At 49.7% G+C, this 57,671-nt stretch carries 53 protein-coding genes (1 of these 53 running past the window's edge); 31 read left to right on the top strand and 22 right to left on the bottom strand.

Annotation, left to right across the window (positions count from 1 at the left end):
* The 3 genes from hpt to B3Z23_RS15995 form a co-directional block, all read left to right on the top strand.
* A protein-coding gene (gene hpt, locus B3Z23_RS16005) for a hypoxanthine phosphoribosyltransferase (RefSeq protein ID WP_294912155.1) crosses the window boundary here: on the top strand, positions 1–110 show its final stretch. Its footprint begins 427 nt before the window's first position; only the last 110 of its 537 coding nucleotides appear in the window; its start codon lies beyond the left edge, outside the window; the stop codon is at positions 108–110.
* 399 nt (positions 111–509) lie between these two features.
* A complete protein-coding gene (locus B3Z23_RS16000; RefSeq protein ID WP_294912154.1) occupies positions 510–1,433 on the top strand; it encodes an ABC transporter ATP-binding protein in 924 nt (307 codons plus the stop codon).
* A complete protein-coding gene (locus B3Z23_RS15995) occupies positions 1,433–2,203 on the top strand; it encodes an ABC transporter permease (RefSeq protein WP_294912153.1) in 771 nt (256 codons plus the stop codon). The genes B3Z23_RS16000 and B3Z23_RS15995 overlap by 1 nt, the downstream gene beginning before the upstream one ends.
* Before the next feature lie 42 nt (positions 2,204–2,245).
* Here B3Z23_RS15995 and panD read toward each other — a convergent pair whose 3' ends face one another.
* From panD to thpR, 9 genes are all read right to left on the bottom strand, one after another.
* Complete coding sequence (gene panD / locus B3Z23_RS15990; RefSeq protein WP_294912152.1) at positions 2,246–2,626, bottom strand: aspartate 1-decarboxylase; 381 nt, start codon at positions 2,624–2,626, stop codon at positions 2,246–2,248.
* Positions 2,627–2,645: 19 nt separating this feature from the next.
* Positions 2,646–3,512: a pantoate--beta-alanine ligase gene (panC, locus tag B3Z23_RS15985; protein WP_294912151.1), complete on the bottom strand. Its 867-nt coding sequence runs from the start codon at positions 3,510–3,512 to the stop codon at positions 2,646–2,648.
* A 16-nt stretch (positions 3,513–3,528) separates the two neighbouring features.
* Positions 3,529–4,323: a 3-methyl-2-oxobutanoate hydroxymethyltransferase gene (gene panB / locus B3Z23_RS15980; protein ID WP_294912150.1), complete on the bottom strand. Its 795-nt coding sequence runs from the start codon at positions 4,321–4,323 to the stop codon at positions 3,529–3,531.
* A gap of 89 nt (positions 4,324–4,412) precedes the next feature.
* On the bottom strand, positions 4,413–4,901 hold the full coding sequence (folK, locus tag B3Z23_RS15975; protein WP_294912149.1) for a 2-amino-4-hydroxy-6-hydroxymethyldihydropteridine diphosphokinase: 489 nt from the start codon (positions 4,899–4,901) through the stop codon (positions 4,413–4,415).
* Between the two features lie 2 nt (positions 4,902–4,903).
* The gene (gene pcnB, locus B3Z23_RS15970; protein WP_294912351.1) at positions 4,904–6,313 is read right to left on the bottom strand and encodes a polynucleotide adenylyltransferase PcnB; all 1,410 of its coding nucleotides are present in this window, start codon (positions 6,311–6,313) and stop codon (positions 4,904–4,906) included.
* Between the two features lie 40 nt (positions 6,314–6,353).
* On the bottom strand, positions 6,354–7,286 hold the full coding sequence (gene gluQRS, locus B3Z23_RS15965) for a tRNA glutamyl-Q(34) synthetase GluQRS (protein WP_294912147.1): 933 nt from the start codon (positions 7,284–7,286) through the stop codon (positions 6,354–6,356).
* Positions 7,287–7,354: 68 nt separating this feature from the next.
* Positions 7,355–7,810 carry an RNA polymerase-binding protein DksA gene (gene dksA, locus B3Z23_RS15960; RefSeq protein WP_038022990.1) on the bottom strand — a complete coding sequence of 152 codons (456 nt, stop codon included), beginning with the start codon at positions 7,808–7,810 and terminating at the stop codon, positions 7,355–7,357.
* 179 nt (positions 7,811–7,989) lie between these two features.
* Positions 7,990–8,694, bottom strand: coding sequence for a DNA/RNA nuclease SfsA (sfsA, locus tag B3Z23_RS15955; RefSeq protein ID WP_294912146.1), 705 nt, complete (start codon positions 8,692–8,694; stop codon positions 7,990–7,992).
* A 12-nt stretch (positions 8,695–8,706) separates the two neighbouring features.
* On the bottom strand, positions 8,707–9,246 hold the full coding sequence (thpR, locus tag B3Z23_RS15950; RefSeq protein ID WP_294912145.1) for an RNA 2',3'-cyclic phosphodiesterase: 540 nt from the start codon (positions 9,244–9,246) through the stop codon (positions 8,707–8,709).
* 135 nt (positions 9,247–9,381) lie between these two features.
* Between thpR and hrpB the strand changes: the two genes are divergently transcribed.
* Together hrpB and mrcB are read left to right on the top strand one after the other, a co-directional pair.
* The gene (gene hrpB, locus B3Z23_RS15945; RefSeq protein WP_294912144.1) at positions 9,382–11,829 is read left to right on the top strand and encodes an ATP-dependent helicase HrpB; all 2,448 of its coding nucleotides are present in this window, start codon (positions 9,382–9,384) and stop codon (positions 11,827–11,829) included.
* A 95-nt stretch (positions 11,830–11,924) separates the two neighbouring features.
* The gene (gene mrcB / locus B3Z23_RS15940) at positions 11,925–14,423 is read left to right on the top strand and encodes a bifunctional glycosyl transferase/transpeptidase (RefSeq protein WP_294912143.1); all 2,499 of its coding nucleotides are present in this window, start codon (positions 11,925–11,927) and stop codon (positions 14,421–14,423) included.
* 70 nt (positions 14,424–14,493) lie between these two features.
* Here the strand turns inward: mrcB and hemL are convergent, their stop codons facing one another.
* A complete protein-coding gene (hemL, locus tag B3Z23_RS15935; RefSeq protein WP_294912142.1) occupies positions 14,494–15,774 on the bottom strand; it encodes a glutamate-1-semialdehyde 2,1-aminomutase in 1,281 nt (426 codons plus the stop codon).
* A gap of 156 nt (positions 15,775–15,930) precedes the next feature.
* Here hemL and clcA point away from each other — a divergent pair, with 156 nt between their 5' ends.
* Both clcA and erpA read left to right on the top strand, forming a co-directional pair.
* Positions 15,931–17,343: a H(+)/Cl(-) exchange transporter ClcA gene (clcA, locus tag B3Z23_RS15930; protein WP_294912141.1), complete on the top strand. Its 1,413-nt coding sequence runs from the start codon at positions 15,931–15,933 to the stop codon at positions 17,341–17,343.
* A gap of 72 nt (positions 17,344–17,415) precedes the next feature.
* Positions 17,416–17,763: an iron-sulfur cluster insertion protein ErpA gene (erpA, locus tag B3Z23_RS15925; RefSeq protein ID WP_294912140.1), complete on the top strand. Its 348-nt coding sequence runs from the start codon at positions 17,416–17,418 to the stop codon at positions 17,761–17,763.
* A gap of 320 nt (positions 17,764–18,083) precedes the next feature.
* Here the strand turns inward: erpA and mtnN are convergent, their stop codons facing one another.
* Positions 18,084–18,785 (bottom strand): 5'-methylthioadenosine/S-adenosylhomocysteine nucleosidase, encoded by a 702-nt coding sequence (gene mtnN / locus B3Z23_RS15920; RefSeq protein ID WP_294912139.1) that lies wholly within the window; start codon positions 18,783–18,785, stop codon positions 18,084–18,086.
* A gap of 96 nt (positions 18,786–18,881) precedes the next feature.
* Between mtnN and dgt the strand changes: the two genes are divergently transcribed.
* Together dgt and degP are read left to right on the top strand one after the other, a co-directional pair.
* A complete protein-coding gene (dgt, locus tag B3Z23_RS15915; RefSeq protein WP_294912138.1) occupies positions 18,882–20,369 on the top strand; it encodes a dGTPase in 1,488 nt (495 codons plus the stop codon).
* Between the two features lie 131 nt (positions 20,370–20,500).
* Positions 20,501–21,931 (top strand): serine endoprotease DegP, encoded by a 1,431-nt coding sequence (degP, locus tag B3Z23_RS15910; RefSeq protein WP_294912137.1) that lies wholly within the window; start codon positions 20,501–20,503, stop codon positions 21,929–21,931.
* A gap of 82 nt (positions 21,932–22,013) precedes the next feature.
* Here degP and B3Z23_RS15905 read toward each other — a convergent pair whose 3' ends face one another.
* The 4 genes from B3Z23_RS15905 to map all read right to left on the bottom strand — a co-directional run bounded on the left by B3Z23_RS15905 (position 22,014) and on the right by map (position 27,044).
* A complete protein-coding gene (locus B3Z23_RS15905; protein ID WP_294912136.1) occupies positions 22,014–22,397 on the bottom strand; it encodes a DUF3461 family protein in 384 nt (127 codons plus the stop codon).
* A 203-nt stretch (positions 22,398–22,600) separates the two neighbouring features.
* A complete protein-coding gene (gene dapD / locus B3Z23_RS15900) occupies positions 22,601–23,425 on the bottom strand; it encodes a 2,3,4,5-tetrahydropyridine-2,6-dicarboxylate N-succinyltransferase (RefSeq protein ID WP_038022964.1) in 825 nt (274 codons plus the stop codon).
* Between the two features lie 108 nt (positions 23,426–23,533).
* Positions 23,534–26,188 carry a bifunctional uridylyltransferase/uridylyl-removing protein GlnD gene (gene glnD / locus B3Z23_RS15895; protein WP_294912135.1) on the bottom strand — a complete coding sequence of 885 codons (2,655 nt, stop codon included), beginning with the start codon at positions 26,186–26,188 and terminating at the stop codon, positions 23,534–23,536.
* A 61-nt stretch (positions 26,189–26,249) separates the two neighbouring features.
* Positions 26,250–27,044 (bottom strand): type I methionyl aminopeptidase, encoded by a 795-nt coding sequence (gene map / locus B3Z23_RS15890; RefSeq protein WP_294912134.1) that lies wholly within the window; start codon positions 27,042–27,044, stop codon positions 26,250–26,252.
* 396 nt (positions 27,045–27,440) lie between these two features.
* On the opposite strand from map, the gene rpsB reads away from it, so the two are divergent.
* The 19 genes from rpsB to tilS all read left to right on the top strand — a co-directional run bounded on the left by rpsB (position 27,441) and on the right by tilS (position 49,028).
* Positions 27,441–28,166, top strand: coding sequence for a 30S ribosomal protein S2 (gene rpsB, locus B3Z23_RS15885; RefSeq protein WP_038023420.1), 726 nt, complete (start codon positions 27,441–27,443; stop codon positions 28,164–28,166).
* Between the two features lie 194 nt (positions 28,167–28,360).
* Complete coding sequence (gene tsf, locus B3Z23_RS15880; protein WP_294912133.1) at positions 28,361–29,212, top strand: translation elongation factor Ts; 852 nt, start codon at positions 28,361–28,363, stop codon at positions 29,210–29,212.
* Positions 29,213–29,375: 163 nt separating this feature from the next.
* Positions 29,376–30,101, top strand: a complete 726-nt coding sequence (gene pyrH, locus B3Z23_RS15875) for a UMP kinase (RefSeq protein WP_038022955.1) — start codon at positions 29,376–29,378, stop codon at positions 30,099–30,101.
* Between the two features lie 149 nt (positions 30,102–30,250).
* Positions 30,251–30,808: a ribosome recycling factor gene (gene frr, locus B3Z23_RS15870; protein ID WP_046791789.1), complete on the top strand. Its 558-nt coding sequence runs from the start codon at positions 30,251–30,253 to the stop codon at positions 30,806–30,808.
* A 132-nt stretch (positions 30,809–30,940) separates the two neighbouring features.
* Entirely contained in the window at positions 30,941–32,134 is a 1,194-nt protein-coding gene (gene ispC, locus B3Z23_RS15865) for a 1-deoxy-D-xylulose-5-phosphate reductoisomerase (RefSeq protein ID WP_294912130.1), read from the top strand.
* 172 nt (positions 32,135–32,306) lie between these two features.
* The gene (gene ispU / locus B3Z23_RS15860; RefSeq protein WP_294912128.1) at positions 32,307–33,059 is read left to right on the top strand and encodes a (2E,6E)-farnesyl-diphosphate-specific ditrans,polycis-undecaprenyl-diphosphate synthase; all 753 of its coding nucleotides are present in this window, start codon (positions 32,307–32,309) and stop codon (positions 33,057–33,059) included.
* A gap of 18 nt (positions 33,060–33,077) precedes the next feature.
* The gene (cdsA, locus tag B3Z23_RS15855) at positions 33,078–33,935 is read left to right on the top strand and encodes a phosphatidate cytidylyltransferase (protein ID WP_294912126.1); all 858 of its coding nucleotides are present in this window, start codon (positions 33,078–33,080) and stop codon (positions 33,933–33,935) included.
* Positions 33,936–33,947: 12 nt separating this feature from the next.
* Positions 33,948–35,300, top strand: coding sequence for a sigma E protease regulator RseP (rseP, locus tag B3Z23_RS15850; RefSeq protein ID WP_294912124.1), 1,353 nt, complete (start codon positions 33,948–33,950; stop codon positions 35,298–35,300).
* A 49-nt stretch (positions 35,301–35,349) separates the two neighbouring features.
* Entirely contained in the window at positions 35,350–37,761 is a 2,412-nt protein-coding gene (bamA, locus tag B3Z23_RS15845; RefSeq protein ID WP_294912122.1) for an outer membrane protein assembly factor BamA, read from the top strand.
* Positions 37,762–37,872: 111 nt separating this feature from the next.
* The gene (skp, locus tag B3Z23_RS15840; protein ID WP_294912121.1) at positions 37,873–38,373 is read left to right on the top strand and encodes a molecular chaperone Skp; all 501 of its coding nucleotides are present in this window, start codon (positions 37,873–37,875) and stop codon (positions 38,371–38,373) included.
* A gap of 3 nt (positions 38,374–38,376) precedes the next feature.
* Positions 38,377–39,402, top strand: a complete 1,026-nt coding sequence (lpxD, locus tag B3Z23_RS15835) for a UDP-3-O-(3-hydroxymyristoyl)glucosamine N-acyltransferase (protein WP_294912119.1) — start codon at positions 38,377–38,379, stop codon at positions 39,400–39,402.
* A gap of 163 nt (positions 39,403–39,565) precedes the next feature.
* Positions 39,566–40,021 (top strand): 3-hydroxyacyl-ACP dehydratase FabZ, encoded by a 456-nt coding sequence (fabZ, locus tag B3Z23_RS15830; RefSeq protein WP_038022936.1) that lies wholly within the window; start codon positions 39,566–39,568, stop codon positions 40,019–40,021.
* Positions 40,022–40,023: 2 nt separating this feature from the next.
* Positions 40,024–40,812: an acyl-ACP--UDP-N-acetylglucosamine O-acyltransferase gene (gene lpxA / locus B3Z23_RS15825; RefSeq protein WP_294912115.1), complete on the top strand. Its 789-nt coding sequence runs from the start codon at positions 40,024–40,026 to the stop codon at positions 40,810–40,812.
* A gap of 3 nt (positions 40,813–40,815) precedes the next feature.
* Complete coding sequence (lpxB, locus tag B3Z23_RS15820; protein WP_294912113.1) at positions 40,816–41,961, top strand: lipid-A-disaccharide synthase; 1,146 nt, start codon at positions 40,816–40,818, stop codon at positions 41,959–41,961.
* Positions 41,958–42,557, top strand: coding sequence for a ribonuclease HII (rnhB, locus tag B3Z23_RS15815; RefSeq protein WP_294912110.1), 600 nt, complete (start codon positions 41,958–41,960; stop codon positions 42,555–42,557). Before lpxB ends, rnhB begins: the two co-directional genes overlap by 4 nt.
* A gap of 37 nt (positions 42,558–42,594) precedes the next feature.
* Entirely contained in the window at positions 42,595–46,077 is a 3,483-nt protein-coding gene (gene dnaE, locus B3Z23_RS15810; protein WP_294912108.1) for a DNA polymerase III subunit alpha, read from the top strand.
* Between the two features lie 12 nt (positions 46,078–46,089).
* Complete coding sequence (gene accA / locus B3Z23_RS15805) at positions 46,090–47,049, top strand: acetyl-CoA carboxylase carboxyl transferase subunit alpha (RefSeq protein WP_294912105.1); 960 nt, start codon at positions 46,090–46,092, stop codon at positions 47,047–47,049.
* 130 nt (positions 47,050–47,179) lie between these two features.
* On the top strand, positions 47,180–47,569 hold the full coding sequence (locus tag B3Z23_RS15800) for a VOC family protein (protein ID WP_294912103.1): 390 nt from the start codon (positions 47,180–47,182) through the stop codon (positions 47,567–47,569).
* A 130-nt stretch (positions 47,570–47,699) separates the two neighbouring features.
* A complete protein-coding gene (gene tilS, locus B3Z23_RS15795; protein WP_294912101.1) occupies positions 47,700–49,028 on the top strand; it encodes a tRNA lysidine(34) synthetase TilS in 1,329 nt (442 codons plus the stop codon).
* Positions 49,029–49,077: 49 nt separating this feature from the next.
* Here tilS and rof read toward each other — a convergent pair whose 3' ends face one another.
* A complete protein-coding gene (gene rof, locus B3Z23_RS15790; protein ID WP_294912099.1) occupies positions 49,078–49,338 on the bottom strand; it encodes a Rho-binding antiterminator in 261 nt (86 codons plus the stop codon).
* Between the two features lie 345 nt (positions 49,339–49,683).
* Between rof and B3Z23_RS15785 the strand changes: the two genes are divergently transcribed.
* Together B3Z23_RS15785 and arfB are read left to right on the top strand one after the other, a co-directional pair.
* Complete coding sequence (locus tag B3Z23_RS15785; protein ID WP_294912097.1) at positions 49,684–50,229, top strand: YaeQ family protein; 546 nt, start codon at positions 49,684–49,686, stop codon at positions 50,227–50,229.
* A complete protein-coding gene (arfB, locus tag B3Z23_RS15780) occupies positions 50,226–50,645 on the top strand; it encodes an alternative ribosome rescue aminoacyl-tRNA hydrolase ArfB (RefSeq protein ID WP_294912096.1) in 420 nt (139 codons plus the stop codon). The genes B3Z23_RS15785 and arfB overlap by 4 nt, the downstream gene beginning before the upstream one ends.
* Positions 50,646–50,729: 84 nt before the next feature.
* On the opposite strand, the gene proS is transcribed toward arfB, so the two are convergent.
* The 6 genes from proS to metN all read right to left on the bottom strand — a co-directional run bounded on the left by proS (position 50,730) and on the right by metN (position 56,303).
* Complete coding sequence (gene proS, locus B3Z23_RS15775; RefSeq protein WP_294912094.1) at positions 50,730–52,445, bottom strand: proline--tRNA ligase; 1,716 nt, start codon at positions 52,443–52,445, stop codon at positions 50,730–50,732.
* 94 nt (positions 52,446–52,539) lie between these two features.
* On the bottom strand, positions 52,540–53,247 hold the full coding sequence (gene tsaA, locus B3Z23_RS15770) for a tRNA (N6-threonylcarbamoyladenosine(37)-N6)-methyltransferase TrmO (RefSeq protein ID WP_294912092.1): 708 nt from the start codon (positions 53,245–53,247) through the stop codon (positions 52,540–52,542).
* Positions 53,244–53,648 carry an Rcs stress response system protein RcsF gene (rcsF, locus tag B3Z23_RS15765; RefSeq protein ID WP_294912089.1) on the bottom strand — a complete coding sequence of 135 codons (405 nt, stop codon included), beginning with the start codon at positions 53,646–53,648 and terminating at the stop codon, positions 53,244–53,246. The genes tsaA and rcsF overlap by 4 nt, the downstream gene beginning before the upstream one ends.
* 126 nt (positions 53,649–53,774) lie before the next feature.
* Complete coding sequence (locus B3Z23_RS15760) at positions 53,775–54,593, bottom strand: MetQ/NlpA family lipoprotein (protein ID WP_294912087.1); 819 nt, start codon at positions 54,591–54,593, stop codon at positions 53,775–53,777.
* Between the two features lie 32 nt (positions 54,594–54,625).
* Positions 54,626–55,279: a methionine ABC transporter permease MetI gene (locus B3Z23_RS15755; protein ID WP_087489437.1), complete on the bottom strand. Its 654-nt coding sequence runs from the start codon at positions 55,277–55,279 to the stop codon at positions 54,626–54,628.
* Positions 55,272–56,303, bottom strand: coding sequence for a methionine ABC transporter ATP-binding protein MetN (metN, locus tag B3Z23_RS15750; protein ID WP_294912085.1), 1,032 nt, complete (start codon positions 56,301–56,303; stop codon positions 55,272–55,274). The genes B3Z23_RS15755 and metN overlap by 8 nt, the downstream gene beginning before the upstream one ends.
* A gap of 619 nt (positions 56,304–56,922) precedes the next feature.
* Between metN and gmhB the strand changes: the two genes are divergently transcribed.
* Positions 56,923–57,489: a D-glycero-beta-D-manno-heptose 1,7-bisphosphate 7-phosphatase gene (gene gmhB, locus B3Z23_RS15745; RefSeq protein WP_294912083.1), complete on the top strand. Its 567-nt coding sequence runs from the start codon at positions 56,923–56,925 to the stop codon at positions 57,487–57,489.
* Positions 57,490–57,671 lie beyond the last annotated feature (182 nt).

The following is a 57,671-nucleotide window of genomic DNA, read 5'->3' as shown; positions in this document are numbered from 1 at the left end:
ATGTAGGTTTTACTATCCCGGATGAATTCGTTGTAGGGTATGGTATTGATTACGCTCAACGTTACCGGCACCTGCCATATGTCGGGAACGTAGTGATTCTGGAACCCTGAAAGGGTCGGTAAAATAGCACAATCTTTCAGGCCGGGTCTGCCGGTCTGAATTATACTGAGCGCGATTTTTCACCGGCTACCCGGTTGATTGCGGTCTGGCAGGTAATAATAACCACCTCCGGGACATTAAGCGGAGGTTTGCTGCTGAGGCTGACGAACCCTGTCACACTGCTGCCACCCTGGTGTTAAATCCCCATAATATTAAGTTCAGCCTCGTTTCGACTGAGTGCTCATCTTCAGCAGTATGCCCTGCTTGTGTTGCGTCTGAGCACGTGATTCACGGTGAGCGGGGCGCGGCTATACACAGTATTTTAATGCTCTGATGGCCGGAACACGTCGGCGCAATCACGACACCATTATTCATGTTAAATACGTCATCACGACGGGTATGGAGCAGGTATGACTTATGCACTGGAAATTTCCGGGCTGACCAAAACCTACGGGGACAGCGTCAGAGCTCTGAAAGGGCTCGACTTAAAGGTAGAGGCGGGAGATTTTTATGCGCTGCTGGGACCTAACGGTGCCGGTAAATCGACGACCATCGGGATCATCAGTTCACTGGTCAATAAATCTTCCGGACAGGTAAAAGTGTTCGGTCATGATCTTGATACTGACAAGGTTAATGCAAAACGTCAGCTGGGGCTGGTCCCGCAAGAGTTTAATTTTAACCCGTTCGAAACTGTATTACAGATTGTCGTCAGCCAGGCCGGATACTACGGCGTTGAACGTAAGGAAGCACTAATTCGGGCTGAAAAGTACCTGCGTCAGCTTGATCTATGGGAAAAACGAGATGAACGAGCCAGAATGCTTTCTGGCGGAATGAAGCGCCGTTTAATGATTGCCCGCGCACTGATGCACGAACCTAAGCTGTTAATTCTTGATGAGCCCACCGCCGGCGTGGACATCGAATTGCGGCGTTCTATGTGGGTCTTCCTCAAGGAACTGAATATTCATGGTACCACGATTATCCTGACGACCCATTACCTGGAAGAGGCCGAAATGCTTTGCCGAAATATTGGGATTATTCAGCGGGGAGAGCTTGTCGAAAATACCTCAATGAAAAACCTGTTGGGTAAACTTAAATCGGAAACTTTTATCCTGGATTTGGCACCACACAGCCCGTTACCAAAGCTGGATGGTTTTAATTTTAAACTGGTAGATACCTCGACCCTGGAAGTTGAAGTGCTGCGCGAGCAGGGGCTGAACAGTGTGTTTAGTCAACTTTCAGCACAGGGCATTTCGGTGCTGAGTATGCGTAATAAAGCGAACCGCCTGGAAGAACTGTTCGTCAGCCTGGTCAACGGCACTGCGGAGGAAAAATAATGGCGCATTTGTATTGGGTAGCGCTGAAAAGCATCTGGGCAAAAGAAACCCACCGTTTTATGCGGATCTGGATTCAGACGCTGGTGCCGCCAGTCATTACCATGACACTGTATTTTATTATCTTTGGTAATCTGATTGGTTCACGGATCGGGGATATGCATGGTTTCACCTATATGCAATTTATTGTACCTGGTCTGATTATGATGTCGGTTATCACCAACTCCTACGCGAACGTGGCTTCTTCATTTTTCAGTGCCAAATTTCAGCGGAACATAGAAGAGTTGCTGGTTGCACCGGTACCCACCCATATCATTATTGCTGGCTATGTAGGAGGAGGAGTAGCACGGGGAATCTGTGTGGGCGTGCTGGTCACGGCGATATCACTGTTCTTTGTACCTTTCCATGTCTATTTTTGGCCAATGGTGGCACTGACGATTGTACTGACCTCGGTATTGTTTTCACTGGCAGGGCTACTGAATGCGGTGTTTGCCCGCAGTTTTGATGATATCAGTCTGATTCCGACCTTTGTGCTGACACCACTGACTTACCTGGGTGGGGTATTCTACTCACTGTCATTATTACCGCCGGTCTGGCAGATTGTGTCTAAACTGAATCCGATCGTTTATATGATCAGTGGCTTCCGGTACGGATTTTTAGGGATTAATGATGTTCCGGTAGGACTCACCATTTTGATTTTGCTGGTGTTTATCGCGGTGTTTTACGCGCTGGTCTGGACATTAATTCAGCGCGGCAGAGGTTTACGCAGCTGATTCAGCAGAATTAATCCGGCCCCTGTGGGGCCGGATTGCCATTCAGGCCATCTGCACCGGAACGGCTTTCGCTACCCGCTGCATTTCGTTGCCTTCGCCAAAATAAGCGACTTTAGGCTGCCACTGTTGGGCTTGTTCATCTGTAACCTGCACATAGCTGCAAATAATCAGCAAATCACCGACACAGGCACAGCGGGCTGCTGCTCCGTTTACCGAGATAATGCGTGAACCAGGTTCCGCAGCGATGGCGTAGGTTGAAAAGCGTTGACCGTTATTCACGTTATAAATATCTATGGCTTCATATTCGAGAATACCGGCGGCTTTCATAAAGTCCTGATCTATCGCACAGGACCCCTCATAGTTAAGATCGGCCAGAGTCACACTGACGCGGTGTAGTTTGCCCTGTAGCATGGTACGTAACATAACACTCTCTCCCGTAAATTTATCTGGCCGGGACTTCCGAAAAACTGACCTGTTGATTATCGATAAGCCTGGCCTTACCCAGCCAGGCAGCCATCAGAATTACGGCACTGTTGCTGTCGGCAGTCAGAGGATGCAGCGTCTGACTGTCACAGATCGCAATCCCGTCAGGCGTAAATCCGTTATCGCGTAACTGCTGCTCAGCATCATGGATAATGGCTGCCGTATCAGCCTGAGCACTGGTGAGCCGACATGCCATCTCATTCATAATCTGGCTAAGTCGTGGGGCATTTTCGCGCTGCTCTGCGGTCAGGTAGCCATTGCGTGAACTGAGTGCCAGATGATCCGGCGCCCTCACGGTAGGTACGCCGATAATCCGGATGTTATACCCAAGATCGGCCACCATTTTACGAATCAGTTGCAGTTGCTGAAAATCTTTTTCACCAAAGCAGGCAATATCCGGCTGCACCATATTAAACAGCTTGCTGACAATGGTGGAGACGCCACGAAAATGCCCAGGCCGGCTGGCACCCTCCAGCAGATAAGAGAGCTCAGGGACTTCAACAAATGTCTGGACGCTGGTGCCTCCGGGAAAGATCACTTCTGCAGAAGGTGCGAATAAAATATCGACCTGGTGTTGCTGTAATTTTTCACAGTCTTCGGCAAAGGTCCGTGGATAACGGGACAAATCCTCAGCACGGTCAAATTGCATCGGATTCACAAAAATTGAGGCCACGACAATATCCGCAGCGGCTTTCGCCGTATCCATCAATGTCATATGACCGTCATGCAAATTTCCCATCGTAGGGACCAGCGCAATGCGCTTACCCTGCTGTCGCAGGCGGCGAATTTCTTCGTGCAACTCTGCCGGCGTTTCAATTACTTTCACGATTCTTTCTCCTGCCCTACTGATAACTGTGTTCTGCTGACGGGTAACTGCCTTCCGCAACCTGGCGAATATAGAGACTTATTGCGTCACGGATATTGCCCGTTTCTGCCAGAAAGTTTTTACTAAATTTTGGCAGGTGTCCGTCGGTGATCCCCAGAGCATCATGCATGACCAAAATTTGCCCGTCGGTCTGATTACCGGCACCTATTCCGATCACAGGGATGGATAATGCGGTGGTAATCCGTGCGGCCAGCGAGTGGGGCACACATTCCAGAACCATGAGTTGTGCTCCTGCTCGTTCCAGTGTCAGGGCATCATTCAGTAATACTTCAGCTGCCTCACTGTCACGACCCTGGACTTTGTAACCCCCAAACACATTCACTGACTGAGGAGTCAGACCCAGATGACCACACACCGGCACCGCTCGTTCAGTCAGTCCGCGAACGGTTTCAGCCAACCAGGCACCACCTTCCAGTTTGATCATATTTGCACCGGCCCGCATCAGTTGTGCAGCGTTTTCATACGCCTGTACAGGCGACGAATAGCTCATAAATGGCAGGTCCGCCAGTAACAGAGCGTGCCCGGCGCCCTTGCGCACCGCGGCGGTATGGTAAGCTACCTGTTCAACCGTGACCGGCAACGTTGAGTCATGACCCTGGATGGTCATGCCCAGCGAGTCGCCCACTAACAGCACCGGTATGCCTTCGCCAGAGAACAGGTGAGCAAAGCTGTAATCGTAAGCCGTCAGTGCGGCAAATTTCTCGCCTGACAATTTCCATTTGCGAAGATCATTAATCGTGACTGATTTCATTATGACCTCTTGTCATTATTTTTTCTTGCGGGGAGTTTACAGGAATAATCAACCAGGGTGAATGACCTGTCAGGGCAGCTTTCGGGCGGTCAATGGGTCTGCCACAGGCTAATGTCGGAGCTATCCAGTGCGGAAAGCAGTGACGCAATACTACGCCCATCTGGGTACTGACAGTCAGGGGCTATCTCGTTAAGCGGCAGCAGCATAAAAGCACGGTTGTGCATATCGTAGTGCGGAACGGTCAGATGCGGTGTCGTTATTTCCAGATCACCAAATAACATAATATCCAGGTCCAGCGTACGGGGCCCCCAGCGTTCATCTTTACGTTCACGACCCTGCTCCAGTTCAATACGCTGGGTATGTTCCAGTAACTGTACGGCAGTCAGTGACGTTTCCAGCGCAATGACAGCATTAAGGTAGTCAGGCTGGTCCGGTGGGCCATAGGGCGGGGTGCGGTAAAACGAGGAGGTAGCGACCCGCCGGCTATGCGGGATCGCATCCAGCGCCTGCAAAGCTGCATGCACTTGTTGCATAGGATCTGCCAGATTACTGCCCAGGGCAATATAAGCCAGAGTCATCCTCAGTTATTCCGTGGTGCCGGCTGACGGCGACGCGACCGGTTAGGACGACGACGCTGATGCGGATCGCTCCCCAGACTATTGATCATCGCCGACTGACGTACCGGAGGTGCTGACTGAAACTCTCCCCACCATTGTCCCAGACGCTCAAGTTCACTATTTTTTTCTACTTCAGCGCGCAGTAACAGCAGGTCATAGGCCGCACGGAATTTCGGGTGTTCCATCAGCTTCCACGCCCGTTTACCATGGCGGCGCGGCAGGCGTAGCTGTAGTGACCAGATGTCCCGAATCAGGCTGGTAATGCGTTTCGGGATAGCGATGGCACGGCAGGCTTCATCCAGTGTGTCATTCATTGCCAGAGCAAAAGCTTCGTACCATGGCAGCCCGCTTTCCTGGGCAATCTGTTGCGCGCGTTCAGACTGCGGATACCACAGCATGGCGGCAAACAGAAATGCCGGGTTAACACGCATATCATTGTTAATCCGTCGATCAGTATTCTTCAGTACCTGAACAATCATCCGTTCCATGGCACTGTCACCCTGTGGGGTAAGATTCTGTGTAATGGTGGGGAACAACGGCTGAAACAGCTGGTACTGCAACAATAACTGGTAGGTTTGCTCGCCGTTGCCGGCCTGAAGTAATTTCAGTGACTCTTCAAATAAGCGCGCAGACGGAATATCGGTCAGCAGGCTTGCCAGACGTGTGATGGGTTCGGCAGTTTCCGGGTCAATGCTCATATTGAGCTTGGCGGCAAACCGGACTACCCGCAGCATCCGCACCGGATCTTCACGATAGCGGGTTTCCGGAGAACCGATGAGGCGAATCACCCCCTGTTGCAGATCCTGTAGTCCTCCGACATAGTCACGAACAGTAAAATCAGCCACACTGTAGTAGAGGCTGTTAATGGTCAGGTCACGGCGCTGTGCATCATCTTCAATGGAGCCAAAGATATTATCGCGGAGTAGCATCCCGTTCTGACCAAGCTGAGACTGGTTCCGGTCGTGTTCATTATTCTTTTCGGCTTCGCTGGCATGATGACCGCGGAAAGTTGCCACTTCGATGACTTCCGGACCAAACATCACATGTGCCAGACGGAAGCGTCTTCCCACCAGACGGCAGTTACGGAACAGTTTACGCATCTGCTCCGGGGTTGCATTGGTCGTAATGTCGAAATCTTTCGGTTTTTTACCCAGCAGAAGATCACGGACACCGCCGCCAACCAGATAAGCTTCAAAGCCTGCTTTATTTAGCCGATACAAGACTTTGAGCGCATTTTCGCTAATGTCCTTTCGGGAAATATTATGCTTATCACGCGGAATGATAGTCATCAGATTTTGGTCTTTTGTCTCAGCAGGGACTTCTTCTTCACGAAGAAGAACTTTCCGACAAAAATTCGCTACTCGGGTAAAAATAGTACACCTCGACAGTGACATAAAATAAGTAATGCTCAAATCAGCGGCTAATCATAGCCTGTTGTGAGCAGTTTGAGAATGCTGTAAGTGGCTCTGCCGGGATTAAAGCGTCATTTAATGGGATATCGGCGACTTTCCAACGGGAGACAGCCTGTAACAATAATGCATCACGGGAAAGATCCTGCCATTCATCGTCTACCGTCTGACCCAGAAAATGGAGTGCTTTTACCAGGACGGGGCGCGGATCACCTTCCGGTAAGGGGGGCGCATGATTCTGTTTCGATAATTTATTGCCGTCAGGATTGATAGCCAGCGGTAAATGCATATAGGCTGGTACAGCCCAGCCCAGTTGCTGATACAGGGAAATCTGCCGCACGGTAGGGGCAATTAAGTCAGCACCGCGGACAATTTCAGTGACTCCCTGAAAATGGTCGTCCACGACTACCGCCAGATTGTAGGCAAACAGGCCGTCACGTCGATGGATAATAAAATCTTCGGCTGCCATTGCATGGTCGGCTGTTAACCTGCCACGTAATTGATCTTCGAAAGAGAGTACAGGAGAAGCCTGGCAAATCCGCAATGCGGCATCCTCTGAACCAAGATTCAACCCGCGACAATGCCCATCGTAAATTCCCCCCGTCTCACGGATTCGGTTACGGGTACAACGACAGAAATAGCTCTGATGGCTGGTAATCAGTTGCCCGATAACCTCCCGGTAGGCCTCGCTGCGTTGTGATTGCCAAAGAACATCACCATCCCAGTGTAAGCCATAATGTTCCAGCTGGCGCAGGATAGTGTCTGCAGCGCCGGGAAGTTCTCTGGGGGGGTCAATATCTTCGATGCGTACCCACCAGCGACCCTGTTGAGCCCTGGCATTCAGGTAGCTGCCGAGAGCAGCAATTAAAGATCCGAAGTGTAATGCTCCGGAAGGAGAAGGGGCAAAGCGCCCGGTACAACCATTATCAGGCGTCATAAGCAATCATACAGGCACAACAGAGCCGGTACGGCTCTGTTGTACGTTAGCTTGCTGGCAGGCTGAAATCAGCCAGCCATTTGCTTTTCACGGATCTCTGCCAGCGTCTTACAGTCGATACATAAATCGGCAGTAGGACGGGCTTCCAGACGACGGATACCGATTTCAACACCGCAGGATTCGCAGTAGCCAAAATCATCATCCTCAACTTTCTTCAAAGTTTTTTCGATCTTTTTAATCAGCTTACGCTCACGATCACGGTTACGCAGTTCCAGACTGAACTCTTCCTCCTGGGCAGCCCGGTCAACCGGGTCCGGGAAGTTTGCCGCTTCGTCCTGCATATGTGAGACAGTACGGTCGACTTCATCCCTGAGTTGATTACGCCAGGCTTCAAGAATTTTTCTGAAGTGTGTCAGCTGGGCTTCGTTCATATACTCTTCGCCCGGTTTCCCTTGATACGGCTCCACCCCAGCGATGGCGAGGATACTCAGGGACGATGTTTTACGGTTTTGCCCTTCTTGCATGCTGTTTCTCCTGGATAACACGCACTATCGATTCCCGGTGAGGGAAAAAAACAGGCCGCTATAAATAGCAGAAGCTATCTCTGTTGGCAATTACTGATATTGTATGTTGTTGCCCACTTGTCAATAAAATTGACGCTTAAATGCCGAATTATCTTTTCAATACACGCCGTTGCAGCCATTTATTGGTCGAAACCAACAGAAAATTCTATTTTAGCATCGGCAGGTGTGAGCGAAGCTTTATAGACCATAATTTCCACTCCGGCCAGTATTGCTTGATCAAGAAGTGCTGCGTAGCGTGGATCGATATGGCGGGCGGCACTGACGTTATCAATCCCGCTATGTAGCACCGCGAAAAAAAGAATCGCACGATGGCCTGCAGCGACGATAGACATTAACTCCCGAAGATGTTTTTGTCCCCGCAGAGTAACCGCATCCGGAAAATAGCCATGGCCATTTTCGAGTAAGGTGACCGATTTGACTTCAACATAACAGTCTTTCAGGCCTGGTTGTTGCAGTAAAAAATCAACCCGGCTGTTTTCCGAACCATAACGAACTTCACTTTGGCTTTGCCGGTATCCGGCAAGTTCAGGGATGCGCTGACGATCAAATGCTTCACGAAACAGCGTATTGGCCCGAAGGGTATTTACGCAAATCATGTCACCGGCGACCGTTTCAGTCAGTTCCCAGCTGTGAGCATATTTACGTTTTGGGTTATCTGACGTGGAGTACCAGACAGTATCTCCCGGTATTGCACATCCCGTCATCGCGCCGGTATTGGCACAATGCAGTGTGAAAAGTTCTCCCTGTGGAGTGATGACATCGGCCAGAAACCGTTTGTAGCGTTTGAGTAAGGTGGCGGCCTGCAAAGGCGGATTAAACTGCATATGAAAATCTCTTCACGGTTGTAGGGGGGGCTGCAGCGGGAATGTGGCTACGCAACGGTGGGTATTTCTTCTGCCGGATAAACCGCTACTCATTAATGAAAACCGGGTGACCGGGAACTGCCAGCGGAACCCCGCAGGAGGAACCGGTATCCGGTTAAATGCATGATGCAGAATTCTGACGTGCGGATGATAATTTCCGTCCGGTTGTGAACAGCCCAGGCGTGCAGCCTGGGAACGTAACAGCGCGCCCAGCTTTAACACTCCGGAGGGGGCTGGCCGGCATCCCAGCCACACGGAACCGGACTTCGGCCAGTGGCCGGCATCATTTAGTGTCAGCAGAAACTCTGGTTGCTGAATTCTGGATGCCTGTTGTAGTAGGCGCTGACAGGTACTGTCGCTGATTTCTCCAAGCCAGGCCAGAGTCATCATCATTGCCGCGGCGGGTACAGGCCGGCCGGAATCGGCCGGAAAATTTTCAGATCTCCAGTGCACCAAGGATTTTTGCAACTCTTTGGGAAGTTGAATGGCAAAAAAGTAGTGTTGCCCTGGCATTTCAGTCTCCTGATAGTCATCTTCGCCTGTCACTCCTGGCGCGGGGGGATGATATATGCAGCGCTCAGGAGTGAGGAACCCGCGGTAGGGTGTTATTATGGCCATTATATTAACACAGCTTGCAGGGAGTTTTATTTGCTGCCATTACCTGTCAGTGACGTGCTGGATGAACTGTCCGCTGCACTGAGAAATGCCGCCCGGGTATTATTGATAGCCCCACCCGGCGCCGGAAAGTCGACCTGGTTGCCCTTGCAACTGCTTGCGCAGATGCCGTCCCGTGGGCGGATTTTGTTGCTGGAACCGCGCCGTCTGGCGGCACGCAATGTCGCCACACGGCTGGCAGAAACATTGAATGAGCCGGTAGGTAAGACCGTGGGATACCGGATGCGTGGCGAAAGCCGTAGCGGGCCGGAAACCCGACTGGAAGTGGTTACCGAAGGCCTTCTCACCCGCATGCTGCAACAAGACCCGGAGCTGACCGGCGTTAGTCTGGTGATTCTGGATGAATTTCATGAACGCAGTTTACAGGCAGATATTGCGCTGGCGTTGTTACTGGATGTTCAGCAGAGTCTGCGTGATGACCTGAAAGTATTGCTCATGTCTGCGACCCTGGATTACCAGCGATTATCGGCATTATTGCCACAGGCACCGGTCATTATCTCAGAAGGCCGCAGTTACCCGGTCGAACGTCGCTATATTTCCCTGTCTGCCCGATTGCCATTTCCGGATGCTGTCGCGCGGGAAGCGGCACAACTTTTAAAGGAACATCCGGGGTCTATGCTGATATTTTTACCCGGGGAGCGTGAAATTCAGGCGGTTAAACAACAACTGACCGTACGACTCAGTAGTGATACTGATGTTTTTCCTTTATATGGTGCAATGAGCCTGAGTGACCAGCAGCAGGCTATCAGTCCGTCTTTACCTGGCAGACGTAAAGTCGTCCTTGCGACCAATATTGCCGAAACCAGCCTGACGATTGACGGGATTCGCCTGGTCGTTGACAGCGGTCTGGAACGGGCAGTGCGCTATGACAATAAGAGCGGGTTGAGTTTGTTACAAAACCAACGTATCAGTCAGGCATCCATGGTTCAACGGGCAGGACGTGCCGGTCGTCTGGAGCCAGGAATCTGCTGGCATTTACTGAGTCAGGAACAGGCAGACCGCGCAGCCGCGGTGAGTGAGGCGGAGATCCTGAATAGCGATTTAAGTGCGCTGATGCTTGATGTGCTTTATTGGGGGTGTCGTGAACTGTCGCAACTGCAATGGCTGGACCTGCCGCCAGCCAGCCGTCAGGCTTCGGCATTGCGTCAGCTGCAGCAACTTGGTGCTGTGGACCAGCGCAACCAACTGACCTCTCTCGGAAGAAAAATGGCAACTGCGGGTACCGAGCCGAGGCTGGCCGCTATTCTCTGTGCCGCCCATCAGTCTGCTTCAGCCATGGCGACCGCGTGTTTGCTGGTGGCTATTCTCGAAGACCCGCCACGCAACAGCAGCAGTGATCTGTTATCTCTATTTTTACACCCGCAGGCTCAGTGGGTAACACGCGCACGGTCCTTACAACAACGCTCAGGTATTGAGGGTGGGCGGGTTGACGATGCGTTGCTGCCGGAGTTGCTAATGGCCGGGTTTAGCGACCAGTTGGCACGTCAACGTGAGCAGAGCGGACGATATCTGATGGCAAAAGGCACCGGGGCATCGGTAGCCGCCGGGGATCCTCTGGCCCGTTATGAATGGTTACTGGTGCTGAGACTTTCGTTTGGCCCGCAGCAGACCGAAGCCCGGATTCGGCTGGCAATGCCGGTGGATATAGCTGAGCTTACACGGCAGTGCCCTGATCTGATTGAAGAACGGGATGATGTTGAATGGGATGAAGAGAAAGGTATCCTGCGGGTGCGGCGGCAGCAGGCTATTGGTGCGCTGATCCTGACATCACGGCCGGGGAGCCGCCCGGAAGCCCCGGTGCTGCATCAGGCGATGTTACGCTGGATCAGAAGCAAGGGCCTGTCCGTGTTGCCCTGGACTCCGCCGGCTTTACAGCTCAGGGCCAGGCTAAGCTGCGCCGGTCAATGGCTGGCGGAGGAGAACTGGCCGTCTGTGACCGATCAGGCATTGCTGGAAACTCTTGAACAGTGGTTACTGCCGGAAATGGTGGCGGTAACTGATGCCCGAACTTTTAACTCTATTAATATTTCGGCAGCTTTATTACATTTAATCACATGGTCACAACGCCAGCGACTGGATAGTGAGCTTCCAACTCATTACACTGTGCCAACGGGCAGTCGTATACTGATCCGTTATGACACCGAACAGCCACCGGTTCTTGCAGTACGTATGCAGGAGATGTTTGGTGAAGCTCATACGCCAGTGATCGCAGGGGGAAGAATCCCTCTGCTGCTGGAATTATTATCACCGGCAATGCGTCCGTTACAAGTCACCCGGGATTTAGCCGGGTTCTGGCAGGGGGCTTATCGCGAAGTGCAAAAGGAAATGAAAGGCCGTTATCCAAAGCACCCATGGCCGGATTCACCCGCCACTGCACTTCCTACCCGCCGGAGTAAAAAGTTTTCCCCGGGACAATTGTGAAGTGCCCTCGCTTTCAGAGGGTTCCGGCATGTAATTACGCCGAAACGGGATTAAAGTAACGCGCATGCTGAGGCTATGCCTGGAGAATAAAATTCATGTCTGGGAACGATCGCGAACCGATCGGGCGGAAAGGGAAAACGCCTCGTCAAACGGAAAAAGCCCGCAAACCTGCGAAGCGTAATAAAAATAGTCATTACGATGATCAGGATATCAACGAGTACGCTGAGGAGCAGTCATTGCCACGTAAAGGAAAAAAGAAACCCCCGGTAAAGAAACGCCGCTGGCTTGGGCTGTTTATCAAACTGTTTCTGGTAGCGGCTGTAGTGGTGGCCGCCTGGGGCGTCTATCTCGACTCTGAAATCCGTCACCGGGTGGATGGTAAAGTCTGGCAACTTCCGGCGGCAGTTTATGGCCGGGTAGTGAGCCTGGAACCAGGAATGCCTTTCGACCGCAAAGGGATGGTGGATCTGCTGGAAGGTACTCAGTATCGCCTGGTGACCAAAATCACCCGGCCAGGTGAATTTACGGTTAAAGGTAATACCATCGATTTGCTACGCCGGCCGTTTGATTTCCCGGACGGAAAAGAAGGTCAGATTCATGCTCAGATGACGTTCAGTCATGGAGAGTTATCCGAGATTAAAAATCAGGATACCGGACGTGATTTTGGCTATTTCCGGCTCGATCCCCGGTTGATCACCATGTTGCAGTCACCGAATGGTGAACAGCGGTTATTTGTCCCGCGTTCCGGTTTTCCGAATTCGCTGGTCGATACGCTGGTAGCGACCGAGGACCGCCATTTTTATGAGCATGACGGGATCAGCTTGTATTCCATCGGCCGTGCGTTTGTCGCCAACATTACTGCCGGCAGAGCGGTACAAGGGGGCAGTACCCTGACACAACAGTTGGTGAAAAACCTGTTCCTGACTAACAAACGTACCTTGTGGCGCAAGATCCGTGAAGCTTACATGGCAATCATCATGGATGCGCATTACAGCAAGGATCGCATTCTGGAACTGTATCTGAATGAGGTGTATTTAGGGCAGGCTGGCAATGATCAGATTCGTGGATTCCCGCTGGCCAGTTTGTATTACTTTGGCCGGCCGGTAGATGAACTGAGTGTTGACCAGCAGGCGTTACTGGTAGGGATGGTGAAAGGTGCCTCACTGTATAACCCATGGCGTAACCCGAAATTAGCCCTTGAACGGCGTAATGTGGTCCTGCGCTTGCTGCAACAGCAAAAATATATCGATGAAGATATGTACAACATGCTGTCTGCCCGACCTTTGGGTGTGCAGCCAAAAGGCGGGGTGATCTCTCCTCAGCCAGCCTTTATGCAGATGGTCCGTAATGAGTTGCAGGATAAACTGGGGGATAAAGTTCAGGACCTGTCAGGTGTGAAAATATTCACGACACTGGACCCCATATCTCAGGATGCCGCCGAAAAAGCGGTGACTGAGGGTATTCCGCAGCTGAAAAAACAACACGGCTTAAAAGATCTAGAAACAGCGATGGTGGTGGTGGACCGCTTCAGCGGGGAGGTCCGTGCGATGGTCGGTGGTGCTGAACCTCAGTTTGCCGGATACAACCGCGCAATGCAGGCGCGCCGCTCCATCGGTTCTCTGGCTAAGCCGGCAACCTATCTGACGGCGCTGGCTCAGCCCCAGACTTACCGGCTGAATAGCTGGATTGCCGACCAGCCACTATCGCTGAAACAGCCGAATGGTCAGATCTGGAGCCCGGAGAATGATGATCATAAATTCAGCGGCAAGGTACTGCTGGTGGATGCATTAACTCATTCGATGAACGTTCCGACAGTCAATCTCGGGATGTCACTGGGGCTGCAGAATGTGGTGGATACATGGACTAAATTAGGTGTCGGTAAAGATCAGCTGACTGCCGTACCTGCAATGCTGCTCGGGGCGCTGAACCTGACACCGGTGCAGGTCGCTCAGGCATTCCAGACCATTGCCAGCGGTGGTAACCGCGCGACACTGTCGGCAGTCCGCTCTGTTATTTCCGAAGATGGTAAAGTACTGTACCAGAGCTACCCTCAGGCACAGCAGGTTGAACCCCCGGAAGCGGCTTATCTGACACTGTATGCAATGCAACAGGTTGTTAACCGGGGAACTGCGCATGCATTAGGTGCTCAGTATCCGACCATGCATCTGGCTGGTAAAACCGGAACCACTAATAATCTGGTGGACAGCTGGTTTACAGGGATTGACGGTAAGGAAGTTACCGTGACCTGGGTTGGGCGTGATAATAACCAAACGACAAAACTGTGGGGGTCGAGCGGGGCATTACAACTGTACCGTCGTTATCTGGCTAACCAGCCACCGACGCCGTTGGATCTGACGCCTCCGGAAGATGTGACTACCATGAACATCGATTCGGCCGGTAACTTTGTTTGTGGGTCTGGTAGTGCGACCTGGCGTTCTCTGCCCGTCTGGGCGGCTGACCCGACAACACTCTGCCAACAGCAACAGCAGCAGCAACAACAGCAGCTGCAGCAACAACAGCAACAGCAGCAGGTGCAGCAGGACAGTGATGGTAAGGGCGTTGCCGGATGGATTAAGGATATGTTCGGTCAGTAAGTGAAGTCCCTGGATAAGCAACCATAAAAAAGGCGCCACGGCGCCTTTTTTATGCAGAAGTCCAGTGAAATTATAGGCGGGCAAAACTGCGACGGGCAGCATCGACGGTTTTCTGAATATCTTCCGGACTGTGGGCCAGTGACATAAAACCCGCCTCAAATGCCGAAGGCGCGAAGTAAATCCCTTCTTCGAGCATCAGGTGGAAGAATTTTTTGAAACGTTCCACATCACACTGGCAGACATCCTGATAGCAGGTCACGGTTTCGGCATCGGTAAAGAAAATACCAAACATACCGCCGACATGATTGACCACCAGTGGGATATTTTCTTGCTGTGCCGCATTCAATAAGCCTTCCGCCAGGCTGTTGGTCAGTTCTGTCAGCGTGGCGTGAGTGCCAGGTTGTGCGACCTGGCTCAGACAGGCAAAGCCGGCAGCCATCGCCAACGGGTTACCGGACAGTGTCCCGGCCTGGTAGACCGGGCCGGTGGGGGCTAACGCTTCCATAATTTCACGGCGACCGCCGAAAGCACCTACCGGCATACCGCCACCGATAATTTTTCCAAGACAGGTCAGGTCTGGCTGCACATCATAGTATTCCTGGGCTCCACCGAGAGCGACACGGAACCCGGTCATGACTTCGTCGATAATCAGCAGGGCGCCATTTTCATCACAAATTTGGCGCAAACCCTGCAGGAAACCTTCAGCCGGAGGAATGCAGTTCATGTTGCCGGCGACCGGCTCAACAATAATACAGGCAATCTCTTGTGGGTGTTGACGGAAAGCTTCACGAACGGATTGCAGATCATTGTAGGTACAGGTCAGCGTATGACGGGCAAAATCGGCCGGAACCCCCGGAGAGTTTGGCTGGCCCAGGGTTAACGCACCGGAACCTGCCTTTACCAGCAGACAGTCGGCGTGTCCGTGGTAGCAGCCTTCGAATTTAATAATTTTATCGCGACCGGTGAATCCGCGGGCCAGTCGGATAGCACTCATGGTGGCTTCGGTGCCTGAATTTACCATACGCACCATGTCCATGGACGGAACCAGTTCACACACCAGTTCTGCCATTTTGACTTCCATCTCAGTTGGCGCGCCAAAACTCAGGCCACGGGCGGCAGCTTCAATAACGGCATTACGGATTCCCGGGTTATTATGTCCCAGAACCATCGGTCCCCATGAGCCGACATAATCGACATAGGCTTTTCCGTCAGCATCGTATAAGTAAGCCCCTTCAGCACGTTCGATAAACAGGGGAGCACCGCCCACGCCGGTAAATGCGCGTACCGGAGAGTTAACGCCCCCGGGGATTAGACGTTGCGCCGCACTGTAGAGATTTTCAGACTTGCTCATCGCTTCGGTTCCTGTTGATAACTGAATATGGCACTAGTGTACGAGAACTTCGGGACAGTACGAAAGCCCCGGTTATTGGTTTGCTACATTTAAGCGCTAAAAATTAGCTGCTTCACAGGTATACTGTGTTGATGGTCCTTTATCTTCTGTCTTGTTATGCAAAATATTCCTGCTTCAACCGATGAGTTACCGGTCGTTCCGCTGCGGCGCAGTGATTATTTACGTTTATTAATTCGCAAAGATAAAACTCCGCTGGCAGTTCTGCTGTTGGCAGGGTTAGTAGGCATTCTGGTCGGGCTGGTCGGGGTTGCTTTTGATAAAGCCGTCAACGCAGTTTTGCACTACCGCCTGCACCATTTTGCCGGAAGTTTTAGTCTGGTTTCACTGGTCTGTGGAATCGTAGTTTCTGCGCTGCTGGCAGTGGCAGGTTACTGGCTGGTCAGACAATTCGCCCCCGAAGCAGCAGGTTCAGGTATTCCGGAAATTGAAGGCGCACTGGAAGAATTACGCCCGGTGCGCTGGTGGCGGGTGATCCCGGTAAAATTTTTCGGGGGTATTGGTACACTTGGAGCCGGTTTAGTCCTGGGACGTGAGGGGCCGACAGTCCAGCTCGGGGGGAATATCGGGCGGATGGTGTTGGATATCTTCCGTATGAAAGGGGCAGAAGTCCGGCATACGTTGCTGGCGACAGGGGCAGCATCAGGATTGTCAGCGGCCTTTAATGCGCCGCTGGCCGGGATACTGTTTATCATTGAAGAGATGCGGTTGCAGTTCCATTACAGCCTGATATCAGTCAAAGCGGTATTTATCGGCGTCATCATGTCCTGCATTGTTTTTCGTATTTTTAACGGAGAAAGTGCTGTGCTGGATGTCGGTAAGCTGACCAATGCACCTCTGAACACTCTGTGGTTATACCTGGTGGCTGGCATGGTGTTTGGGATTGTCGGGGTGATTTTCAACAAGCTTATTTTCAAAGTTCAGGATCGTTTTCAGCAACTGCATGGCGGGCGGATGAAAACTATTCTGTTAACCGGCGCCATCATTGGCGGGACTTGCGGAGCCCTGACGCTATTATTCCCGCAACTCACCGGCGGGGGCTCGTTGCTGATCCCACTCGCTGCCAAAGGTGAATATGGGTTTGCCATGTTGCTGGCGCTGTTCATTTTACGAATGATGATGACATTATTGTGTTTTTGTTCTGGTGCTCCCGGCGGTATTTTCGCACCGATGTTGTCGTTAGGCACTTTGCTGGGTACCGCTCTGGGAGTGGTCGCCGCATCAATGTTTCCAGAGTATCACCTGCAGGCAGGAACCTTTGCCATTGCCGGCATGGGGGCACTGTTCGCTGCGTCTGTCCGCGCACCACTGACCGGAATCGTACTGGTTCTGGAGATGACGGATAATTATCAGCTTATTTTACCGATGATTATTACCTGCCTTGGGGCGACATTACTGGCGCAGTTTTTGGGCGGCACTCCGCTATATTCAACATTGCTGGCAAGAACTCTGGCAAAGCAAGCGTCATCTGTGCCCGGGGAAGCGGCACAGAGTGTGCAGCAGAGCGCTTGATCGCAGCCCATGGCTGACGGATAATGTAGCTATTGAGGTCCTTCAGGGCCCTGGAGTTTACCGGAGTAATTTATGAGCGATGATATTGCAGCACTGCCGTTACAGTTCACTGAAGCTGCGGCCAACAAAGTAAAATACCTGATCGCTGACGAAGATAACCCTGAGCTGAAATTGCGGGTCTATATCACCGGTGGTGGATGCAGCGGTTTCCAGTATGGTTTTACTTTTGACGATAAGGTAAATGAGGGTGATATGACCATCGAAAAACAGGGTGTATCACTGGTGGTTGACCCGATGAGCCTGCAATATCTGGTCGGAGGTTCAGTGGATTATACCGAAGGGCTGGAAGGATCACGTTTTATTGTGACTAACCCTAACGCTAAAACCACCTGTGGTTGTGGCTCTTCCTTCAGCATCTGATTTTTCTCTGCCCCCTCCGCCCGGAGGGGGAAGATTCTTCCTCACTCTCTTCTGTTTTTTTTCCTATGATCCGCTATTGGTAAACTGGCTGCCAGTCGTCTCAGATGACTGATGGTTCAATGTGCTGACAAGCTGAAGATCTGACCGTTGCGTTGTCAGGCTGATTCAGGTATTCGTTTTTTTTTGTAAAGTTAGCGGAGCGCCCCGGTTTATGACACTGATCAGCGGATTTTCTGAAACATTTCAGGGCAACGGGCAGAGTATTTCATGCAGTAAAAAACAGTCTCCGGGCGGAGACTGTTGGAAAAACTGATGTAAAATCAGTGGGTGGCAGCTAGCCTCACCAGCAGATCCTCGACCATCAGTGAAGATTGTTTCGCCGCAATGTCGAGGAACTCTTCAAAGCTTAAGTGAGATTCCTGATCGGCTACATCGGAGATAGCGCGAACTACAACGAAAGGCACATTAAAACGGTGGCAGACGTGCCCTATCGCAGTAGCTTCCATTTCAACCGCAATGGCGGCAGGGAAGGTTTCGCGAATGCGTGCCAGTGGAGCCGCACCATTGATAAATGCATCACCACTTACTATCAGACCACGCACCGCATGCAGATTTAAAGCCTGAATGCTTTGTTCGGCCGCACTAATCAGTTTCTCGTCAGAGACAAAACTTTCCGGGCAACCGGCCATCTGGCCAGGTGCGTAACCAAATGCGGTCACGTCGGCATCGTGGTAGCGTACTTCTTCAGAAACCACGATATCACCCACTTTCAGTGATGATGCCAGTCCACCGGCAGAACCGGTATTGATCACGATATCCGGCTGGCAGATATGCAGTAATAACGTGGTGCCCAGCGCGGCAGAGGTTTTACCGATCCCGGATTTCAGCAACGCCACTTCAGTACCGTTCAGGGTTCCGGTATAAATTTCGCAACCGGCGATAGACAGGGTTTTCAGTCCTTCAATCTTGTCACGCAACAGAGTGATTTCCTGCTCCATTGCACCAATTATTCCTGCTTTCATAGCGTATCTCACCAATGTTGTAGAATTAATTCTCAGGCATGGCATAGTCTACCATGAGAGGGCAGGTATTTATTATTGAATCGTAGCGGAGCTGAAATGGAGATTAACTTTAAGCGCAGAATCAGCGTCAGCCGTCCTTACCCGTCAGGCAAGCCGCCTCAGGGCGAAGAGCAGATCACCCGCTATTTCGAAAGTGACCGCGGCAGAATTATCCATTCTGCGGCTATTCGTCGTCTTCAGCAAAAGACGCAGGTGTTCCCGCTGGAACGAAATGCTGCGGTACGCTCGCGTCTGACTCATTCTATGGAAGTCCAACAAACGGGACGCTATATCACCAGAGAAATACTGCAACGTCTTAAAAAGCAGCCCGGTGGCTTAGAGGCTTTCGGATTAGAAGAGTTTGAACGTGGCTTTGAGAGCCTGGTCGAAATGTCTTGCCTGCTGCATGATGTCGGTAATCCTCCGTTTGGTCATTTTGGTGAAGCTGCCATTAATGACTGGTTCCGTGAGCATCTGCCGGAAATTCTGCCACTTGCCCCGGCTGGCGCGTCAGAAGGTTCCGATAATCTTATTGAATTACAAGATATTATATGTCAGGACCTGTCACATTTTGAGGGTAATGCACAGGCAATCCGGCTGGTACATACAATTTTGCAGCTGAATCTGAGCTACTCTCAGGTAGCGTGTATTCTTAAGTACACGGCTCCGGCCTGGTGGCGAGGAGCAAAACCACAGGACTTTTCGGTACTGATGAAAAAGCCCGGTTTCTATTTATCTGAAGAGAATTATGTCGCTGATTTACGAGCCGCCACCGGAATGCAGGAATTTCATCGGTTTCCACTGACTTACATCATGGAAGCTGCCGATGATATTTCTTATTGTATCGCCGATTTAGATGATGCTGTCGAGAAAGCGATTTTTGATGTCGATAAACTGTATCGCTTTTTATGCGATTCCTGGGGTGATATACAGCCCAATGATATTTTCCAACGCACTGTCACTGATGCCTGGCAGGAAGCCAGCTCAGGGAAACGTCGCAGCCAGAGTGACCAGTTCTTTATGTCGCTACGGGTCAATGTCCAGCGTGCGCTGGTGTCGTTTGCCGTCCGTCGATTTCTGGATAATTTGCCGGCAATTTTTCGTGGCGATTTCAACCACGCATTGCTGGAAGATGGTGGTGACGAGGAACGATTACTGGCTGTTTTTAAACAGGTTGCCCGAAAACATGTCTTTAACCACACGGAGGTGGAACAACTGGAACTGCAGGGATACCGGGTTATTCGGGGGCTGTTGGATGCTTATAAATCCATGATGTTACTGAGTGCTGACGATTTTACCCGTCTAATGGATACCGACGAATTAGCCGGACATCCAATCGAAACCCGCCTGTTTCACCGGTTATCTGATAAACATCGTAAAGCTTACCAGAATCATGTCAGGCAGTTGAATCCTGCCAGCGATGCGGAGTGGCAGCTTCGCGAGCGCTATTACCGTTTGCGACTGGTGCAGGATTATATCAGCGGGATGACAGATTTATATGCATGGGATGAATATCGCCGTCTGATGGCGGTTGATTTTGTCTGACTTTTGTAAAGTACGGGAATAATTTTTTACTTTTAACAAAAGCTTTGATGTGAACTAACGGGTAAATAATAACTCTCATCAATTGACCACAGCAATGGGTCCAAATAGCAAATACTACAGAGAGCCAGAAAATGAAAAAAACCACTTTAGCATTAAGTGCACTCGCATTAAGCCTGGGAATGGCATTTGCGCCTTTGACTGCTTCTGCGGCGGAAACTGCATCTTCATCAAGTCAGCAATTACCGAGTCTGGCTCCTATGTTGCAAAAAGTCATGCCTTCAGTTGTCAGTATCAGTGTTGAAGGAACAGCACCGGTGAAAGCAGCTCAGGGTGGCCAGCAATTCCAACAGTTCTTTGGTGATATGTCACCTTTCTGTCAGGACGGCTCGCCGTTCCAGTCCTCCCCAATTTGCCAGGCCCCTAGCGGGGGTAATGGCGGAGCTCCTCAGCAGGAAAAATTTCGTGCTTTAGGTTCAGGTGTTGTGATTAATGCCGAAAAAGGCTATGTGGTGACTAACAACCATGTGGTCGAAAATGCCTCAACCATCCAGGTACAGCTCAGTGACGGTCGTCGTTTTGATGCGAAAGTCATTGGTAAAGATCCTCAGTCGGATATCGCATTGATTCAGTTAAAAGATGCTAAAAATCTGACCGCGATTAAAATAGCTGACTCTGATAATTTGCAGGTTGGTGATTACACCGTGGCCATTGGTAACCCATACGGATTAGGCGAAACGGTGACCTCCGGGATTGTTTCAGCCCTGGGGCGCAGTGGACTGAACGTTGAAAACTATGAAAACTTCATTCAGACAGATGCGGCGATTAACCGTGGTAACTCCGGTGGAGCGTTGGTTAACCTGAATGGTGAACTGATTGGGATCAACACCGCGATTCTGGCACCGGACGGTGGCAATATTGGTATCGGATTTGCCATCCCAAGTAATATGGTAAAAAACCTGACTGCCCAGATGATTGAATACGGTCAGGTGAAACGTGGTGAACTGGGTATTATGGGAACGGAGCTGAACTCGGAGCTTGCTCAGGCCATGAAAGTTGACGCACAACGTGGTGCTTTTGTCAGCCAGGTGCTACCAAACAGTTCAGCCGAAAAAGCCGGTATTAAAGCCGGAGATGTCATTGTTTCAATGAATAACAAACAGCTGAACAGCTTCGCTCAGTTGCGTGCTGATGTCGGGTCTCTGCCGGTGGGCACTAAACTTGAGCTGGGATTACTGCGTGATGGTAAACCACTCACGGTAAATGTAGAGCTGCAACAGAGTACTCAGACAAAAGTACAGTCGGCGACTATTTATACCGGAATTGAGGGAGCGGAACTCAGTAACTTTGATGCCGACGGCCATAAAGGAGTTAAAGTTAACAGTGTAAAACCAGGTAGCCGCGCTGCAGCCATTGGCCTGAAAAAAGATGACGTTATACTGGGAGTTAACCAGCAGGCAGTCACTAACCTTGGAGAGCTGCGTAAAGTTCTGGACAGCAAACCTTCAGTACTGGCATTGAACATCAAACGTGGTAACAGTAATTTATATCTGCTGGCTGAATAATCTCTGACACCAGCCGTAAAAAAAGCCGGTCAATATTGACCGGCTTTTTGATTGTTGTAACGGGCCGCATAGTGCCAGAAGGTCAGCGGGTAAGCTTTTCGAGATCAGCTTCAATTTCAGAGATCTTATTCGATACCACCAGTTCCAGATGACGAAGATCATCAAGGATCTTAATTTTCAGATCGACTTCAACTTGTTCCTGCTGGCAAAGCTGATCCAGTTCATCTATCACATAACGAAGATTTGGGCTGATTTCCTGAACTTCTTTAAAGCCTTGTCCGGATTGATCTGACACGACAGTTTTACGCTGGCGTGGATATTTAAACTTCACGCTTTTAGCAAAAAACTCGCCTTTATCCTTACGGAAATAAATTTTCAGAATATCGTTATTGGCTTCCTGGCGCAGGCTGTAACGGTCAACTTCTTCAGGATGGGTAATACCTAAGCTTTTTAAGTTATCGTACATGGAAAATTACCTTTTCAGAGAACAACATTCAGAATGAACCGTGATGCCAGTTCAGGGGCAGTGCTCACGGACCGTAAAGTCATTACATCAGGCTGCAGGCTCGAAGGGCCGGTTAAGAAATCTCACTGCCTGCGGTCAGGATTTCGTGACCACAGGCAGTAGTTTCAGAGATACCTCCACCTTATAGCAGAAGGCACACTGAATTAATCGATAGAACGCAGCAGTTCGTTAATTCCAACTTTACCGCGGGTTTTTGCGTCCACTTTTTTCACGATCACTGCACAATACAGGCTGTAACTGCCATCTTTAGACGGCAGATTGCCGGAAACTACGACGGAGCCGGCAGGCACACGACCGTAGTGGACTTCACCGGTTTCTCTGTCATAAATTTTAGTGCTCTGACCAATGTATACACCCATTGAAATAACAGAACCTTCTTCAACAATGACGCCTTCAACGATTTCTGAACGGGCACCAATAAAGCAGTTATCTTCAATAATAGTGGGGTTTGCCTGTAACGGCTCAAGTACACCACCGATACCTACACCACCGGACAGGTGAACGTTTTTACCAATCTGTGCACAGGAACCAACGGTAGCCCAGGTATCCACCATAGTACCTTCATCCACATAAGCACCGATATTGACATAAGAGGGCATCAGAACGGTGTTGCGGGCAATAAATGCACCCTGACGAACGGCAGCGGGTGGTACCACGCGGAAACCTTCTTTTTTGAAGCGGGCTTCGTCGTAACCGGCAAATTTCATCGGTACTTTATCGTAGAAACGAGTTTCTGAACCCTCCATGACCTGGTTGTCATGGATACGGAAGGATAACAATACCGCTTTTTTTAGCCATTGATGAGTGACCCATTCACCGTCAATCTTTTCAGCAACACGCACCTCACCGCTATCAATTAATTGTACCACCTGAGTAATAGCATCGCGGGTTTGTGCATCTACATTGTCCGGGGTGATATCGGCACGGCGTTCGAATGCGGCTTCAATAATTGTTTGTAACTCTTGCATTGTCTGTTTCCTGCATCAATGGTTTGGTAAAAAATCTGACAGCCAGGGAGTTGTATCCCCCCAAAGTAAATATGTATTCCAGAGCAAATGTCGCTGGTCAGAGGGTAATTATCCTTTATCGTTTGGATTCAGTGCCTCTGTCAACCGTTGTCGTAAACTATCACGCATTTTATCGTCTAATGCTCGCCTTTCACTGTTTGCCAGAATGAATAAGTCTTCTACGCGTTCTCCGATGGTACTGATCCTGGCACCATGCAATGAAATTCCTGCTTCAGCAAACACCGCACCTACCTGGGCTAACAATCCCGGGTTATCCAGTGCCACTAATTCCAGATATGTCCGGTGATTAGTATGGGCGGGTAGATAACGAATTTCGGTATCCACATTAAAATGACGCAGACGAGCTGACAAACGGCGCGGTCTTGGCGGAACCCATTCCGGCTGGGATAACGCCTGGGTCAGCCCGTGAATAATCGCCTCATGGCGGTCTGCTGCCAGTGGCTTGCCGTCGGGTTCCAGTACAATAAAGGTATCCATCGCCATCCCGTCACGATTGGTGAAAATCTGTGCGTCGTGGACACTCAGATTGCGACGGTCCAGTTCTCCGGCAACAGTGGCGAATAAGTAAGGGCGGTCCGGGCTCCAGATGAAAATCTCTGTTCCTCCCCGGGAAGCCTGAGGACTTATCAATACCAGTGGTTTTGAAAGCGAGTGCGCCAGCAGATTACGGGCATGCCAGGCCAGCTGACTGGCGCTGTGGCGCAGGAAGTAATCCGCTCTGCAACGATTCCAGATTTTATGCAACCGGGTTTCATCAATATTATCCATCCGCAGTAGCGCCAGGGCCTGCAGCCGGTTGTGGCGAACCCGGTCACGAAGGTCAGGATTACTATCCATTCCACGTCGCAGCTGTTTTTCGGTGGCAAAATAGAGCTCACGCAACAAACTCTGCTTCCAGCTGTTCCATAAGCTTTCATTGGTCGCGCAGATATCGGCTACGGTTAAACAGATCAGTAGGCGCAACTGTTTCTCGTTTTGCATGACTTCGGCAAATTGCTGAATAACGCTCTGGTCCTGGATATCCCGGCGTTGAGCAGTCACCGACATCAGTAAATGGTGTCTGACCAGCCAGGCTATCAGTTGGGCATCACGGGAGGGAAGGGCATGCAACCGGGCAAATTCCATAACATCTTCAGCTCCCAGAGTGGAGTGATCCCCCCCACGGCCTTTTGCGATATCGTGGAACAGTGCTGCAATCAACAGAATTTCCGGGTGGATGAGTCGTTGCCAGATTTCGACGCATAACGGGTGCTTTTCCCGTGATTTCTCGTGACCAAAGCTTTCCAGCTTCTGTAATACCCGAATAGTATGTTCGTCGACGGTATAGGCGTGAAACAGATCGAACTGCATTTGCCCGACAATTTTGTTCCATTGAGGCAGATAAGCAGGCAAAACGCTGTGATGATGCATTGGCACCAGAGCCCGGCTGACAGCGCCCGGATGGCGCAAAATATCCATAAACAGTCTCCGGGCCTCGGGGATTTCACATAGCGGATAGTCCAGGGTTCTCAGGGCATAGCGCAGTTGTCGTAGTGTTGAGGAATAAATACCGGTAATGTGTTTATTCCGGACAATCATATTGAACATGCGGATAATGGATTCCGGCTGACGGATAAACAGCATGTTATCCCGCAGGTCAATCAGCGATCCACGTAACTGAAATTCTTCATCCAGAGGCTGTGGCTTATCCGTAGCGGGTAATGCCAGAATGGCCTCATCAAATAGCTGCAGCAGCATTTCGTTCAGTTCTCTGATGTCCCGGGTAACGCGATAAAAATCTTTCATCATCCGTTCGACCGGTTCATTGCCTTCACCCTGATAATTCAGGCGTTGTGCTACCGCCAGTTGTCTATCGAATGATAACCGGTTGTCGTATCGGGTCAGGGTAAGGTGCAGAGCAAAGCGAATTCGCCACAGGAAGTCCTGACACTGATTAAGTTCGTCCCGTTCGTCCCGGGTCAGGAAACCAAAATCAACCATTTCATCCAGTGAGGTGGCACCAAAATGACGGCGGGCGACCCACAGCAGCATATGAATGTCCCGCAACCCCCCCGGACTACTCTTAATATCTGGCTCCAGGTTATAACTGGTTCCGTGGTATCGATGATGGCGTTCTTTCTGTTCCTCGATTTTTGCGGCATAAAATTCAGAAGAGGGCCAAAAACCTTCACTGAAAATATTTTTCTGCAATTCCAGAAACAGCGAAACGTCACCGGTAAGCATGCGGGATTCGATTAGATTTGTGGCAACGGTGAGGTCTGATAACCCTTCCAGCAGGCATTCTTCGAGGGTTCTGACACTGTGACCTACCTCCAGCTTGAGGTCCCAAAGCAGAGTCAGCAATTCGCTGGCCCTGTGGGCACTCTGCTCATCAAGCCGTTGACGGCTGAGAATCAATACATCGATATCAGAAAGCGGGTGCAGTTCTTTTCGGCCATATCCACCAACAGCGACCAGAGCGAGCTCTTTAATTCCATCGAATTTGAAAAAGCGCCAGAGTCGGCATAGCAGATGGTCAATAAACTGGGTTCTGGCATCGATAAGCTGATGAACGGACTGACCTGCATCGAAAGCTTCTCCCAGCCGGGCCTGAAAATCATCCAGCAGAGATCTCAGCATTTCACGGTTCAGGGTTTCGTCGGGCCAGTGAAGCGGAGCGTTAATGCTTTTTTTATCAATTGTTTCCGGAAGGCGGCTACTCATCGTCGCTACTCATTGGATAAAAAAGCCGGCAAAAGCCGGCTTCAGAAATTATTTGTCAGATTTAACCCTGGTTAACCAGAATGGCCGGAAGTGTTTCTTCCTTACGCAGGGTTAAAATCTCACAGCCATTGTCTGTCACCACAATAGTATGTTCGTATTGTGCCGACAAGCTTCGATCTTTGGTTTTCACCGTCCAGCCGTCTTTCATACTGCGAATCCGGTAATCTCCTGCGTTGACCATCGGCTCTATGGTAAATGTCATGCCCGGTTGCAGCACCACACCACCATCATCTGCATCGTAATGCAGAACCTGAGGCTCTTCATGGAAGCCGCGGCCGATACCATGCCCACAGTACTCACGGACGACAGAAAAGTCCTGAGCTTCGACAAATTTTTGAATCTCACGGCCCAGGGTACGTAAACGGATACCCGGTTTTACCATTTTCAGCGCAAGATAGAGACTTTCCTGTGTCACGCGGCACAGACGTTCTCCCAGGATGGTAGGCGTGCCGGCGATAAACATTTTTGAGGTATCACCATGGAAGCCATCTTTAATTACGGTAACATCAATGTTCACAATATCGCCATCTTTGAGCAGGCGATCGTCGCTGGGGATGCCATGGCACACCACTTCGTTGATCGAAATACAGACTGATTTCGGGTAACCGTGATAGCCGAGGCAGGCTGAAACCGCATGCTGATGTTGGGTGATGTAGTTATCACAGATACGGTCCAGTTCACCGGTAGAGATGCCAGGTTTTACATGCTCTGCAATCATTTCCAGCACTTCAGCCGCCAGGCGGCCGGCAACACGCATTTTTTCGATATCTTCGGGAGTCTTTATTGAAATAGCCATGAAATCAGTCCGGGTATGACCAGCCAGAGGCTGGCAAAAATATAATAATGATACCGGATATGTTAACAGCCAGCTAAACGGCTGCCAATGTTAATCAATCCATGAGGTGTGAACAGATACGCAGGAATTTTAACCCGCAACGGGCAACAAATATTGCCGTGAGTGGGGGATTTGTGGTATAAAACGCGCCGACGAATCTGTGGGTCAGCTTTCGCTGTTCCGGGTCCGTTTAATTCTCGTTATGTGAAAAGGCAGGGCGTTCCTTTGTGATAAGCGACAGGAAATGCAGACTGACCAATACACACATGTATCGACACATACTCCGGGGTGCCTTCACAGGTCGGTAGTATGGGATACATGGAGGCTCAACCCCAACATATATTTTTAGAGGTAATCATGGCTACTGTTTCCATGCGCGATATGCTTAAGGCCGGTGTTCACTTTGGTCACCAGACCCGTTACTGGAACCCGAAAATGAAACCTTTCATCTTCGGTGCTCGTAACAAAGTTCACATCATTAACCTTGAGCAGACTGTACCAATGTTCAACGATGCATTGGCTGAACTGAGCAAAATTTCTTCCCGTAAAGGTAAAATTCTGTTTGTTGGTACTAAGCGTGCAGCAAGCGAAGCGGTTAAAGAAGCTGCTCTGAGCTGCGATCAGTACTTCGTTAACCACCGTTGGTTAGGTGGTATGCTGACTAACTGGAAAACCGTTCGTCAGTCAATCAAGCGTCTGAAAGATTTGGAAGCACAGTCTCAGGACGGTACTTTCGAAAAACTGACCAAGAAAGAAGCTCTGATGCGTGGTCGTGAACTGGCTAAGCTGGAAAACAGCCTTGGCGGTATCAAAGACATGGGCGGTCTGCCGGATGCCCTGTTCGTTATCGATGCTGATCACGAACACATCGCTATCAAAGAAGCAAATAACCTGGGTATCCCGGTATTTGCGATTGTTGATACTAACTCTGATCCGGATGGCGTCGATTACGTTATCCCTGGTAACGACGATGCGATCCGTGCTGTCACTCTGTATCTGACTGCTGTGGCAACTACCGTTCGTGAAGGTCGTTCTCAGGACCTGGCTGAACAGGCTGAAGAAGCATCTTTAGAAAACGTCTAATAAGGTTTGCTCTGTAAAGAGCCCTTAACGTCAGATGTGATCTGCAAGGGGCCGAAACCGGCCCCTTTCATTATTTAAAATTCGTTTAGCGTGAATACGTTCCGCTGGGCGAAGTAAATCTCCTGCGAAATGATGCTGTTTGTTGTTATCTCCGGGTAAAGCAAACAGACCACAGTTAACCGAGGACATTAAGAATGGCTGACATTACCGCTGCTCTGGTAAAAGAACTGCGCGAGCGCACTGGCGCTGGCATGATGGAATGTAAAAAAGCGCTGGTTGAAGCTAACGGCGATATCGAACTGGCTATCGACAACATGCGTAAGTCTGGCCAGGCAAAAGCTGCGAAGAAATCTGGTCGCGTTGCTGCTGAAGGTGTGATCCTGACTAACGTTGAAGGTAACACTGGTGTAATTATCGAACTGAACTGCGAAACTGACTTCGTTGCTAAAGATGTAGGTTTCCTGGCATTTGGTAAAGAAGTTCTGGCCGCGGCAGTGGCTGAGAAAATCACTGATATTGAAGCTCTGAAAGCTAAATTTGAAGAACAGCGTACTGCGCTGGTCTCTAAAATTGGTGAAAACATCAATATCCGTCGTGTTGCTCAGCTGGAAGGCGACGTTGTAGGTTCTTACCTGCACGGTGCACGTATCGGTGTTCTGGTGGCTGCAACAGGTGCTGACGAAGAACTGGTTAAACACGTTGCAATGCACATTGCAGCCAGCAAACCTGAATACGTTAAACCAGATGACGTTCCTGCTGATGTGGTTGCCCGTGAGCACCAGATCCAGCTGGATATCGCTATGCAGTCTGGTAAGCCACGCGAAATCGCAGAAAAAATGGTTTCAGGCCGTATGAACAAATTTACCGGTGAAGTTTCTCTGACCGGTCAGCCGTTCGTTATGGATCCTTCTAAAACTGTTGGTCAGTTGCTGAAAGAGAAAGGTGCTGACGTAGTTAACTTTATCCGCTTCGAAGTGGGTGAAGGTATCGAGAAAGTTGAGTCTGATTTTGCTGCTGAAGTTGCAGCAATGTCCAAACAGTCTTAATGCTCTGAAAGAACCGCCAGAAGGGCGGTTCTTTTTTGTCTGTTGATAGTGAGTTCACAGACAATTTCCGTTTCATCCCGTGAATCTTTTAAGAAAATTCAGGCCGGATGAAAGAACAGATTTACCTCTTCTTTATTCACTCATGTTCCAGGAATTAATGATCATGGCGACCAACGCAAAACCGGTATATCAACGTATCCTTCTGAAACTGAGCGGCGAAGCCCTGCAGGGTGCTGAAGGTTTCGGTATTGATGCCAGCATCCTTGACCGTATGGCTCAGGAAATTAAAGAGCTGGTTGAATTGGGCATCCAGGTTGGGGTCGTGATTGGCGGCGGTAACCTGTTCCGCGGCGCCGGTCTTGCTAAAGCCGGAATGAACCGTGTGGTCGGTGACCATATGGGAATGCTGGCCACCGTAATGAATGGTCTGGCAATGCGTGATGCGCTACATCGCGCTTATGTTAATGCCCGTCTGATGTCCGCAATTCCTCTGAATGGTGTGTGTGATAACTACAGCTGGGCAGAAGCGATTAGCCAGCTGAGAAATAACCGGGTTGTTATTTTTGCTGCCGGAACCGGTAACCCGTTTTTTACTACGGATTCAGCGGCCTGTCTGCGTGGTATCGAAATTGAAGCCGATGTAGTATTAAAAGCGACCAAGGTTGATGGTGTTTATTCTGCCGACCCAATGACGACGCCGGATGCTGAATTATATGAAAAATTGAGCTATCAGGATGTGCTGGAACGCGAGCTGAAGGTCATGGACCTGGCAGCCTTTACCCTGGCCCGCGATCATAACCTGCCAATTCGGGTATTCAATATGAATAAACCAGGGGCATTGCGTCGGGTTGTTATGGGTGAAAAAGAAGGTACCCTGATCGCGCAGTAATCCTGTCAGCATAAATTAAAATAAGGTATATTCTGAACGACACTGGTTATCAGTCATTGGTGCTGTTCAGATTCACTGATGATGACGGACCCCATTTTGCCTGTCACTAAGGCAAAAACATCAGACCAAACGAATCCAAGGGTTTTAATGTGATTAACGATATTAAAAAAGATGCTGAAGTACGCATGGAAAAATGCGTAGAAGCGTTTAAAAATACGATTTCTAAAGTGCGCACCGGGCGTGCATCTCCTTCTCTGCTGGATGGCATTGTAGTTGAGTATTACGGTGCCCCAACGCCTCTGCGTCAGCTGGCTAGCGTGACTGTAGAAGACTCCCGGACACTGAAGATCAATGTGTTTGATCGTTCATTAAGCCCTGCCATTGAGAAAGCAATTATGGCTTCTGATCTCGGCCTGAATCCAAGTTCAGCCGGATCGGACATCCGTGTTCCACTGCCAGCGTTGACTGAAGAGCGTCGTAAAGATTTGATCAAAGTAGTGCGTGGTGAAGCAGAGCAGGGGCGTGTTTCCGTACGAAACGTTCGTCGCGACAGCAACGATAAAATCAAAGCCCTGCTGAAAGATAAAGAAATCAGCGAAGATGATGAACGTCGTGCTCAGGATGAAATCCAGAAAATGACCGATGTCAGCATCAAAAAAGTGGATGCTGCTCTGGCAGAAAAAGAAGCGGAGTTAATGGAGTTTTAATCTCGCTTTGCCAGACTGACTAACGCCGCGTAGAAAGACATCACTATGGCTTTCTTTCGCGGCGTTTTACATTGTTGGCTACCCCGACAGAATGTCTGGTTGTTTATTCTTTGATTATAAATGGAAATATTCATGAAACATTTGACTCTGCTGGGTTCCACCGGGTCTATAGGGACCAGTACTTTGTCGGTTGTACGTGAAAACCCTGACAAATACCAGGTGACGGCACTGGTGGCGGGTAAAAATGCCGGGCTAATGACAGAACAGTGCAGCGAATTCCGGCCGCGCTATGCTGCAATGGCAGATGAGCTGGCGGCTAAGGAATTGCGTGAACGACTGAAAGCATTGAAGATTGACACTGAAGTGCTCTCCGGCGTTCAGGCGATCAGTGAATTAGCGGCCTTACCTGAAGTTTCCCTCGTCATGGCGGCGATTGTCGGGGCATCGGGTTTGTTGCCAACACTGGCAGCAATACGCGCGGGCAAACGGGTTCTGCTGGCTAACAAAGAGTCACTCGTTACATGCGGGCGGCTGTTTATGGATGCCGTCCGTCAGTCGGGAGCCTGCCTGATGCCGGTCGACAGCGAACATAATGCTATTTTTCAGAGTTTGCCTGCGGATATACAGCAACAGTTGGGGTATGCTCAACTGCGTGATAGTGGCGTTGATTCCGTTATTCTGACGGGGTCCGGAGGACCTTTCCGTGAAGTCCCGCTGGCTGAATTACCCCGGATGACACCGGCACAGGCTTGTGCCCATCCGAACTGGACGATGGGTAAAAAGATTTCAGTAGATTCCGCCACTATGATGAATAAAGGTCTTGAATACATAGAAGCTCGCTGGCTGTTTAATGCTGCTGATGCGCAAATGGAAGTGGTGATTCATCCTCAGTCGGTGATTCACTCTATGGTCCGCTATTGTGACGGCAGTGTCATTGCACAGTTAGGTTTACCTGATATGCGCACTCCGATTGCTCATTCAATGGCATGGCCGGACAGGATTCAGGCTGGCGTTAAGCCACTGGATTTCACTTGTCTGAGCGGATTAACCTTTATGGCGCCTGACTATCATCGTTACCCTTGTCTGAAGCTGGCAATTGATGCCTGTGCTTCAGGACAGGCCGCGACAACGGTGCTGAATGCGGCAAATGAAGTGGTAGTCGAAGCATTTCTCAACCAGCAAATTCGTTTCACTGACATTGCAGCTGTCAATCAACAGATACTGGATACCGCTGTATTAGAGGAACCAGAGACCGTGGAAGCGGTGATGGAGATTGATAAGCAGACGCGGATTCGAACAAAGAACTGGCTGGCAAAGCTGTCATAACAGCTTTGTGTCGCCGCCATTTGTTCGATTCGGGCGAAAATGGTATAGTCCCAGGCTCATATTTCAGATGTGCGTGGGGGGCTTTTGCCTTGCCTCAACGGTGAAAAGTTTTTGCGGCCAGAAAGTATTCAGAGGTATCTGACTCTCTGATGAAAGGAATTTAATACGCATTATGTCGTCCCTATACCAAGAACATATCCCTGACACTCACAGGGCTCTACCGAGGCATGTTGCTATCATTATGGATGGTAACGGACGCTGGGCGAAAAAACAGGGAAAGTTACGTATATCAGGACACCGGGCTGGAGCAAAAGCCGTCAGACGTGCGGTCAGATTCGCTGTCGCAAAAGAGATGGAAGCACTGACGCTATATGCTTTTAGCAGCGAAAACTGGAACCGTCCTGAACCGGAAGTTTCAGCACTTATGGAGCTTTTTCTCTGGGCGCTCGACAGCGAAGTAAAAAGTTTACATAAACACAATGTCCGCCTGAAAGTCATTGGCGATGTTAAGCGTTTCAGTCCCCGGATTCAGGAACGTATCCGGCTGGCAGAATCTCTGACAGCCGAAAACAGTGGTCTGACTCTGAATATTGCCGCAAATTATGGCGGTCGTTGGGATATTGTTGATGGTGTACGGAAGCTGGCACATTTGGTGAAACAGGGTGATTTAGCCCCTGAGGATATCTCTGAACAACTACTGGGTGATGAGCTTTGTCTGTGCAAACTCTCGCCAGTAGATTTAGTAATAAGGACAGGGGGAGAGCATCGGATTAGTAATTTTCTGTTGTGGCAGGTAGCTTATGCAGAATTTTATTTTAGTGATGTTCTCTGGCCCGATTTTGATGAACATGTTTTTCAGGGTGCACTGGATGCCTTCTCTATACGGGAACGCCGGTTTGGCGGTGCAGCACCGGATGGCGTATAAATGGAGCGGGGGTAACCTTTGTTAAAGTCACGTTTGATTACCGCGATGATACTTATTCCGTTGGTAATCATTGCATTATTCTGGTTACCACCTATCGGCTTCAATATTATTGTTCTGATCATATGCATGCTGGCAGCATGGGAATGGGGCCAGTTTGCCGGAATGGTCAACACTCAGCAACGCATCTGGCTGGCTGTCTTATTTGGCCTGCTGCTGGCTTTAATGATGCTGCCGTTACCTCCTTACCAGCATGATATCCACCAACCCCCGGTATCACTCTCTTTGTATGTTTCACTCAGCTGGTGGTGTGTCGCACTCATTCTGGTGTTATTTTACCCAAAATCTGCGGTGCTCTGGCGTCAGTCGCGTTTCCTGCGTCTGGTCTTCGGTGCACTTACGCTGGTACCGTTTTTCTGGGGGATGATTGCACTACGCCAGTATCACTACGAAGTTGATCATTTTGCCGGCGCCTGGTGGTTGCTGTTTGTCATGTTACTGGTATGGGGCGCCGATTCCGGAGCTTACATGTTTGGTAAGCTATTCGGCAGGCATAAACTGGCTCCCAGAGTTTCACCGGGTAAAACCCTGGAAGGATTTCTGGGCGGACTGGTGACCTCCGCGGTGATCGCCTGGGTGTTTTCATTGTTGGCTCCTTTATCGGTCAATACTGAGACTCTGATTATTTGCGCTATTTTCGCTACCCTGGCTTCGGTACTGGGCGACCTGACCGAGAGTATGTTCAAACGGGAAGCTGGCATTAAAGACAGCGGAAATCTGATTCCGGGACATGGCGGTATTCTTGACCGTATCGACAGCCTGACAGCTGCGGTGCCGGTTTTTGCCTGTCTGCTATTGCTGGTGTTCCATATCGTTTAAGGAAGTCATGAGATGGGAAGCATACTTTGGAGTATTGGCGCATTCATTGTCGGGTTGGGGATCCTGATTACCGTCCATGAGTTTGGTCACTTTTGGGTTGCCCGTCGCTGTGGTGTCTGGGTAGAGCGCTTCTCTATCGGCTTCGGTCCTGCGTTATGGCGGAAGACCGACAAGCTGGGAACCGAGTATGTCATTGCCGTCATTCCGCTGGGCGGTTACGTCAAAATGCTGGATGAACGTGCCGGTGAGGTTCCTGCCGATCGCCTTCATCAGGCATACACCCGTAAAACAGTCGGCCAGCGCGCAGCTATAATTGCTGCCGGTCCTGTCGCAAATTTCATTTTCGCTGTGTTTGCTTACTGGCTGGTTTTTATGCATGGTGTACCAGGCATAAAGCCGGTCACCGGTGAAATAGCCAACAATTCTGTCGCCCAACAGGCCCAAATTCAGCCCGGAATGGAACTTAAAGCCATTGATGGTATCGAAACGCCTGACTGGGATGCTGTGAGAATGGCATTGATTGGTAAAATTGGAGATAGCGAAGCGACTGTGACGTTATCTACATTTGGTCAGTCAAATGAGGTGGTAAGGCACCTGGACTTGCGACAATGGGCGTTCGATCCTGAGAAACAGGATCCTGTGACCTCGCTGGGGATTGTTCCAAAGGGTCCGGTCATCGAAACCGTCCTCGCGCAGGTGCAGAAAAACTCACCTGCAGCAATGGCAGGTTTGCAAGCCGGAGACAGGATCGTTACAGTCGATGGTAAAGTTATAGAAAACTGGCAATCTTTTGTGGTTGATGTCAGGGATAATCCGGGTAAACCTCTGCAGGTTCAGGTTGAACGTGGTGGTGACGTTCGGGAATTAACCATGACTCCAGCGGTCAAATCAGCTGGGCACGGCAAAGAAGGATTTGCGGGAGTGATTCCCCGGGTTCAGCCTCTGCCGGATCAATACAAAGTATTGCGACAGTATGGCCCTGTCGTGGCAATAGGTGAAGCCTCGGTAAAAACCTGGCAACTTGTGAAGCTGACAGCGTCAATGCTGGAAAAATTAGTGACTGGTGATATAAAGCTGAATAACCTAAGCGGGCCGATATCCATCGCCCAGGGTGCGGGGGCTTCAGCTGAGTACGGAATGATATACTATTTGATGTTTTTGGCGTTGATTAGTGTCAATCTGGGGATCTTTAACCTTGTCCCGTTACCGGTGTTAGATGGTGGGCATCTGCTCTTCCTGCTGGTCGAAAAGATCAAAGGTGGGCCGGTGTCTGAGCGAGTTCAGGACTTTAGTTATCGCATTGGCTCTGTTGCGCTGGTGTTGTTAATGGGGCTTGCACTTTTCAATGATTTCTCACGTTTGTAGAGAGTGGAATTCTGCAAACGGGGATGTGTTAGGAACACGCATAATAACGATGGCGATGAAAAAGTTGCTCATAGCGTCGCTGCTGTTCAGCAGCGCCACCGTGTACGGTGCAGACGATTTCGTAGTGAAAGATATTCATTTCGAAGGGTTGCAGCGAGTCGCCGTCGGGGCGGCATTGCTCAGCATGCCTGTTCGTGTTGGTGATTCAGTAAATGATGATGACATCAGAAACACGATTCGTTCACTTTTCGCAACCGGTAATTTCGAAGATGTTCAGGTACTGCGTAATGGTAATGAACTGATTGTCCAGGTGAAAGAGCGCCCGACGATTGCCAGTATCACTTTTTCCGGTAACAAAGCGGTTAAAGATGATCAGTTGAAGCAAAATCTTGAAGCCTCCGGGGTTCGGGTCGGAGATGCACTTGACCGCACGACAATCTCTTCGATTGAGAAGGGGCTGGAAGATTTCTATTACAGTGTGGGTAAATATACCGCCAACGTAAAAGCGATCGTGACACCTCTGCCTCGTAACCGTGTTGATCTGAAATTTGTGTTTGTCGAGGGTGTGTCTGCTCAGATTCAGCAGATTAACATCGTCGGTAACAAAGCGTTCAGTTCTGATGAGCTGATATCGCGCTTCCAGTTGCGGGACGAGGTACCATGGTGGAACGTGGTGGCTGACCGTAAATATCAGAAACAGAAGCTGGCGGGTGACTTAGAAACCCTGCGTAGCTTCTATCTGGAGCGTGGTTATGCACGGTTTAATATCGATTCGACCCAGGTCAGTCTGACCCCGGACAAGAAAGGGATCTATATCACTGTAAACATCTCCGAAGGCAATCAATATAAGATCTCCGGAGTCGAGGTCAATGGTGATATGGCTGGCCATTCAGCCGAAATCGAACAGCTGGCTAAAATTAAGCCAGGTGAGTTGTATAATGGGACAAAAGTTACCCATATCGAAGATAGCATTAAGAAACTGCTGGGTAACTACGGATACGCCTATCCGCAGGTGATGACTCAGCCGGAAATTAACGACAAAGATAAAACCGTTAAGCTGCATATCAGTGTAAATGCCGGAAATCGTTACTACGTTCGTAAAGTGATTTTTGAGGGCAACACTACTTCTAAAGACTCCGTACTGCGTCGCGAAATGCGCCAGATGGAAGGCGCGTGGCTCGGCAGCAACCTGGTAGAGCAGGGTAAAGAACGTCTGAATCGTACCGGTTACTTTGAAAGTGTTGACGTGGATACCCAGCGGGTACCCGGTTCACCGGATGAAGTTGATGTTATTTACAAGGTGAAAGAGCGTAACACCGGGACCTTTAACATTGGTGTAGGTTACGGTACTGAGAGTGGTGTCAGCTTCCAGGTGGGTGTCACCCAGGAAAACTGGATGGGTACAGGTAATACCGTGGGTATCAGTGGTACCAAAAACGATTACCAGACCTATGCAGAATTGTCGATGACCGATCCGTACTTCACCGTTGATGGTGTGAGTCTGGGGGGACGTGTATTCTATAATGACTTTAAAGCAGATGATGCTGATTTGTCTGACTATACTAACCGTAGCTATGGTCTTGACGGTACGCTCGGCTTCCCGGTCAATGAGAATAACTCCCTGCGTGTCGGTCTGGGCTATGTCCACAATGACCTGTCTGATATGCAACCGCAAATTGCGATGTGGCGGTACTTCAGGTCGATTGGTAAAACATTTGCTACCGATAACGATGACAGTACCTATTCTTCTGACGATTTCACCTTTAACTATGGCTGGACCTATAACACGCTGGACCGTGGCTTCTTCCCGACCGCAGGTAACCGTACTAACCTGAATGGTAAGGTGACTATCCCTGGTTCTGATAACAGTTATTACAAAGTGACAGTGGATACTCAGCAATATGTTCCGCTGAACGAAAACCGTACCTGGGTATTACTGGGTCGTGGACGTGTCGGGTATGGAGACGGTCTGGGTGGCAAAGAGATGCCGTTCTATGAAAACTTCTATGCCGGCGGTTCGAGTACCGTTCGTGGATTCCAGTCGAACACTGTTGGTCCGAAAGCGGTTTACAATGCTTATACGGGCTCTAACTGCGGTAGTGCCACTAGCGGAATTTGTAAATCGGATGATGCGGTGGGCGGCAACGCCATGGCTGTTGCCAGCCTTGAGTTAATCACACCAACACCGTTTGTGAGTCAACAATACAGTAATTCATTACGGACTTCTGTGTTTGTTGATGCCGGTACGGTATGGGATACTAACTGGCAGAATACGTCGGAAACCGAAGCATTAGGGATTCCTGATTACAGCAAGCCAGGTAATATCCGTGTCTCAAGCGGTGTTTCACTGCAATGGATGTCACCATTAGGTCCACTGGTGTTCTCATATGCCCAGCCAGTCAAGAAGTATAGTGGTGATAAAGCAGAACAGTTCCAGTTTAATATCGGAAATACCTGGTAAAATACGGGCTGTAACTTGCTAAAGTGTATTGCAACAAAACAGCATAATCTGCTGTTTTGTTTTTGCAAAAACAGTGTCTACGACACAAACGGTGATGGTAAGGAGTTTATAGTGAAAAAGTTGTTATGTGCCGCAGGTCTTGGTCTCGCTCTGGCTGCTTCTTCTGTAGCAGCACAGGCCGCTGACAAAATTGCAGTAGTTAACGTATCTAATATCTTCCAGCAGCTGCCACAGCGTGCTGCGATTGCCCGTCAGCTTGAGAACGAGTTCAAAGGTCGTGCAACTGATCTTCAGGCTCAGGAACGTGCTCTTCAGGCCCAGATGCAGAATTTCCAGCGTAATGCTTCTACAATGAAAGCCAGTGTTCGCGCGAGTACTGAGAAAGACATCATGGCTAAACGCCAGGCTTTCTCTGAAAAAGCGCAGGCTTTTGAAGATGACAACCGTCGTCGCCAGACTGAAGAGCGTAACAAACTGCTGACTCAAATCCAGACTGCTGTGAAAAAAGTCGCTACCAGCGAAGGCTATGATATTGTTATTGATTCGAACGCTGTTGCCTATGCAACTGATGCAAAAGATATCACTGCTGACGTGCTGAAACAGGTTAAATAATTAATGTCATCTATTCGACTGGCTGACTTAGCTCAGCAGTTAGATGCAGAATTGCACGGAGATGGTGATATCGCCATCTCCGGCATTGCTTCTATGCAATCTGCAGTCCCCGGAAAAATTACATTTCTGGCAAACAGTCGCTACCGCGAGCAACTTGCGCACTGCAAAGCAGATGCTGTGGTGCTGACGGAAGCTGATCTGGAATGGTGTCAAAGTGCAGCGTTGGTGGTGAAAGATCCCTACCTGACCTATGCTCGCATGGCCCAGATTCTCGACACGACCCCTTCTCCTGCCGAAAGTATTGCACCAGGTGCGGTGATTTCACCTGGGGCTAAACTAGGCGCTAATGTCTCCGTCGGTGCAAATGCGGTGATTGAATCTGGTGTTGAACTGGGTGATAACGTCGTTATCGGTGCTGGATGCTTTATCGGTAAGAACACCTGCATCGGTGCAGGAACAAAACTCTGGGCGAACGTGTCGATTTACCATGAAGTCCTGATTGGTCAGCAATGTCTGATTCAGTCCGGAACTGTGATTGGAGCCGATGGTTTTGGCTATGCTAATGATCGGGGAAACTGGGTTAAAATCCCTCAACTCGGTTCAGTCATTATTGGTGACCGTGTAGAAATCGGTGCCTGTACCACAATAGACCGTGGTGCGCTGGATAACACTCAGATTGGGAATGGTGTTATCATAGATAACCAATGCCAGATTGCACATAATGTCATAATTGGTGACAATACAGCAGTCGCTGGTGGCGTTATAATGGCCGGTAGTCTGAAAATTGGTCGTTACTGCATGATTGGCGGTGCCAGCGTGATTAATGGTCATATGGAAATTTGTGATAAAGTCACGGTCACTGGCATGGGTATGGTGATGAGACCTATCACTGAGCCCGGAGTTTACTCTTCCGGAATACCGCTTCAGGCGAACAAAGTCTGGCGTAAAACAGCTGCGCTGGTAATGAATATCGATGATATGAGCAAACGACTGAAGGCCATCGAGCGTAAAGTCGGAAAAGAGAACTAACCATAATACGGCCTGTTCTGCAGGATGTGGTGGCTGATTTCAGTTCGCATCCGGGAATCATTGAGCTGACTCGATATTTTTCTATTTGCGACCTGCGATGCACACTGTGAGCATGCGGGTCGTGTTATTATTGCTAACAGATTTTTAGGACAGGAAGAGTATTTTGACTACTGAAATACATACTCTGAAAATTGAAGAGATTCTGGAACTTCTGCCACACCGCTATCCGTTTTTACTGGTTGACCGCGTAGAAGATTTTGAGCCACATAAGTATCTGCGCGCGGTGAAAAATGTGACTGTTAATGAACCATTCTTCCAGGGGCATTTCCCGGGCAAACCCATTCTGCCTGGTGTGTTAATTCTTGAAGCCATGGCGCAGGCTACCGGTATTTTGGCATTTAAAAGTGTCGGAAAGCTGGAACCTGGTGAACTGTACTATTTTGCTGGTATTGATAACGCCCGTTTCAAAAGACCTGTCGTACCGGGAGACCAGATGGTGATGGAAGTCACTTTCGAGAAAACCCGTCGTGGTTTGACGCGTTTCAGTGGCGTTGCTACTGTTGACGGTAAGATTGTCTGTGAAGCAACAATGATGTGTGCACGTAGCCGGGAGGCATAAACGTGATTGATAAAACCGCCAGCATTCACCCCAGCTCTATCATTGAAGACGGTGCCATCATTGGACCTGGCGTTCTGATTGGCCCGTTCTGTGTTATCGGACCTCATGTTGAGATTGGTGAAGGGACTGTAGTTAAGTCACATGTCGTGATCAACGGTCACACACGGATTGGTAAAGAGAATGAGATTTACCAGTTTGCTTCTATCGGTGAAGTGAACCAGGATCTCAAATACGCGAAAGAAGAGACCCGGGTTGAGATAGGGGATCGCAACCGTATTCGTGAAAGTGTCTCGATTCATCGTGGGACAACGCAGGGCGGTGGAGTCACTGTAGTTGGCAGTGATAACCTGTTGATGATTAACACCCATATTGCACATGATTGCCAGATCGGTAACCGCTGTATTTTTGCCAATAATGCCACTCTTGCCGGTCATGTCACGGTAGATGATTTCGCTATTATTGGTGGCATGACCGCGGTGCACCAGTGGTGTACGATTGGTGCACATGTGATGGTGGGGGGATGTTCAGGCGTTGCCCAGGATGTTCCTCCTTATGTTATTGCTCAGGGCAACCATGCCACACCTTTTGGTATTAATATTGAAGGTCTGAAACGTCGTGGGTTCAGTAAGGAAGCGCTGCATGCTATCCGTAACGCTTATAAATTGCTGTACCGCAGTGGTAAGACACTGGATGAAGTGAAGCCAGAGATTGAAGCTCTGGCGAAAAAGCACAGTGAAGTTCAGCCGTTTTATGACTTTTTTGACCGTTCAACCCGTGGAATCATTCGGTAACGAATGGTGATGCATTCTCTGACAGTAGCACTGATCGCCGGGGAAACCTCCGGCGATATTCTTGGTGCCGGCCTGATCCGGGCATTAAAAGCAAAACATCCTGATATTCGTTTCGTAGGTGTAGCCGGCCCATTAATGCAGGCTGAAGGCTGTGAAGCATGGTACGAAATGGAAGAGCTTGCCGTGATGGGGATCGTCGAAGTACTCGGTCGGCTGCCGCGTCTGCTGCATATTCGGCGTGATCTGACACGACGACTGACTACTCTCAAACCCGATGTTTTTGTGGGCATAGATGCTCCTGATTTCAATATCCCTCTGGAAGGTCGGCTTAAACAGGCAGGCATCCGGACGATTCATTACGTCAGTCCATCGGTTTGGGCCTGGCGGCAAAAGCGGGTGTTTAAGATTGGCCGTAATACCGATCTGGTGCTGGCCTTTTTGCCGTTTGAAAAAGCTTTCTACGATAAATATGATGTTCCCTGCAGATTTATCGGACATACCATGGCTGACAGTCTGCCATTGGTTCCTGATAAGGCTGTAGCACGGGAAAAGCTCGGGATAGGTGCAGCGGCGCTTTGCCTGGCATTACTGCCAGGTAGCCGGAGTGCCGAAGTCGAGATGCTCAGTGCGGATTTTCTCAAAGCTGCACAACTCCTGCGAGCCCGTTACCCGCGGCTTGAAATCGTGGTACCTATGGTCAATGCCCGTCGCCGTGAACAGTTTGAACATATTAAATCCGTGGTAGCCCCTGAACTGGTTCTGCACCTGGTCGATGGCCAGGCACGTGAGGTGATGATAGCCAGTGACGCCGCCATTCTGGCCTCCGGGACGGCAGCCCTGGAGTGCATGCTGGCAAAATGCCCGATGGTGGTCGGCTACCGTATGAAACCCTTTACCTTCTGGCTGGCTAAACGGTTGGTTAAAACGGAGTGGGTATCTCTGCCAAATTTACTGGCAGGCAGGGAAGTGGTAAAGGAATTACTTCAGGATGAGTGCCAGCCTGAATTGCTGGCAGCTGCACTCGAGCCTTTGTTACATCAGGGACCAGAGCGTGCTTCGCTGCTTGCAACCTTTACCGAATTACATCAGCAAATTCGCTGGAATGCGGATGAACAGGCAGCACAGGCAGTGCTGGAGTTAGTATCATGACAGAATTTATTTACCCACAGGCAACGCTAATCGCCGGTGTGGATGAAGTTGGCAGGGGACCGCTGGTCGGTGCGGTGGTCACCGCTGCGGTTATCCTTGATCCTGCCAATCCGATTCAGGGACTGGCAGACTCCAAAAAACTCAGCGAGAGACGTCGGCTGGCATTGTTTGATGAAATTAAAGCAAAAGCACTCTGCTGGAATCTGGGGCGCGCTGAACCGGAAGAGATAGACCAACTGAACATTTTGCATGCCACAATGCTGGCCATGCAGAGAGCCGTTGTCGGGCTTTCTGTGACACCTGACTGGGTACTTATTGACGGTAACCGTTGCCCGTCGTTACCCATGAAATCGCAGGCAGTCGTCAAAGGCGACAGTCTGGTGGCAGAAATCAGTGCTGCATCTATTATTGCTAAAGTTACCCGCGATAACGAAATGGCGAAACTGGATGCCATCTACCCTGAGTATGGTTTTGCCAAACATAAGGGGTATCCGACAGCTTACCACCTGGAAAAACTGAGTTTGCTGGGAGCGACTCCTTATCATCGCCGTAGTTTTGCGCCGGTCAGAAATGTTCTGATCGCTGGCGGAAACTGATTTCACTGATACTTTAAAATGCATTACCGGATAACCCATGGCTGAACCCCGTTTTATACATCTGCATGTACATAGCGACTATTCCATGATTGATGGATTAGCGAAAACGGGTGCCATGGTGAAAGCTGCGGCAGCCCTCGAAATGCCGGCGATTGCTATTACTGACTTCACTAACCTCTGTGGTTTGGTGAAATTTTATGGTTCTGCTCACGGGGCAGGCATTAAACCTATCATCGGCGCTGATTTCCTGGTCGCCAGTGAACTTACCGGGGATGAATTCAGTGCCCTGACGGTCCTGGCAGCCAACAATACCGGCTATCAGAATCTTACTTTACTGATTTCAAAGGCCTACCAGCGTGGTTACGGGCCTCATGGACCTGTTATCGACAGAGACTGGCTGATGGAATTAGGCGAAGGTCTGATTCTGCTATCCGGTGGTCGAAAAGGTGATATAGGTAAAAGCTTACTGCGTGGCAATGAGAACCTGACACGACAATGTGTTGAGTTTTATCAGCAATATTTCCCCGACCGTTTCTATCTTGAATTGCATCGTACCGGCCGACAGGATGAGGAAGATTATCTGCATCTGGCCATAGAACTGGCTGTTGAACACGATATCCCGGTAGTTGCGACCAATGATGTTTGTTTTCTGAGAAGCGAAGATTTTGATGCGCATGAAATTCGCGTAGCCATTCATGATGGTTACACCCTGGATGACCCGAAACGCCCGCGACTCTATAGCTCACAGCAATATCTGCGCAGTGAGGCAGAAATGTGTGAGTTGTTTGCCGATATTCCGGCAGCACTGGCGAACAGTGTCGAAATTGCCAGACGCTGTAATGTGACTGTCCGGCTGGGTGAATACTTTCTGCCTCAGTTTCCCACCGGGGAAATGAGTACTGAAGACTTCCTGGTAGACAGTTCGCGTAAAGGGTTGGAAGAACGCCTCGAATTCCTGTTTCCGGACCCGGCGGTTCGTGCTGAAAAAAGACCTGCCTATGATGAGCGTCTGGAAATTGAACTGGGTGTTATAAACCAGATGGGATTCCCGGGTTACTTCCTGATCGTAATGGAATTCATTCAGTGGTCGAAAGATAACGGAGTGCCGGTCGGGCCTGGAAGAGGGTCCGGTGCAGGGTCGCTGGTGGCTTACGCACTGAAAATTACCGATCTGGATCCACTGGAATTTGACCTGCTGTTTGAACGTTTTCTGAACCCCGAGCGCGTATCGATGCCCGATTTCGACGTCGATTTCTGCATGGAAAAACGTGATCTGGTCATCGATCATGTTGCGGAAATGTATGGTCGGGACGCGGTTTCGCAGATCATTACCTTCGGGACCATGGCCGCGAAAGCGGTCATCCGGGATGTCGGCCGGGTGCTGGGCCACCCGTATGGATTTGTCGACAGGATCTCCAAGTTGGTGCCTCCGGATCCGGGGATGACGCTGGAGAAAGCTTTTGCGGCAGAGCCTCAGCTACCTGAGATTTACGAAGCCGACGAAGAAGTCAAAGCGCTTATCGACATGGCACGTAAGCTGGAAGGGGTCACCCGTAACGCCGGTAAACATGCCGGGGGGGTGGTGATTGCACCAACCAAAATTACCGATTTCGCACCGTTATATTGTGATGAGCTCGGGCAGCATCCGGTTACTCAGTTTGATAAGAATGATGTCGAATATGCCGGGCTGGTGAAGTTCGACTTCCTGGGATTACGTACCCTGACCATCATTAACTGGGCACTGGAGATGATCAATGCCCGGCGCGCTAAGCACGGAGAGTCGCCGATCGATATCGCGTCTATCCCGCTGGATGACAAGAAAAGCTTTGATATGTTGCAACGCGCGGAAACGACAGCTGTGTTCCAGCTTGAATCTCGCGGTATGAAAGATCTGATAAAACGTCTGAAGCCTGACTGTTTCGAAGATATGATTGCACTGGTGGCACTGTTCCGCCCGGGCCCTCTGCAGTCGGGAATGGTAGATAACTTTATTGACCGTAAACATGGTCGTGAAGAACTCTCCTACCCGGACATACAGTGGCAGCATGAGTCCCTGCAACCGGTGTTGGAGCCCACCTATGGCATTATCCTGTATCAGGAACAGGTAATGCAGATAGCTCAGGTACTGGCAGGCTATACTCTTGGCGGGGCAGATATGTTGCGCCGTGCTATGGGTAAAAAGAAACCGGAAGAAATGGCCAAGCAGCGCTCGGTATTCCGGGATGGCGCAGAGTCGATGGGAATCGACGGTGAATTATCGATGAAAATCTTTGACCTGGTAGAGAAATTTGCCGGTTACGGATTTAACAAATCTCACTCAGCGGCCTATGCTTTAGTGTCTTACCAGACCTTGTGGCTAAAAGCCCATTACCCGGCAGAATTTATGGCGGCGGTCATGACTGCGGATATGGATAACACCGAAAAAGTGGTGGGTCTGGTGGATGAGTGCTGGCGTATGGGACTGAAAGTTCTGCCACCGGATATAAACTCTGGTTTGTACCCGTTTCATGTCAACGATGACGGAGAAATCGTTTACGGTATTGGTGCAATAAAAGGTGTCGGAGAAGGGCCGATAGAGGCAATTCTTGAAGCACGTAACAATGGCGGATACTTTAAAGAGTTATTTGACCTGTGCGCCAGAACAGATATTAAAAAAATAAATCGCAGGGTGATGGAAAAACTGATAATGTCCGGAGCCTTTGACAGGTTAGGGCCTCATCGTGCTGCATTGATGAGTTCCCTGAACGCAGCATTAAAGGCTGCCGATCAGCATGCGAAAGCTGAGGCGATTGGTCAGGCAGACATGTTTGGTGTGTTGGCAGAGAAACCTGAACAGGTAGAACAGTCTTATGCCAGTGTTATGCCCTGGCCGGAACAGGTACAGTTGGATGGTGAACGGGAAACGTTGGGGCTGTACCTGACGGGCCACCCGATCACCCAGTACCTGAAAGAAATTGAGCGTTATGTCGGGGGGACACGTCTTAAAGATATGCACCCGACAGAGCGTGGTAAGATAACTGTGGCTGCCGGATTAGTTCTGGCTGCGCGAGTTATGGTGACCAAACGAGGTAATCGTATTGGCATCTGTACTCTGGATGATCGTTCCGGTCGTCTGGAGATCATGCTTTTCACTGATGCGCTTGATAAATACCAGCATTTGCTGGAAAAAGATCGTATTCTGATCGTTAGCGGACAAGTCAGCTTTGATGACTTCAGTGGCGGGCTGAAAATGACTGCCAGGGAAGTGATGGATATTGACGAAGCCCGGGAAAAATATGCCCGCGGTCTTGCTATCTCGCTGACGGACAGGCAAATTGATGACCAGCTTTTAAACCGTCTCCGTCAGTCCCTGGAGCCACATCGTTCGGGGACCATTCCGGTACATCTCTACTACCAGAGAGAGGATGCTCGGGCCAGGTTACGCTTTGGTGCATCGTGGCGAATCTCGCCCAGTGATCGTCTGCTAAACGATTTGCGTTCGTTGATAGGATCGGAGCAGGTGGAACTGGAGTTTGACTAAAACAGGAACATTATGAGTCTTAATTACCTGGATTTTGAACAACCAATTGCAGAACTGGAAGCGAAAATCGATTCGCTGACCTCAATTGGTCGTCAGGATGAAAAACACGATATTAATCTGGATGAGGAAGTGCAGCGTCTGCGTGAAAAAAGCGTAGAGTTGACCCGGAAAATTTTCTCAGATTTGGGGGCATGGCAGGTAGCGCAGCTTGCGCGCCATCCGATGCGCCCTTATACCCTGGATTATATCCGCCATGCGTTCGATGATTTTGACGAACTGGCGGGAGACCGTGCTTATGCGGACGATAAAGCGATCGTCGGCGGGATTGCCCGGTTAGATGGCCGTCCGGTAATGATCATCGGCCATCAGAAAGGCCGTGAAACTAAAGAAAAAATTCGCCGTAATTTCGGAATGCCAGCTCCGGAAGGGTATCGTAAAGCACTGCGGCTGATGGAAATGGCTGAGCGCTTTAACATGCCGATAATTACTTTTATCGATACTCCGGGGGCTTATCCGGGGGTCGGTGCTGAAGAACGTGGTCAGTCTGAAGCCATCGCACGCAATTTACGTGAAATGTCGGGTCTTAAAGTTCCGGTCATTTGTACCGTTATCGGTGAAGGTGGTTCGGGTGGGGCTCTGGCGATCGGTGTCGGCGACAAAGTGAATATGCTGCAGTACAGCACCTATTCAGTGATTTCGCCGGAAGGCTGTGCGTCTATTCTGTGGAAAAGTGCAGATAAAGCACCGCTGGCAGCTGATGCCATGGGAATCACCGCCAATCGCCTGAAGGAACTGGATCTGATTGATACCGTCGTTCCTGAGCCTTTGGGTGGTGCTCACCGTCATCCGGAAATTATTGCTGAGTCACTGAAACAACAGCTGCTAAGTGACCTGGCTGAACTGGATGCGTTGAACCAGGAACAGTTGCTGGACCGCCGTTATCAGCGGTTAATGAATTACGGCTACGCGTGATTATTATTCCAGCCAAAAAGGTCGCTTAACGCGGCCTTTTTTGTTTCCGGATTCTGACGGATTGCCCTCTGTACGTGGGGGAGGTTACCGTATCAGGGTTAACTCCCGTCTTTTTAACAGGAAGCCCCCTATGCCAGGTTTGAAGAGTATTAATCACATTGCTATTATTGCCTCAGATTACGCGAAAAGCCGGGCGTTCTATTGCGATATCCTTGGGTTTACGCTATTACAGGAGACGTATCGGGAAATCAGAGATTCATGGAAAGGCGATTTAGCGCTGAATGGTGAGTATCTGATTGAGTTGTTTTCGTTTCCTTCCGCACCTCCGCGTCCCAGCTTTCCGGAAGCTCTTGGCTTACGTCATCTGGCATTTAATGTTGATAACATTGAAGCCTCGGTAGCGGAATTAAAACAACGGGGAGTGGAATGTGAACCTGTCCGTATTGACCCGATCACCGGTAAACCTTTTACCTTTTTTTGCGATCCTGATGGTTTGCCCCTGGAACTTTGCCAGCTCTGAGATGCCCTCAGAGGAAGTGCATAAAGTACCGTTCAGAAAATTGACAACAGCGACAGTCAGAATGATGGCTTGAATGAAGCCGGTTTTCCCGGTAACGTGCCGGATATCAATACCTATAAATAGTTATTACATGGGCCAGAGTCGCGAGTTTTCCGGAAATATTTCTCTGTTTGGTTTCAGTCAGGTGCTGGTGGCATTCAGCGGCGGTCTGGATTCCACAGTGCTGTTGCACGCAGTTGCTGGTTTACGCCAACAGCAGAGTATTGCTGTGCGTGCTGTCCATATCCATCATGGTATCAGCCGTTATGCCGATCAATGGGCAGAGCACTGCCAGTCAGTCTGTCAGACGCTGGATATTCCGCTGGTTGTCAGGAAGGTGACGCTTACCCCCCAAGGGCTGGGGACAGAAGCTTCCGCGCGTCAGGCCAGATATGCGGTATTCGCCGAAATTTTGCAGCGTGAGGAGGCATTATTGACGGCTCATCACCAGGATGATCAATGTGAAACGTTGCTGCTGGCGCTGAAAAGAGGGAGTGGTCCGGCGGGACTGGCGGCTATGCCTGAAGTGTTGCCATTTTCCGCCGGAGCAATTGTCCGGCCATTGCTGGCCTTTACCCGACAACAACTGACCACTTACGCAGAATATCATCAGTTGCAATGGGTCGATGACGACAGTAACAGTGATGCTGGCTACGATCGTAATTTTCTGCGGTTAAATATTCTGCCATTGCTGGAGCAACGCTGGCCTCATTTCCCCGCAGCAGTAGCCCGCAGTGCAGAGCTGTGTGGTGAGCAGGAAACTTTACTGGATGAATTATTACAGGATGAACTCAGCCAGTTAATTACCTTGCGGAAGAGCTTGCTGATATCTCCGCTTACCGAAATGACACCTCTGAAACGAGCAGCAATATTGCGTCGCTGGCTGGCACACTGCGGGGCCTCGATGCCATCGCGTAACCAGTTAGCACAACTTTGGCAGGATGTCGCCTGTAGTCGTGAGGATGCAAACCCTTGTCTGGTGGCGGGGAATGGGGAAATTCGACGTTATAGCAATCAGTTATGGTGGGTCAGGCCCGTCCCGGATTTGCGTAATATACAACTGGAATGGGCTAACCAGAATCAGCCGCTGACCTTGCCGAATCATCTGGGTCAACTGGTGTCTGCTGCTTCTTCTTCTTCGGGGGTTTGCTTACGCAAGCCTGCCGTCAACGAGCATATCTCGGTGCGATTTACCGCTCCGGGCCGTTTGCACATTATGGGCCGTGAACGCGGTCGTGAACTAAAAAAAATCTGGCAGGAGTGTCAGATTCCACCCTGGCAACGGGGTAATACCCCGATACTGTTCTATAACGATGAACCGGTATGTGCTCCCGGTATATTTGTCTGCAAACAGGCACAACCGGCAGAGTTACGGGACCAGCAATGTTGGTATTTACAATGGCAGCAAGGGGAAAAATAAATGTGGGTGTCCGAAAGGAAAAGGGCAGCTGACGGCTGCCCGGGGATGCTTAGCTTTCGCTGATAACTACTGTCCCAATTTCCGGGTGGCTGAAGCTGCTGATACTGTCCAGACGAAGTTCGCGTACTTGTTCGCTCTGTTCGACAATCAGATACTCGACTTTTTTACGCAGCAACAAATCGCTGGCTTTAGCCTCAAGTTTTTCGCCATTTTTCAGTTCAATCATCAGTTCCAGATGATGCTGGCAGGCGAGTTCAAGGTAGTCATAATCATCACAATTGATCGGTTGATAGGTATCATTCATTGACATAGTCGCTCACCGTGAATTCTTAGCGGTAACTCCCGCATAATCCCTGAAAGATGCGTAATATCCGCGCCCTGTACTCTCTGAATACCCTGCAGGCAGGGAGGTATTCATCAGGAGGTGCCTGATGATTTCATCATAGCGTGTGCGTGCTGATTCACAATGTTTATCCACAAAACCTCCTTTTTTTTGGGGCTGGTGATAAAATCCTGTCACTAACAGCCTATGCTGTTGAAGGGATGATCGCAAGAACCTGTGGATCTCAGTCAACGTCTTCCGAAATACATATTCGGGTTATCGGTCGTGTCCTGCTTTCCGTTACAATAGCCGGAATCTGTTATCGGAGGGGCCATGGCCTTAAAAGCAACCATCTATAAAGCGGCAGTCAATATTGCCGATCTCGACCGGCAATATTTTTCTGATGTGCAACTGACACTGGCCCGACATCCTTCTGAGACTCAGGAGCGCATGATGCTGCGTTTGCTGGCATGGATACTCAATGCGGATGAGTATTTACAGTTCACTAAAGGTCTGTCCGCTGAAGAAGAACCTGAAATCTGGCTGCATTATGATTATGGCTCGGTAAAGTTGTGGATTGAACTGGGGTTACCCGAGGAGCGGCGTCTGAAAAAAGCGTCTGCGCTCGCAGGGCAGGTTGTGCTGTATGCCTACAGTGAACGCGCGGCTCAGGTATGGTGGCAGCAAAACCAGAGTAAGTTAACTGCCCTGTCTAATCTCAGTATCTGGTATATCGATGATCAACAACTGGGGAAACTGAGTGAGTTTGCCAGTCGGAACATGAATCTGCAGGTTACTCTTCAGGAGGGTATCATCTGGTTGTCGGACGGAGAACGCCATACAGAATTGCAATTACATCACTGGCAGGCGGCTAAATGATTGAGGTAACCCGCAGGATTAGCCTTGAGCTGGAAGATATCCATTTCAGCGCGATTCGTGCGCAGGGCGCAGGAGGGCAACATGTCAATAAAGCGTCTACTGCGGTACATCTGCGGTTTGATATCCGGGCGTCTAAACTATCCGAAGAGATTCAGCAGAAGCTGCTCAGTGTTAACCATCATCTAATCACTGCGGAAGGTGTGGTGGTGATAAAGTCGCAGTCCTTCCGGAGTCAGGATAAAAACAAAGCTGAGGCGATACAGCGACTGGTCGATCTTATCCGTGAACTTACCTTCGAAGAGGCACCTCGTAAAGCGACCCGTCCGACCCGTGCATCTAAAGTCAGGCGACTGCAGTCGAAATCCCGTCAGTCAGCCACTAAAAGTTTACGTGGTAAAGTTCGCGATTTGGGATAATCTTCAGCAGAACTGAAACAAAAAAACACATCCGCAAGGATGTGTTTTTTCATGGGTCCGGAAAACCAGGACAGTTTAGCAGGATTAACCGATTTGAGCGGTCAGATACTCAACGATTTCGCTGGTCTTAATCATCTGCTTTTCAGATTCACGACGATTCTTATACTCAATCTCTTGGTTATCCAGATTCCGATCCCCGATAACAATAGTATGAGGAACCCCGATCAGTTCCATATCGGCAAACATAACGCCCGGACGCTCTTTACGATCGTCAAGAATGACGTCAATTCCCTTAGCGCTTAACTGCTGATATAACTCTTCAGCCAGTTGCTGGACACGGAATGATTTGTGCATATTCATGGGCAGAATAGCGACCTGGAAAGGTGCCAGAGCGTCAGGCCAGATAATTCCTCGCTCATCATGATTCTGCTCAATGGCTGCAGCAACGATACGGGTAATGCCGATACCATAACAACCCATCGTCAGTACCTGATTACGTCCGTCTTCTCCCTGAACGGTAGCTTTCATCGCTTCAGAGTATTTAGTACCCAGCTGGAAGATATGTCCAACTTCGATACCACGTTTAATCTGCAGCACACCTTTTCCATCCGGGCTGATATCACCTTCTACCACATTACGGATATCGGCTACTTTCGCTTCCGGCAGGTCACGACCCCAGTTAATACCGAACCAATGTTGATCATCAATGTTAGCTCCGGCACTGAAGTCGCTCATTTTAGCGACAGTACGGTCAGCAATCACCGGCAGAGTGAGACCTACGGGGCCCAGTGAACCGGCTCCTGCACCCAGCTCACTACGTAATTCTTCTTCGGTAGCGAATGTCAGAGGGACTGCGACTTCCGGGAGTTTCTCTGCTTTGACTTCGTTAAGCTGGTGGTCACCACGAACCAGTAATGCTACCAGTCGATGTCCGCTCTCTTCAGAAGCTTTAACCAGTAATGTTTTCACCGTTTTATCAACAGGGATATCAAACTGCTCAACCAGTTGTGCAATGGTTTTTGCGTTAGGGGTATCGACACGGGTCATTGTCTGTGTAGCTGCCGGGCGCTCTCCTGCTGGGGCAACCGCTTCTGCCAGTTCGATATTAGCGGCATAATCTGACTCACTAGAGAAGATCACATCGTCTTCTCCATTTTTCGCCAATACCTGGAATTCATGTGAGGCATTACCGCCAATTGATCCTGTATCCGCCTGTACAGCACGGAAATCCAGCCCCATACGGCTGAAAGATTGGCTGTACGCACGATACATCGCATCGTAGGTTTCCTGTAAAGATTCCTGTGACGTGTGGAAAGAGTAGGCATCTTTCATAATAAACTCACGGGAACGCATGACTCCGAAACGTGGGCGCACTTCATCACGGAATTTGGTCTGAATCTGATACAGGTTTAGTGGTAGCTGTTTATATGAACTCAGTTCATTACGGATTAAATCAGTAATCACTTCTTCATGGGTCGGACCAAGTACAAAAGGTCGCTCGTTACGATCATTAATGCGCAGCAACTCCGGGCCATATTGTTCCCAGCGCCCACTTTCCTGCCACAGGTCGGCAGGCTGCACTACTGGCATGCTGATTTCAATGGCACCGGCATTATCCATTTCCTCTCGTACGATAGTCTCGACTTTTCTGAGAACACGAATACCTGTGGGCAGCCAGGTATACAACCCGGATGCCAGTTTGCGGATCATGCCGGCACGCAGCATTAACTGATGGCTGATCACTTCAGCATCAGACGGAGTCTCCTTAAGAGTGGAGAGCAAGTATTGAGAAGTACGCATTAATTTAATATTCCAGTTAACGGAAGATCGGATAAGAGACTATTTTTGGCTGATGGCTAGTGTATCAGTGAGTGACTCTGTCAAAAAGCGTGTTTTAACCAGGTTCGATAGCAAAAACCTCATTACTCCCGGACGTTACCCTCCAGCGAACATTAAAATCCAGCAGCCTGGCGGCATACTCATGATTATCTTCGCTGTTTTTTCGGTAAGCAGGGCGCGGATCCTGGGCCAGCACTTCAGACAAAAATTGTGTCAAATGGGGGTAGCGACCGGCTAGATGCTGCAACTGCTGTTGTACTTCTGCGGTAAATATTACCGGCATACAGGCTTCTGGCGCCTGTTGTGCATAGCCAGCTCTGGCATCAGGGATAGCTTCGGCGAACGGGAGGTAAGGTTTGATATCTACCACGGGTGTACCGTCAACCAGATCCAGACTGCCCAGTTCCAGAATAACCTGTTGCTTAGCAATTCGTATTCCGTCAAGGGCTACCAGTGACATTCCCAACGGGTTAGGCCGAAAAGTGGAACGTGAAGCAAAAACGCCCATTCTCTGATTGCCGCCGAGGCGGGGAGGGCGAACGGTTGGATTCCAGCCCTGAGTCATAGTCTGGTGAAAAATAAACATAACCCATAGATGACTGAAGTTATCCAGCCCCCGGACTGCATCACTTTGGTTATAAGGAGGTAGCAGATGCAATTCCCCACTACCCTGAGTAATCAGCCCGGGCTGACGCGGTACAGCAAATTTTTCTTTCCATGGGGAGTGAATCACCCCGATTTGCTGGAAGGTAAATCCGGTCATTGGTTAGTAACTTTCAGTGCCGAGCCCTGGCACACCGCCTGACGATAACAGCCGGGTGTTGTAGTAATGACAGCACACTGGTGCAATAACACAGCGTTGGCCTTCAACGCTGAGGCCTTAATCTGCATGCGCTTCCGGGCAGTATTAATATTAGCCGGTGAACCCTGAGAATCAGACTGGCAATCTTCGCCTGAAACTTCTCCTAAATCACGGAACGGCTTATTGACCAGATCGGTAGGATTGGTATAAATCTGTACCGGAGCTGTCCGGCGTACCGGTCGGCTGCGCTCGGGCTCATAATTTTTGCCGGAGGTTAGCGGCTGATGTTGCGCTGGTGTTTTCTGTTGAACAGAACAGCCTGTCAGCATTAACGCAAACACGCAAAGCGGGAACAGACGCATGGAAATACCCTCATAGAATAGAATTGCGGCTATTGAAACAAGAGAGTGAAAAAATAACAAGTCGCAGGAACGGATAAATAAAAAGGGCGGCATTCCTGCCACCCTTATTTCTGAGCTATCCCCGGCTTACCAGCCCTTGACAGCTCCTCCATTGAAGATTTTACTTGCAGCTTCGGCAACTTCGTCAGACTGATATGCCTTAACGAATTCTTTCACATTTTCCGCGTCTTTATTATCTTCGCGGGCAACAATCAGGTTCACATAAGGCGAATCTTTATCTTCAACAAAAATTCCGTCTTTTTCCGGAGTCAGCCCAATCTGGCTGGCGTAAGTAGTATTGATTACGGCCAGAGTGATTTTATCGTCGTCCAGTGAACGTGGTAACTGTGGTGCTTCGAGTTCAACAATTTTCAGGTGTTTTGGATTGTCGGTAATATCCAGTGCGGTAGGCAACAGGCCAACACCTTCTTTCAGTTTAATCAGGCCCACTTTCTGCAGCAGCAGCAGTGAACGTCCCAGGTTTGTCGGGTCATTCGGGATAGCAATCTGAGCTCCGTCCTGCAGTTCACTCAGTGATTTAATTTTCTTAGAATAACCGGCAATCGGATAAACGAAGGTATTTCCTACCGGAACCAGTTTATAACCACGATCTTTAATTTGCTGATCCAGATAAGGTTTATGTTGGAAAGCATTCAGATCGATATCACCTTTGCTCAGGGCTTCGTTTGGCAGCACATAATCATTAAAGGTTACCAGTTCTACGTCCAGACCATACTTCTCTTTTGCGACTTTCTGTGCAACTTCAGCGACCTGCTGTTCTGCACCGGCAATAACACCGACTTTGATATGATGCTGGTCTTCTTTATTTTTCTGGTCACAGCCTGCCAGTGCGATAACACCGATCAGGGCACCCAGTGCGGCCATTTTCTTAAAGGTAGAGGTCATAAGTTGTCCTTAATAAAAATTATTTAAATGTCTTATTTATGGGTGACAGCACGTACAATGCGGTCACCGCCAAACTGAATTAAATACACCAGAATAACTAACAATACTAATACCGTATTCATCACTAAGGCGTTATATCCGATATAACCGTACTGGATACCGATTTGTCCGAGACCGCCGGCACCCACCGCTCCGCCCATGGCTGAGTAACCGACCAGTGTGATAAGTGTAATTGTCGCAGCATTAATCAGTCCCGGTAATGCTTCCGGCAGCAGGACTTTACGGATGATTTGTAACGGCGTTGCCCCCATGGCTCGCGAAGCTTCAATCAGACCGGCGGGAAGTTCCAGTAAGGTATTCTCTACCATACGTGCAATAAAAGGAGCTGCACCGATAGTTAACGGAACAATAGCGGCCTGTAATCCAATAGACGTTCCGACCAGAACCCGGGTAAAGGGGATCATCCAGACCAGTAAAATAATAAAGGGTATGGAGCGAAAAATGTTAACAATCGCGGATATTGTGCGGTAAAGCGATTTGTTTTCAATAATCTGGCCGGGGCGGGTGACATACAGCAGTACACCGACAGGCAGGCCTATCACAAAACCAAAGAATCCCGAAACAAAAGTCATTACCAGTGTTTCCCAGACCCCACCGGCCAGTAACCAAATCATGGCCTCAGACATACCCTAATACCTCTGCTTTTACATGTTGTTCACGAAGCCATTCGATGGCTGCCTGACTTTTTTCCTGCTCACCGCTAATTTCAGTGAGCATAATCCCGAATTTTACCCCACCGGCATAATCCATCTGAGCGCTGATAATATTGCAGTCAACAGTGAAACGTCGGGCGACTTCTGAAAGTAACGGTGCATCAACTGATTCGCCGGTAAATTCCAGACGCAGAAGTGGGATATTACCTTCTGTTGCTATGCTGCTTAGACGTTGCTGATAGTCATCAGGAATATCAAGATGCAGGGTTGACTGAATAAACTGCTGTGCCAGCGGGGTTTTAGGATGCGAGAAAACTTCACTGACCTGATCTTTTTCAATCAGTTTACCCTGACTGATGATGGCCACCTGATCACAGATCCGCTTAACCACATCCATTTCATGGGTAATCAACATGATAGTCAGACCCAGGCGGCGGTTAATATCTTTTAGCAGCTCCAGGATTGAACGGGTCGTTGCCGGATCAAGCGCACTGGTGGCCTCATCACAGAGTAGCACCTTGGGATCACTGGCCAGAGCACGGGCAATAGCTACCCGCTGCTTTTGCCCACCAGAAAGGTTAGACGGACGGGACTGATGTTTGTCAGCCAGACCGACTAAGTCCAGCAGTTCGGTAACCTTACGGTTAATTTCTTCGCGTGGACGGTTTTCCAGTTCCAGTGGCAGGGCCACATTGCCAAATACGGTACGTGAATTCAGCAGGTTAAAGTGCTGAAAGATCATACCAATCTGCCGGCGTGCCAGGGTCAGTTGCTTTTCTGAAAATGCCGTCAGCTCCTGGCCATCGACCACAACCCGCCCGGAGGTCGGGCGTTCCAGTAAATTGACACAGCGGATAAGAGTGCTTTTACCGGCACCTGACGAGCCGATAACACCGTAAATCTGGCCGGCAGGAACATGCAGACTGACATCGGACAACGCCGTGATCGTCTGAGTGCCTTGCCTGAAGACCTTGCTGATGTTTTCTAATTTAATCATCTAATTAATCGTTGTTTTGTAAGATTATTCCGTGGGTATCAGACATAAACGCAGAGACAATGTCTGTCAATGCGTGGATGTTAAGGCATCCAGACGTCTAAATCAATGAAAGTCTTATCGCCATTAAGCATATCTGATAGCTATCTGATCGGCGTCAAAAGCCTGGCGTGTTTTCCTGAAGATAAAGGAGGCTTTTTTAATGCCACTGAGCTTCCCTCAGGTATAAGTAGTGGTAGAGACTGGTCTGGTGGTTGTCTTTCCGAACCGATATTGGCTCACCTGTAAATAATCAGCTCTCTGCACATGGTCATTATGCCGGTTATTGTATGGAGTGAGATAGCTTAGGGAAATTCCCTCTGATTATCTTATTGATATATATATGTGTAAATATCAATGAAAACTGGTGTAAGAGCTTCATGCCCAAGCCCGGGGCGGCCTTGCCATATAGATGAAAGAAATTTGAGAACAGACCGTACTCTCATCTTAAAGGATCATTGCCTGGCCTAAGCTGGTACTGCTCTTCAGGATAGCTGAACGTTGCAGATGACCCTCCGGCTTTTAATGCACTTACACAAACGATCATGCGATAATGCACCGGGTTAAACAGAGGAGTGAATGAGTGACGAACAAAATACCGGCAATTTTCCTGGACCGTGATGGCACAATTAATATCGATCATGGTTTTGTCCATCAGATAGATGACTTTCAGTTTATTGAAGGTGCTATTGAAGCGATGCAGGAACTGAAAGCGATGGGCTATGCGCTGGTGGTCGTGACCAATCAGTCTGGCATCGCACGTGGAAAATATACCGAAGATCAGTTTATGCAATTAACGGAGTGGATGGACTGGTCTCTGGCTGACAGGGGAGTTGATCTGGATGGTATTTACTATTGTCCACATCATCCTGAAGGTGTGGTCGCCGAATACAGGCAACAATGTGATTGCCGTAAACCGCAGCCAGGTATGCTGCTGTCAGGGCAGAAACAGCTGAATATCGATATGGCCGCTTCTTATATGGTAGGCGATAAGAGGGAAGATATGCTGGCTGCCCTGGCAGCAGGCGTCGGACATAAAATACTGGTGCGCAGTGGCCAGCCTCTAAACGCAGATAGTGAATCTGCGGCAGATGTGGTGCTAAACAGCCTGGCAGAACTGCCTGGTTTGATTAAAAACACCGCAAAATGACCCTGATCTGCTTAATTTTGTATGAACTTTCAGCAGTCAGAAAAAAAATACTGATTTGGACTTGCGCTCCTGAAAACATTCCCTATAATGCGCTCCCACTGACACGGCAAAGCGCGATGCGCCAAGGCGTGACAGGGACTGAAGTGATTCGGTCCGGAGAAAAAAATCACGAAATAGTGGTT

It is taken from the genome of Tatumella sp. UBA2305 (assembly GCF_002345795.1).
Taxonomy (GTDB): Bacteria; Pseudomonadota; Gammaproteobacteria; order Enterobacterales; family Enterobacteriaceae; genus Tatumella; species Tatumella morbirosei.
The sequence above is the reverse complement of the archived record's forward strand: the minus strand, read 5'-3'. Positions and strand labels throughout refer to the sequence as shown.

Excerpts from the sequence above, each read along its gene's own strand:
- glnD (WP_294912135.1), bottom strand. The coding sequence starts at position 26,188 with ATGAGTAGCCGCCTTCCGGAAACAATTGATAAAAAAAGCATTAACGCT.
- tsf (WP_294912133.1), top strand. The coding sequence starts at position 28,361 with ATGGCTGACATTACCGCTGCTCTGGTAAAAGAACTGCGCGAGCGCACT.
- B3Z23_RS15785 (WP_294912097.1), top strand. The coding sequence starts at position 49,684 with ATGGCCTTAAAAGCAACCATCTATAAAGCGGCAGTCAATATTGCCGAT.
- bamA (WP_294912122.1), top strand. The coding sequence starts at position 35,350 with ATGGCGATGAAAAAGTTGCTCATAGCGTCGCTGCTGTTCAGCAGCGCC.
- gluQRS (WP_294912147.1), bottom strand. The coding sequence starts at position 7,286 with ATGACGCCTGATAATGGTTGTACCGGGCGCTTTGCCCCTTCTCCTTCC.
- hemL (WP_294912142.1), bottom strand. The coding sequence starts at position 15,774 with ATGAGCAAGTCTGAAAATCTCTACAGTGCGGCGCAACGTCTAATCCCC.
- dapD (WP_038022964.1), bottom strand. The coding sequence starts at position 23,425 with ATGCAAGAGTTACAAACAATTATTGAAGCCGCATTCGAACGCCGTGCC.
- lpxD (WP_294912119.1), top strand. The coding sequence starts at position 38,377 with ATGTCATCTATTCGACTGGCTGACTTAGCTCAGCAGTTAGATGCAGAA.
- accA (WP_294912105.1), top strand. The coding sequence starts at position 46,090 with ATGAGTCTTAATTACCTGGATTTTGAACAACCAATTGCAGAACTGGAA.
- mrcB (WP_294912143.1), top strand. The coding sequence starts at position 11,925 with ATGTCTGGGAACGATCGCGAACCGATCGGGCGGAAAGGGAAAACGCCT.
- lpxB (WP_294912113.1), top strand. The coding sequence starts at position 40,816 with ATGGTGATGCATTCTCTGACAGTAGCACTGATCGCCGGGGAAACCTCC.
- mtnN (WP_294912139.1), bottom strand. The coding sequence starts at position 18,785 with ATGAAAGCAGGAATAATTGGTGCAATGGAGCAGGAAATCACTCTGTTG.
- metN (WP_294912085.1), bottom strand. The coding sequence starts at position 56,303 with ATGATTAAATTAGAAAACATCAGCAAGGTCTTCAGGCAAGGCACTCAG.
- dnaE (WP_294912108.1), top strand. The coding sequence starts at position 42,595 with ATGGCTGAACCCCGTTTTATACATCTGCATGTACATAGCGACTATTCC.
- B3Z23_RS16000 (WP_294912154.1), top strand. The coding sequence starts at position 510 with ATGACTTATGCACTGGAAATTTCCGGGCTGACCAAAACCTACGGGGAC.
- ispC (WP_294912130.1), top strand. The coding sequence starts at position 30,941 with ATGAAACATTTGACTCTGCTGGGTTCCACCGGGTCTATAGGGACCAGT.
- tsaA (WP_294912092.1), bottom strand. The coding sequence starts at position 53,247 with ATGACCGGATTTACCTTCCAGCAAATCGGGGTGATTCACTCCCCATGG.
- rnhB (WP_294912110.1), top strand. The coding sequence starts at position 41,958 with ATGACAGAATTTATTTACCCACAGGCAACGCTAATCGCCGGTGTGGAT.
- tilS (WP_294912101.1), top strand. The coding sequence starts at position 47,700 with ATGGGCCAGAGTCGCGAGTTTTCCGGAAATATTTCTCTGTTTGGTTTC.
- degP (WP_294912137.1), top strand. The coding sequence starts at position 20,501 with ATGAAAAAAACCACTTTAGCATTAAGTGCACTCGCATTAAGCCTGGGA.
- folK (WP_294912149.1), bottom strand. The coding sequence starts at position 4,901 with ATGACTCTGGCTTATATTGCCCTGGGCAGTAATCTGGCAGATCCTATG.
- dksA (WP_038022990.1), bottom strand. The coding sequence starts at position 7,810 with ATGCAAGAAGGGCAAAACCGTAAAACATCGTCCCTGAGTATCCTCGCC.
- rcsF (WP_294912089.1), bottom strand. The coding sequence starts at position 53,648 with ATGCGTCTGTTCCCGCTTTGCGTGTTTGCGTTAATGCTGACAGGCTGT.
- B3Z23_RS15995 (WP_294912153.1), top strand. The coding sequence starts at position 1,433 with ATGGCGCATTTGTATTGGGTAGCGCTGAAAAGCATCTGGGCAAAAGAA.
- B3Z23_RS15800 (WP_294912103.1), top strand. The coding sequence starts at position 47,180 with ATGCCAGGTTTGAAGAGTATTAATCACATTGCTATTATTGCCTCAGAT.
- erpA (WP_294912140.1), top strand. The coding sequence starts at position 17,416 with ATGAGCGATGATATTGCAGCACTGCCGTTACAGTTCACTGAAGCTGCG.
- rseP (WP_294912124.1), top strand. The coding sequence starts at position 33,948 with ATGGGAAGCATACTTTGGAGTATTGGCGCATTCATTGTCGGGTTGGGG.
- B3Z23_RS15905 (WP_294912136.1), bottom strand. The coding sequence starts at position 22,397 with ATGTACGATAACTTAAAAAGCTTAGGTATTACCCATCCTGAAGAAGTT.
- panD (WP_294912152.1), bottom strand. The coding sequence starts at position 2,626 with ATGTTACGTACCATGCTACAGGGCAAACTACACCGCGTCAGTGTGACT.
- panB (WP_294912150.1), bottom strand. The coding sequence starts at position 4,323 with ATGAAATCAGTCACGATTAATGATCTTCGCAAATGGAAATTGTCAGGC.
- ispU (WP_294912128.1), top strand. The coding sequence starts at position 32,307 with ATGTCGTCCCTATACCAAGAACATATCCCTGACACTCACAGGGCTCTA.
- thpR (WP_294912145.1), bottom strand. The coding sequence starts at position 9,246 with ATGCCAGGGCAACACTACTTTTTTGCCATTCAACTTCCCAAAGAGTTG.
- rof (WP_294912099.1), bottom strand. The coding sequence starts at position 49,338 with ATGTCAATGAATGATACCTATCAACCGATCAATTGTGATGATTATGAC.
- map (WP_294912134.1), bottom strand. The coding sequence starts at position 27,044 with ATGGCTATTTCAATAAAGACTCCCGAAGATATCGAAAAAATGCGTGTT.
- B3Z23_RS15755 (WP_087489437.1), bottom strand. The coding sequence starts at position 55,279 with ATGTCTGAGGCCATGATTTGGTTACTGGCCGGTGGGGTCTGGGAAACA.
- pyrH (WP_038022955.1), top strand. The coding sequence starts at position 29,376 with ATGGCGACCAACGCAAAACCGGTATATCAACGTATCCTTCTGAAACTG.
- proS (WP_294912094.1), bottom strand. The coding sequence starts at position 52,445 with ATGCGTACTTCTCAATACTTGCTCTCCACTCTTAAGGAGACTCCGTCT.
- B3Z23_RS15760 (WP_294912087.1), bottom strand. The coding sequence starts at position 54,593 with ATGACCTCTACCTTTAAGAAAATGGCCGCACTGGGTGCCCTGATCGGT.
- arfB (WP_294912096.1), top strand. The coding sequence starts at position 50,226 with ATGATTGAGGTAACCCGCAGGATTAGCCTTGAGCTGGAAGATATCCAT.
- dgt (WP_294912138.1), top strand. The coding sequence starts at position 18,882 with ATGGAGATTAACTTTAAGCGCAGAATCAGCGTCAGCCGTCCTTACCCG.
- sfsA (WP_294912146.1), bottom strand. The coding sequence starts at position 8,694 with ATGCAGTTTAATCCGCCTTTGCAGGCCGCCACCTTACTCAAACGCTAC.
- clcA (WP_294912141.1), top strand. The coding sequence starts at position 15,931 with ATGCAAAATATTCCTGCTTCAACCGATGAGTTACCGGTCGTTCCGCTG.
- rpsB (WP_038023420.1), top strand. The coding sequence starts at position 27,441 with ATGGCTACTGTTTCCATGCGCGATATGCTTAAGGCCGGTGTTCACTTT.